Annotated in this window: 36 protein-coding genes, 1 tRNA gene and 1 pseudogene (1 of these 38 running past the window's edge); 27 read left to right on the top strand and 11 right to left on the bottom strand. The window is 66.0% G+C overall.

Annotated features, from left to right (window positions below; genetic code table 11):
* From KA383_18045 to KA383_18020, 6 genes are all read left to right on the top strand, one after another.
* Window positions 1–285 carry the 3' portion of a cyclic nucleotide-binding domain-containing protein gene (locus tag KA383_18045; protein ID MBP7748020.1) on the top strand. It extends 162 nt beyond the left edge of the window, so only the last 285 of its 447 coding nucleotides appear in the window; the start codon falls outside the window, past its left edge; it ends in the stop codon at window positions 283–285.
* Between the two features lie 23 nt (window positions 286–308).
* Window positions 309–743, top strand: coding sequence for a response regulator (locus tag KA383_18040; protein MBP7748019.1), 435 nt, complete (start codon window positions 309–311; stop codon window positions 741–743).
* A 78-nt stretch (window positions 744–821) separates the two neighbouring features.
* Entirely contained in the window at window positions 822–2,420 is a 1,599-nt protein-coding gene (locus tag KA383_18035; GenBank protein MBP7748018.1) for a hypothetical protein, read from the top strand.
* 201 nt (window positions 2,421–2,621) lie between these two features.
* Window positions 2,622–3,647, top strand: a complete 1,026-nt coding sequence (locus tag KA383_18030; GenBank protein MBP7748017.1) for an IS630 family transposase — start codon at window positions 2,622–2,624, stop codon at window positions 3,645–3,647.
* A gap of 160 nt (window positions 3,648–3,807) precedes the next feature.
* Complete coding sequence (gene istA, locus KA383_18025; protein MBP7748016.1) at window positions 3,808–4,842, top strand: IS21 family transposase; 1,035 nt, start codon at window positions 3,808–3,810, stop codon at window positions 4,840–4,842.
* Entirely contained in the window at window positions 4,836–5,576 is a 741-nt protein-coding gene (locus tag KA383_18020) for a hypothetical protein (GenBank protein MBP7748015.1), read from the top strand. Before istA ends, KA383_18020 begins: the two co-directional genes overlap by 7 nt.
* 293 nt (window positions 5,577–5,869) lie before the next feature.
* Here KA383_18020 and KA383_18015 read toward each other — a convergent pair whose 3' ends face one another.
* Both KA383_18015 and KA383_18010 read right to left on the bottom strand, forming a co-directional pair.
* Window positions 5,870–7,099 carry a hypothetical protein gene (locus tag KA383_18015; protein MBP7748014.1) on the bottom strand — a complete coding sequence of 410 codons (1,230 nt, stop codon included), beginning with the start codon at window positions 7,097–7,099 and terminating at the stop codon, window positions 5,870–5,872.
* Window positions 7,100–7,234: 135 nt separating this feature from the next.
* A complete protein-coding gene (locus KA383_18010; protein ID MBP7748013.1) occupies window positions 7,235–9,082 on the bottom strand; it encodes a heparinase II/III family protein in 1,848 nt (615 codons plus the stop codon).
* 415 nt (window positions 9,083–9,497) lie between these two features.
* Here KA383_18010 and KA383_18005 point away from each other — a divergent pair, with 415 nt between their 5' ends.
* The 5 genes from KA383_18005 to KA383_17985 all read left to right on the top strand — a co-directional run bounded on the left by KA383_18005 (window position 9,498) and on the right by KA383_17985 (window position 16,500).
* Entirely contained in the window at window positions 9,498–10,490 is a 993-nt protein-coding gene (locus KA383_18005) for a prepilin-type N-terminal cleavage/methylation domain-containing protein (GenBank protein MBP7748012.1), read from the top strand.
* Window positions 10,491–10,831: 341 nt separating this feature from the next.
* Complete coding sequence (locus KA383_18000) at window positions 10,832–11,986, top strand: PEP-CTERM sorting domain-containing protein (protein ID MBP7748011.1); 1,155 nt, start codon at window positions 10,832–10,834, stop codon at window positions 11,984–11,986.
* A gap of 140 nt (window positions 11,987–12,126) precedes the next feature.
* On the top strand, window positions 12,127–12,969 hold the full coding sequence (locus tag KA383_17995) for a prepilin-type N-terminal cleavage/methylation domain-containing protein (protein ID MBP7748010.1): 843 nt from the start codon (window positions 12,127–12,129) through the stop codon (window positions 12,967–12,969).
* A 33-nt stretch (window positions 12,970–13,002) separates the two neighbouring features.
* Window positions 13,003–14,394, top strand: coding sequence for a hypothetical protein (locus tag KA383_17990; protein ID MBP7748009.1), 1,392 nt, complete (start codon window positions 13,003–13,005; stop codon window positions 14,392–14,394).
* A 180-nt stretch (window positions 14,395–14,574) separates the two neighbouring features.
* The gene (locus KA383_17985) at window positions 14,575–16,500 is read left to right on the top strand and encodes a DUF362 domain-containing protein (GenBank protein ID MBP7748008.1); all 1,926 of its coding nucleotides are present in this window, start codon (window positions 14,575–14,577) and stop codon (window positions 16,498–16,500) included.
* Window positions 16,501–16,539: 39 nt separating this feature from the next.
* Here the strand turns inward: KA383_17985 and KA383_17980 are convergent, their stop codons facing one another.
* Together KA383_17980 and KA383_17975 are read right to left on the bottom strand one after the other, a co-directional pair.
* Complete coding sequence (locus KA383_17980; protein MBP7748007.1) at window positions 16,540–17,112, bottom strand: HD domain-containing protein; 573 nt, start codon at window positions 17,110–17,112, stop codon at window positions 16,540–16,542.
* A 219-nt stretch (window positions 17,113–17,331) separates the two neighbouring features.
* Complete coding sequence (locus KA383_17975) at window positions 17,332–17,862, bottom strand: hypothetical protein (GenBank protein ID MBP7748006.1); 531 nt, start codon at window positions 17,860–17,862, stop codon at window positions 17,332–17,334.
* Window positions 17,863–19,407: 1,545 nt separating this feature from the next.
* Here KA383_17975 and KA383_17970 point away from each other — a divergent pair.
* The 5 genes from KA383_17970 to KA383_17950 all read left to right on the top strand — a co-directional run bounded on the left by KA383_17970 (window position 19,408) and on the right by KA383_17950 (window position 31,076).
* Window positions 19,408–28,155 carry a hypothetical protein gene (locus tag KA383_17970; protein MBP7748005.1) on the top strand — a complete coding sequence of 2,916 codons (8,748 nt, stop codon included), beginning with the start codon at window positions 19,408–19,410 and terminating at the stop codon, window positions 28,153–28,155.
* Window positions 28,152–29,078, top strand: coding sequence for a hypothetical protein (locus KA383_17965; GenBank protein MBP7748004.1), 927 nt, complete (start codon window positions 28,152–28,154; stop codon window positions 29,076–29,078). Before KA383_17970 ends, KA383_17965 begins: the two co-directional genes overlap by 4 nt.
* Before the next feature lie 400 nt (window positions 29,079–29,478).
* Window positions 29,479–30,405, top strand: coding sequence for a hypothetical protein (locus tag KA383_17960; GenBank protein MBP7748003.1), 927 nt, complete (start codon window positions 29,479–29,481; stop codon window positions 30,403–30,405).
* 14 nt (window positions 30,406–30,419) lie between these two features.
* Window positions 30,420–30,842 carry an SMI1/KNR4 family protein gene (locus KA383_17955; protein MBP7748002.1) on the top strand — a complete coding sequence of 141 codons (423 nt, stop codon included), beginning with the start codon at window positions 30,420–30,422 and terminating at the stop codon, window positions 30,840–30,842.
* A gap of 21 nt (window positions 30,843–30,863) precedes the next feature.
* The gene (locus KA383_17950; GenBank protein ID MBP7748001.1) at window positions 30,864–31,076 is read left to right on the top strand and encodes a hypothetical protein; all 213 of its coding nucleotides are present in this window, start codon (window positions 30,864–30,866) and stop codon (window positions 31,074–31,076) included.
* A gap of 42 nt (window positions 31,077–31,118) precedes the next feature.
* Here KA383_17950 and KA383_17945 read toward each other — a convergent pair whose 3' ends face one another.
* From KA383_17945 to KA383_17930, 4 genes are all read right to left on the bottom strand, one after another.
* On the bottom strand, window positions 31,119–32,516 hold the full coding sequence (locus tag KA383_17945) for a YihY family inner membrane protein (protein ID MBP7748000.1): 1,398 nt from the start codon (window positions 32,514–32,516) through the stop codon (window positions 31,119–31,121).
* 39 nt (window positions 32,517–32,555) lie between these two features.
* Window positions 32,556–36,074, bottom strand: coding sequence for a hypothetical protein (locus KA383_17940; protein MBP7747999.1), 3,519 nt, complete (start codon window positions 36,072–36,074; stop codon window positions 32,556–32,558).
* A gap of 316 nt (window positions 36,075–36,390) precedes the next feature.
* Window positions 36,391–39,135 (bottom strand): carbohydrate-binding domain-containing protein, encoded by a 2,745-nt coding sequence (locus KA383_17935; protein ID MBP7747998.1) that lies wholly within the window; start codon window positions 39,133–39,135, stop codon window positions 36,391–36,393.
* Between the two features lie 292 nt (window positions 39,136–39,427).
* Window positions 39,428–42,577 (bottom strand): right-handed parallel beta-helix repeat-containing protein, encoded by a 3,150-nt coding sequence (locus tag KA383_17930; GenBank protein ID MBP7747997.1) that lies wholly within the window; start codon window positions 42,575–42,577, stop codon window positions 39,428–39,430.
* Between the two features lie 413 nt (window positions 42,578–42,990).
* Here KA383_17930 and KA383_17925 point away from each other — a divergent pair, with 413 nt between their 5' ends.
* From KA383_17925 to KA383_17910, 4 genes are all read left to right on the top strand, one after another.
* Window positions 42,991–46,983: a PKD domain-containing protein gene (locus tag KA383_17925; protein MBP7747996.1), complete on the top strand. Its 3,993-nt coding sequence runs from the start codon at window positions 42,991–42,993 to the stop codon at window positions 46,981–46,983.
* Between the two features lie 496 nt (window positions 46,984–47,479).
* Window positions 47,480–47,974 (top strand): hypothetical protein, encoded by a 495-nt coding sequence (locus KA383_17920; protein ID MBP7747995.1) that lies wholly within the window; start codon window positions 47,480–47,482, stop codon window positions 47,972–47,974.
* Window positions 47,971–48,471, top strand: coding sequence for a hypothetical protein (locus tag KA383_17915; protein ID MBP7747994.1), 501 nt, complete (start codon window positions 47,971–47,973; stop codon window positions 48,469–48,471). Before KA383_17920 ends, KA383_17915 begins: the two co-directional genes overlap by 4 nt.
* Complete coding sequence (locus KA383_17910) at window positions 48,468–49,679, top strand: radical SAM protein (protein MBP7747993.1); 1,212 nt, start codon at window positions 48,468–48,470, stop codon at window positions 49,677–49,679. The genes KA383_17915 and KA383_17910 overlap by 4 nt, the downstream gene beginning before the upstream one ends.
* Here the strand turns inward: KA383_17910 and KA383_17905 are convergent.
* Window positions 49,663–50,496 carry a UbiA family prenyltransferase gene (locus tag KA383_17905; protein ID MBP7747992.1) on the bottom strand — a complete coding sequence of 278 codons (834 nt, stop codon included), beginning with the start codon at window positions 50,494–50,496 and terminating at the stop codon, window positions 49,663–49,665. The genes KA383_17910 and KA383_17905 overlap by 17 nt on opposite strands.
* Window positions 50,493–51,323 carry a class I SAM-dependent methyltransferase gene (locus tag KA383_17900; GenBank protein MBP7747991.1) on the bottom strand — a complete coding sequence of 277 codons (831 nt, stop codon included), beginning with the start codon at window positions 51,321–51,323 and terminating at the stop codon, window positions 50,493–50,495. Before KA383_17900 ends, KA383_17905 begins: the two co-directional genes overlap by 4 nt.
* Before the next feature lie 198 nt (window positions 51,324–51,521).
* Between KA383_17900 and KA383_17895 the strand changes: the two genes are divergently transcribed.
* The 3 genes from KA383_17895 (at window position 51,522) to KA383_17885 (ending at window position 55,007) form a co-directional block, all read left to right on the top strand.
* Window positions 51,522–53,165, top strand: a complete 1,644-nt coding sequence (locus KA383_17895) for a radical SAM protein (GenBank protein ID MBP7747990.1) — start codon at window positions 51,522–51,524, stop codon at window positions 53,163–53,165.
* A gap of 273 nt (window positions 53,166–53,438) precedes the next feature.
* Window positions 53,439–53,762 (top strand): hypothetical protein, encoded by a 324-nt coding sequence (locus KA383_17890; GenBank protein ID MBP7747989.1) that lies wholly within the window; start codon window positions 53,439–53,441, stop codon window positions 53,760–53,762.
* A 144-nt stretch (window positions 53,763–53,906) separates the two neighbouring features.
* A complete protein-coding gene (locus KA383_17885) occupies window positions 53,907–55,007 on the top strand; it encodes a glycosyltransferase (protein MBP7747988.1) in 1,101 nt (366 codons plus the stop codon).
* 208 nt (window positions 55,008–55,215) lie between these two features.
* Here KA383_17885 and KA383_17880 read toward each other — a convergent pair whose 3' ends face one another.
* On the bottom strand, window positions 55,216–55,416 hold the full coding sequence (locus KA383_17880) for a transposase (protein ID MBP7747987.1): 201 nt from the start codon (window positions 55,414–55,416) through the stop codon (window positions 55,216–55,218).
* Window positions 55,417–55,440: 24 nt separating this feature from the next.
* On the opposite strand from KA383_17880, the gene KA383_17875 reads away from it, so the two are divergent.
* The 4 genes and pseudogenes from KA383_17875 to KA383_17860 form a co-directional block, all read left to right on the top strand.
* Window positions 55,441–55,977 carry a hypothetical protein gene (locus tag KA383_17875; GenBank protein ID MBP7747986.1) on the top strand — a complete coding sequence of 179 codons (537 nt, stop codon included), beginning with the start codon at window positions 55,441–55,443 and terminating at the stop codon, window positions 55,975–55,977.
* Between the two features lie 230 nt (window positions 55,978–56,207).
* A pseudogene (locus KA383_17870) lies at window positions 56,208–56,972 on the top strand (transposase).
* Window positions 56,973–57,138: 166 nt separating this feature from the next.
* A tRNA-Gly gene (locus tag KA383_17865) sits at window positions 57,139–57,210 on the top strand.
* A 114-nt stretch (window positions 57,211–57,324) separates the two neighbouring features.
* Window positions 57,325–57,671: recombinase XerD (locus KA383_17860; GenBank protein MBP7747985.1), on the top strand; the 347-nt coding region annotated here is incomplete at its 3' end.

Here is a 57,671-nt window from a genome sequence, read left to right as displayed (position 1 = left end):
GGCGAGATAGACATCGTGTACCAACACCACGTGGACGAGGGCCGCGTCGTGGACACGGTCGTCGCGGGCGACCTGATTGGCTGGTCCTCGCTGGTCGAGCCGCACCGGTGCACGGCGACCGCCGTGCCACGTGTTGCCGGGCGCGCCGTGCGGATTGACGCGGCTGGGATTCGCAAGTTGTGTGAACACGACCACACGCTGGGATATCATCTGCTGAAAGAACTGGCCGGCACGCTCAGTCGGCGTCTGCAAGGGGCACTCGTGCAGTTGGCGGCCGGCGCGTAGGGCGCACCAGAGGGCAGGCGGGCATGAACGCCCAGAAGCCAGCGCGGATTCTGCTCATCGACGACGACCCGGATATACACTTGGCCGTCCAGATGATTCTCGAACCGCTCGGCTGCACGGTGGCCTGTTATCAGACGGGACAGGCTGGGCTGGAGGCTATTCGGCGCGACCCCCCGGACATTGTGTTGTTGGATATCATGCTCACGCACCCCTCCGAGGGTCTGCAGGTGGCCTGTGAGCTGCGGCGGGACAGCAAACTGAAGAGCATTCCGCTCATTCTGATGTCTGCGATCGGCCAGTCGATCGGCATGGAGTATGGCCGCGAAGTATGTCCCGACGCGATGTCGGCTGACATGTTCCTGGAAAAACCCTTCGATGCGAAGACGCTACGCGAGGCCGTGAGTTGGATTGTCGAGCAACACAGCGGGCGGCCTGACTCGCAGGCTGCGTCCTGCTGACCGGCCTCCTGTGGTCCATGGCACGATCGCGGGCGCGGGGAGCGCATCGGATGGTGGTTGAGGCTGCCCGGCAAGGCAATGTCAGTCCAGCCCACAAATGCAACCGGCGCGCCCCACGCGTGTAGTGCGGACGACTTCGACCCCAGAGCCGCGCTGCTCGTGGTCATGTTCCGGCTGCGCTGGTTTATTCGCCTGCGCTGGGGCTTCGTGATCGCCACCACGGCGCTGCTCGCGCTCGAGCACGTGGTGTGGAGCGACGTCCGGCGGCCGGCGGCGCTGCTCGGAGTTCTGGTCGCCCTGGGAGCGGTGAACCTCATCTGGACCTTCATCTCCAGGTGGCTCTTTGGCCCGCCGCGGCGCGTGGCGCCGCCCGATGCCCGCGTGCCCTACCTGGTGGGCTTTGCCAATGCACAAGTTGTCGTCGACCTGCTCTTGCTGACGGGCATCCTGCGCTACACCGGCGGCGTGGAAAACCCGTTCGCTGTGTTCTACCTGTTCCACGTGGCGATTGTGTCGCTCGTACTCGTACGCTGGCAGGCTGTAGCCCAGGCCGTATGGGCGTTGGCGCTTTACTCGGTGCTTGCGATCGGCGAATGGCAGCACTGGCTTAGCCCGCACTTTGACTTTCTGCCGTGGTGTCCCCTCGGGATCTACGCGCGTCCGGGATACGTGCTGACGGCATTGGCCGCGGTGGCGTCTGGAATTGTCGGCGCGCTGTACTTCAATTCGTGGATCGGGAAGCACTTTCAGTCTCAGGAGGGTGACCTGCACCGAACAAACGCGGCCCTGCAAAAAGCCCAGTTGGCGATCCAAGATCTGCAACGACGGCGCTCGCGCTTCATGCAGACCGCAGCGCACCAGCTCAAGAGCCCGCTGGCAGTCATCCAGACCCTCACCGACCTGATCCGATCAAACGTCGTCCCACCCGAGGCCGTGCCGGGTACGTGTGACAAAGTCATTCGCCGCTGCCAGGATGGGATCGCACAGGTCACGGAGCTCCTCACGCTGGCGCGGGTGCAGGAAGCTGACCCGGCGCGCCATCGGCAGAGTCAGACCGACGTGCGCGCGGTCGTGGCCGAACTATGCCGGCGTTTTCGTCCGCTGGCGGACGGCAAGCAGATCGAACTGGTTGAGTGGATGCCTCCGCAAGGCGATCTCTACGTCAGCGTGGATGCGCACGACCTCCGCGACTGCCTCGGCAACCTGATCGAGAATGCCATCAAGTACACGCCAGGTCCCGGCCGCGTGCGCGTGATGGTGACGGCCAAGGAGGAGAACGGCCAGATCGAGTCGGTCGGGATTCATGTGAGCGACACGGGTGTCGGAATCGACCCCAGCCTGTTGGAGCCCCCGGACGGCGAGGCGGGGCACGAACCGATCTTTGACGCGTTCCGGCGGGGTGCCAATGTGATCACGGCTGGGATTCCCGGCACGGGACTGGGGCTGTCGATCGTGCGCGAGGTCGTCGAGCAGGCCGGTGGCCGGATCGGTGTGGTATCGCGCGTCGGCGCTGGATCGAGCTTCACCGTGACGCTGCCAGCCAGCGGTGATGTCACGGCCCATCCCGTTGTTCGCGACACGCGTGCCACGAAAGTGGTGCTCGAGACCCCCGCAGATTCTGGCAGCGACGATCATCCCAATTCCGCCGCCGATTCGGCGCCCGGCACGGACTGCTGACATCCTTCTACGAAGCCAGGTCTGTCGAGGAGTGAGTTGCCGGCTGGGTTCAACCCTCTATCGCAAGCGTCCGGACGAACCCCCGGGTCACCAGCCCCTTCTCCCCAGAAATCGCAACTTTGTGCCACTAGGCGTCTTGTGCTTACTAACTAGTCCATAATTTGGTTGACATCTGCTCTGCTTTCTGGTATAGTGGCGGCCATGAGAATCGACGGCCGTACCTTGACGCATGAGGCGAGTGAAGCGATTCGGAAGATGGCGGTGCGCCGGGTGCAGGAAGGCGAACGCCCCGGTGAAGTCATGAAGAGCTACGGGCTGTGCCGCACCGTGATCTACAAATGGCTGCGAGCCGCCCGACGCGGCGGCGAAGCCGCACTGGCTTCGCGCCGGGGTACCGGCCGGCCGGACAAGCTGACCGCCCGCCAAAAGCAACAGGTGCGGCGCTGGATCTGTGGCCAGAACCCGCGGCAGTACGGCTTTGACTTCGGCCTATGGACGCGCAAGATCGTCGCGGCGCTGATCGCGCAGCGGATGAAGGTGCAGTTGAGTGTCACGTCGGTGGGGCGCCTGCTGGCCGAGTTGGACATCACCCCGCAGAAACCGCTGCGGCAGGCCTACGAACGCGACCCGGTGGCGATCGAGAAATGGAAGCGCGCGGAATACCCGGCCCTCGAAAAACGCGCCCGCCGCTGCGGCGCCGATATCTTCTTTCTCGACGAGGGCGGCCTCCGCTCCGATGCGCCGCTGCAGCGCACGTGGGGCGCGCGGGGCCATACACCGGTGGTTGCGACCAGCGGCCAGCGCCAGGCGGTGAACGCTATCTCGGCCGTGAACCTGCTCGGCGCATTCTGGTACAATGTCTATACCGGTCGCCTGAACGCTCCGCAGTTCGTCCTGTTCCTTAAGGACTTTCTGCGTCATCGTCGGCGGCCGGTGTTTCTGGTGGTGGACCGGCATCCGGCGCACATTGCAAAAGTGGTGGCCCAGTTCGTGCAGTCGCTGGGTGGCCGCCTGGAACTGCATTTCCTCCCGGGCTACGCGCCGGATCTCAACCCGGACGAATTCGTTTGGAACCATCTGCGTCAAAAGGGCGTCTCCAAAACGCCGCTCCAGCAGAATGAGTCCCTGCATGCTCGCGTCGAGGTGGACCTCGCCGCGATCCACGCCGACCCGCCCATGGTTCGTTCCTTCTTTCGCGCTCCGAGTGTCGCCTCTATTATCGACTAAGTCACCGTGCGCGATTGCGCGGCGCGTTGTAACCTCTTGTAAATTGTCAGCGGGCGGGCAAAACCAGCCAGGCGGGGGCGGGTGAAAACCAGCCACTTGAGGAGAACGCGGTTCGCGGTGACAGCCTGTGCAGCCAGCGGTTGGCGGCAGGAGGCTGTGCATGGCGAATCGGCTCAAGATGGCCAAGATTCACTCCATTCAGACGTTACGGGCGCAGGGCTGGTCGCAGCGGCGGATCGCGCGGGCGCTCGACGTAGACCGGGAGACGGTCGCCCGCTACGTCCGCGCCGCGGCGGGCCCGCAAAACCAGCCAAACCCGCCCACCGGGTCGGAGGGGCCGCGTGACCCGCCTGGCGCCGGTCAAAACCCGCCAAACCTGCCCGCCGGGTCAGGCGGGTGGGAGGATACGCCGAGCGGCGTGACGGCCGGGTCGGAAGGCGGCGCCGGCGGTCAAAACCAGCCCAACCTGCCCCTCGGGTCCAGCGGTCCGGTCAGCCAGTGTGAGCCGTTCCGGGAGCTGATCCGCGGGGCGTTGGAGCGCGGGCTCTCGGCGCAGCGGATCTGGCAGGACCTGCAGAGCGAGCAGGGCTTCACCGGCCGCTACGACAGCGTCAAGCGCTTCTGCCGGCGGCTCCAGCGGGGTCAGCCGCTGCCGTTCCGCCGGATCGAGGTCGCGCCCGGCGACGAGGCGCAGGTGGACTTCGGCCGGGGCGCGCCGTTGGTGCGGCCGGATGGCAAGCGGAAGTACCCTCACGCCTTCCGGATCATCCTGAGCTACTCGCGCAAGGGCTACGCCGACACCGTCGCGCGGCAGACGACGGAGAATCTCATCCGGGCGCTGGAGAACGCCTTCTGGCACTTCGGCGGCGTGCCGAAGACGCTGGTCATCGACAACCTGAAGGCCGCGGTGACCCAGGCCGACTGGTTCGACCCCGAGCTCAACCCGAAGCTGCAGGCCTTTGCTGCGCACTACGGCACGGTGATCCTGCCGACCAAGCCGTACACGCCCCGGCACAATGCGTACAGCGAGTCGCTCAACAGCCGGCTGCGCGACGAGCTACTGAACCGCGAGCTGTTCACCAGTGTCTTGGAAGCGAAGGTGATTACGGAGGACTACCGGCAGGAGTACAATCAGCGGCGACCCCACAGCGCCTTGGGCTATCAGACGCCGGCGGTGTTCGCCGGCCGATGCTGATCCTTGGGGGCTCTGCCCCCAAACCCCCGGCTTCAATCCCCAACCGGAGCGCACCAGGGGAAGAGGGCGGTCGAGGATCGAAAACGTGGTCCGACTCTCATAGCAACTGGTACATAAACTGGGGGCAGGTCACCATCGCCGGCGAGGCCGCGCTGGATGGGATCTATGTCATCCGCACCAGCTTGCCGGCCGAAGCCGCGCCGGCGCGCGGCTCGTCAACCGATCCCTTTCCGGCTGAACAAATCGTGCGGGCGTACAAGGGCCTGGCGGTGGCGGAGCGGGCGTTTCGCAGTCTCAAGACGGTCGATTTGAAAGTGCGGCCCATCTACCACTGGTCGGCGGATCGCGTGCGGACGCACGTGCTGCTGTGCAGGCTGGCGTACTACGTCGAATGGCACATGCGCCAAGCTTGGGCGCCGCTGCTGTTGGACGACGATGACCGCCCGACGGCCCAAGCCCAGCGAACCTCGATCGTGGCCCCGGCGCAGCGTTCGCCGCGGGCTCAGCGCAAGGCCGCGAGCCACTGCACGTCGGCTGCAGCACAGAAGCCGACTGAAGCCCAGACGCCGGCAAGCCTGCCGGTGCACAGTTTTCAGACGTTGCTGGCAGACCTGGCTACGTTGGCCAAGAACCGCGTGCGCTTTGATGGTTCAGACACGGCTACGATGACGATCTATACCCAACCCACGCCGCTGCAACAGCAGGCCCTCAACCTACTGCAAGTCACTCTGTAGGCAGTACGCGCCCACCCATTCCGCGGCAACCCTCGCCCACACCAACGCTTATGACTTCAAAGTGCTGGAACTTCTGATTAGTCTGCGCACGATCGCTTTTGGGACACGGTCGTGACCGCGCAACCCCAACGGCCGCCCAAGTTCCCGCAGCAGGCGTACGTCGAGCTCTTTCCCCGCCTCCCGGTGCCACTCGGCCCGCATCAGTCGCTCGCCCCGCAGCTACACTCTGTGCCGCACGTCCGCTTCGCCGCCCGAGCCAACGTCAGCGTTGAGGAGCTCAACTCCTCCAACGTCTAATCCGGCGGCGGCTCGAGGCTCAGCAGCATGCCCTGACCGGGTGCCAGCCAATTGTTCTCGCCACCCCAGGGCGTGGTCTGGCCGGTATACGCGTTGGTCTGCATGACCCGGCCGGGCTGCTTGAACTTCACATCAAACGCGGTCGAGACGCGGAGGTCCTTGTTGACGATCAGCACGAAAGGCCGACCGCCCGGACCCTCGAACTCGCCGATCACGAAGTGCCCACCCGGAACGGCGGCCAGATGTCGGCTGGTGTCCAGCCCGGCACACTTGGGCGGCACGTCCGGATGATGGAACACATTCACGCTCTTGAGCGTCAGGTACGTCGGCCCCAGCCGGTGGATCTGCAGGTTTACGCTGCGCAGCATGTCCCAGGTCGGCGTCTTGTGGCCGAACGCGTCGATCGGCGCTAACCGGTAATTCCCGATCGCCGGCGCGAAGTACGTGAAGTAGCTGATCCCGCGCCCGCCGTACGCCAGCGTCGTGTAGGCCTGGAACCGCAATCCAGCCTCCGACGGTTCCGCGTAGCGAAAGTGCGCGTTCGACAGCACGATGTTCCAGAATGGCAGGTTGTGCCGCAGCGCGGCGCTGCGTACGACCTCGAGGTTCTGGAAATAGCCGTCACGCAAGGCCCCGTCGTCCATGAGGGCGTAGTGATCGTAACTGATGAACGCAGGCTTAACGGTGGTCACGAACGACTCGACATACTCCTCGTACGTCGCTGCCCCCATCTGACCCGGCGACGCGTAGTTGGGAAACAGGTTGATGTAGCTGGCGTGCTTCGGATCGGCCCGGCGGAACGCCGCAGCCCACCGCGCCAACCCCGGGTACAGCGCGGCGCTCGGCTCGTCGCGCAGGTAGTAGCCGAACACGGCCGGGTGTCCCGCCACGCGCTCCGTCAGCGCCGCCACACGTGGCTGAATCGCCGCGTCGTCGAGGCTGGCGGCGGCGTCGGACACGTGGGTTTCCCGAGTGGACACGATGCACTTCAGCCCGGCGGCGGCGACCGCGTCCAGGTGTTCGGGCGCGACAAAGCCGGCCAGGTTGAAGCCGCACGCCCGCAGCTCACGCAGCGTGTCCGCGTCGCCCGGCGTGTGGCCCCACGCCAGAATCGCGAATTCTTCGGGCGCCAGGTGCGCCACCTCGTCCTGTGCCCGCGCCGCGATGATTCCGCCGCCCGAAAACACCAGGAAGAAAGCCGTCGCTGCGAAGGCCCAACGTGACATGGCATACCTCCTCGTTCGCCTGCACCGTGCAGGACCGCGCGACACACACGGCACCGTGGAGTCTACCCAGTGCACAGCGGTGCGGCCAAGCAGTTTGGCACCCCCGACCACGGCGGGCTGTGCGTGATGGCCCGTTTAAGGCTTGTTCTGACGCGCGGCCGGGCTGATGCGCAGCGTCAGTCGCGCAGCCGGCACCGGCTGAGCGATCCGAACGGCGATCCGCCTCGGCTGCCGGTTGATTCGCACATCTTCGTTGATCTCCGCGCCGGTAATCTCCAGCGCGAGTCCGTCGGCCAGCAGTTCGACCTCGACGGCGCGCCCGTCGTCCTCGACGCGCAGCCGATCGGGTGCGACGTGACTCCACTCGCCAAAGGTCACGAGCGCAATCTCGAACTGCTCCGGCCCGGAGAAGGCCACGGTGTCGGTCACCACGAGGCGCTCCACGTCGCCGCGCTCGTACCGGAATTCGCGTTCGAGTCGCTGCAGGGTCGGCACCGCGTAGGCTGACCGCAGGTCAAGCACGAGCGTGTCCTGCCGCGCGGTGAAGTCCGTCTTGAGCACGTCGCCACGTGCCTCGCGGCCTGTGCGTTGCAGCGTGTTCGCGACGCGCGGGACCGGATGTCCGAAGGAGTTCAGCACCTTGCTGTCGTAGCGGCGGTCGCTGAAGGTCCGCGCCGTGTAAACCTCGGTGCCCGGGTCGACCAGCACCGGGCGATCGTCGACCACCACGATGAACGTGCCCACATCGTTATGGTTGTGGTGCTCGGCGTTGTGCCCGCCCTTGATCGCGGCACCCATGCGCCCCGCCCCGTCTGCGGCCGGCCGCGCGATCAGCACGCCTGCCTCCGCAAACCAGGTGCGTAGCGGGCGGGGCTCCGCGGGTCGCGACGTTGGCGCGGAACTCGGCGTGCTATGCCAGTCGGTGAACGCCAGCACTTCGGCCAGGCTGCCGCGCGCCGGGTCGGTCAAACGCTCCGCCCCGGCCGGACGTCCCGTGCCCAGTGTCCGGTCGATGTAGCCGACAAGCGTGCGATCCGGCTTCGTGTTCATGGGGCAGTCCGCGAACGTCGGATAAACATCGCCAAGGATCTCGACGCGGCTGCCGAACTGCGCTGGGAGGCGCGCCGCCTCGACGGCCAACAGGTTCAACTCGCCACGCGTAGCCTGCCGGATGGCCTCGGCCAGCGTGGCGTAGCGGCTGAACCCGTAGTTCCAGTAGCTCAGGCCCTCCGAGCAGTACCCGTCGGCGGTGAAGCCCTGCAGGAAGTAACGCGAATATTGCTCGACGGCCGCGACGAAGAACGCACGCTCAGCGCGGTCTTCGAGGAGGGCCAGCGCCGCGTGCGTAACCCCCGCCAGGCAAACCGAGTTCCAGTTGTTCGTGCCCGTGAGCCACCAGTTGGCGTCGCGCCGCTCGAGCACCATGTCCCGGAACGGCTCGAGCACGCGCGTGCGCACCGTGGCGTCAATCAACGTCCGCGTCGACTCGCCGAGCTTGTCACCAAGCAGATACCGGGTCAGCGCCAATTCGCCCGCGACGTACGACGATCCCAGATCGATGTCGACGCGCTCGCCGCGGAAGTTCACCAGACGCGGATCATGCGCCGGGTAGACCCAGGTCGGCTCGGCGCACAGCACCGCCACAAGTTGCTCAAGCGCCGGCACGAACCGGCCCCTGTCTTCCAGACACTCGGCCAGCACCAGCGTCTTGACACGACCGCGCCGCGCGGACGCCACGCGCTCCCACGGCCGGCGCTTACCCGTGCGCGAGAAGTCCAGGAACAATTCGTCTGGCTGCTCCGGCAGCGGCTCAGTGCGCAAACGCTCCGCGGCCTGGACCACGGCCTGGTACGCCGGGTGCTGCCACAGGGCATCCCACGTACGCCGGTCCGCGCACATTGGCCCCAGGCCGGCGGGTCGCGCATCCAACAGCGCCGCGATTTCGTCGACGCGCGCCTGCGGCGGCGGCTTGGCGACGGCCACGGCAGCGCTGATTCCCAGCGCCACGAGGGTGGCAACGCGCCGGGTCGCAGCACGCCACTCACAGGCTGCACGGCGCGAAACACACCGAGGTCCTTCCGCGCACCTCATGCTGGCTCCCATTCGAGCATCGCGACGGGCTGTCATGGCGGGTCCGCGATCGTCCTGGCGTTGCCCTCCGGTCGGCCACGCCAGGTGTGCATGCCGTGCAACTGTCGGGGGCTCACGAGGCCACGATCTTACTTCATCCGGACGCGGCCGACGAGCAACGCGGTGCGGCTGCGTCGCTGCGTCGGAATGTGCGTTGACCACCAGCGCTCGACCCACGGGGCATTGACCTTGCCCGTGGATGCCGGGACCCGGTACCATAACCAGACATCTTGCGCGGCGTTGTGGCCGCGCGGAGGTCGCACGGGAAATGCTGGCTCAGCTCAGCAGCGCTGCACGCTGGAACCCCCGGGCCAACCCGATTCATTCAGGCCGGCGGCCGGCGTTTACGCTGATCGAATTGCTCGTGGTGGTGGCGATCATCGCGCTTTTGATCGCCATTCTGCTGCCAGCGCTGTCCAAGGCGCGCGACCTGGCCCGCAGCGTGAGTTGCCAGTCGAATCTCAAGCAACTCATGAACGGCATGTTCCTCTACATCGGCGACGAACAGGTTCTCCCAGCCACGCACGCCCTGTTCTGGATGCAGATCCTCTTCGACGGGGAGTGGCCGCGGCCGGCGGGGGTGACCTGGGACGGAGCCCGCGACAAGCTTGAGGGTCTGACATACAAGCCCGCGTATCAGCAGCCGTACCACCTCGACCCGGAGTTCGTCGCGGATGTCCCGACCAAGGGCACGCTCTTTCGGTACCTGCGGCATGAGTCGGTCTACGTATGTCCGGCCGACCGACCGGGCGCCGCCGATGACTCGCCGCTCGGCGGCGGCGGCAACGGCCGACTGAGCTACTCGATGAACGCCTACATTGGTTACCGGGCGCCCGAGCAACTGGAGAGCTTCACGTACGTCGCGGATTCGCCGAACAATTCACTGCCCGGCCACCAGCAGACGGTCTCTTTCACAGCCGGGCAGCGGGTCCGGTTCTCGCCGTCGCGGTTCATCACCATGTTCGAGGATCACCCGTCCTACCACACGAACAGCAGCTACCCCGACGGCAGCTTCAACTGCATCGATCGGATCGCATCGCGCCACGCGCTCAAGGTCGGCGCGAACGGTACGTACACAGGGCGCGCGAGCCTGGCGTTTCTGGACGGGCACGCGGAAGGGCGCGTGTATCCGGCCAAGACGATGGGACGCGAGCTGTTCGCCGAGCTCGGTCAGCCATCTTTCTGGCGCGAGACGGGGCCGCCGGACCAGGCGAACCTGTCCGCTTTCATCAAGCGCCTGCCTGGCCCTTGCCCTTGGTGAGGAGCGGGTGGCTTCCGTGCCCGAGGATTTCCCGTCGTTCCGATCGAATGAGGAGACGGGCGAGTGGCGGCGCATCGTTATTATTTCTGTCCGGTTGGGACATTATGCTCAGGCGGCGCTCTGGGCCGGCGATGCGGGAACGGCTTACGGAAGTCCTTGCGGAACGACGGATAGTTATATAATATGCAGTTGGCCTATTGGCCGTGAAGACCGAGGGAATCCCCGGCCGCCCGGTCAATTGGCCGTGTGCGTGACCCGGCGCCGCCGAGGCCGGGAGTCTCGGCAGTGGGGGTCATGCGATCCACATCGGCGTGCAGAACATTTCTGAAGGAGGTGGCACCATGAGAGGCAACTGGCGCATCCTGATTCCCATCGTGTTGAGCTTTGGGCTGGCGGCCAGCGCGGCCCAGCTTCCGCTGATCCACACCGCGAGCATCGACCTCGGCAGCTACTTCAACAGCACCAGCGGCTACGGCGACAACCCGCTGTCCATCGCCTTCGACGGCACCAATGCGTACGTCGGCGGCCTCAAGAACTCGACCACCAGCCCCGCTACCGTCGGTGTCGTCAAGATCGAGAACGTGCTCGGCGGGGCGCCGCTGTTCACGCCGCTGCCCGGAACGCTGATCGCGAACGTTGCCAACACCCGCGGCATCGACGCCCTCGGCTTCGAGCGGGGCGCCGGGGCGCTCCTGCTGGCGCATGATTCCGGCACGGGCGCCACCGGTTTGATCAACCGCTACAACCCAGATGGTACGCTCGTCTGGTCCATCGTCGGTCCCCAGGGCAACAGCCGGCCCTTCGCGCTGGCCATCGACCCGGTGGGCGACAACGGCGGGCCCGGCGTCGCGTTCCTGGTCCAGGGCTCCGGCCGTCGCCGCCTGCTTTCGCTGGCCAACGGGGCCACGGTTTACGACGGCACGAATGGCGGGATCATCAACACCTCGCCCGATTCCGGATCGACCTGGCGCGCGCTGGCCTTCGACAGTGACGGCGACATCATCATCCAGAACCAGGGGGCCGTCGGCTACGGGGTCCGCGTCAACGTCAACCAGTGGCAGACTCTCGGCGGCACGCCCAACCTGACCACACGCGCGCTGCTGAAAGGCACGACGGCCAACGTCGTGGGGCAGGGCGTGGCGATCCTGGAGGACCTCGGCTCGGACCTGATCGCCGTGTCGGGCCGTACCATGACGACGTTCACTGACTCGCTCGGCAACGTGCAGAACGTGGACAGTCGGCATGTGCACCTGCGGAATCTCGACGGCACGCTGACCGGCCTGACGCAGCTTGCGCTGCTCGGCGACGAAAATGGAATCGGCGCGCCCTGGACGGGTGACATCAAGAACCTCGCCTTCGGTCTGGATGCCGCCGGTACGCCCACGCTGCTGGTCGCGAGCTTTGTTGAGCGGCGGCTCGATGTGTACCAGATCCCGGAGCCGTCGGCGTTGGCGCTGCTGGCCATCGGCGGTCTGGCGTTGCTGCGCCGACGCTAGGCGCGTCGGCGCTACAGGTTGGTCAAGGAGTGACCGACGCGGCCGGCTGGTAATGGTCTGAGACCTGAGCGCGTGCAATCACGCGGCAGCGAAAGGCAGACGATGGTCGGCAGGCGGGTGTGCCGCAGGAGACGCGAGGCATGAAACGCAACGGCGGCGCATTTACGCTGATCGAGCTGCTGGTCGTGGTGGCGATCATCGCGCTGTTGATCTCGATCCTGCTGCCCGCGCTGGGCAGGGCACGCGAGAACACGAAGACCACCATGTGCACCAGCAACATGCGGCAGGCCGGGATTGCCTTTCAGTTCTACGGACAGGACCACCGCGACCAGCCGCCGCCGAACCGGGCCACGACGGATACGCCGGGCAAACCGCTGGGTACCCCGCCGCTGTATCAGGACATGGACTGGTGGTACTACGCGCACATGCTTCCGCGGTACATTCCCGGCCGCAAGAACTCGCAAACCAATGCCGCCTTCACAGGTGTGTTCCAATGTCCGGCCGACGTGACGTCCGGCCGCTCCATCACGATGAATATCTTCGCCAGCAACTATCCCATCGGCCGCCCGCGCGCCACGGACTACCAGCGCGGCGCGCCGTTCAACCCGTTTCGCGTGCGCGACACGTCGTCGCTGCTCCTGTTCGGCGAGGGGCAGGCCGTCTTTGCCAACATTGACCCGCTGACCGGGGCCTCTGATGGGCTGTTCGGCACGCGCTACTACATGGGCGGCGCCGGCAATTCGTTGTATCGCAAGTGGGCCAAGGTCACCGAGCAGGCCGACCGCGGGCCATTCTACGGTTACGTCAATTTCGAGCGGCACAAGGGCAAGGTGAACCTCCTGCTCAGCGACCTGCACGTCGAGCTGTACCGCCGCGAGCAGCTTGTCGAGGTGGACCCGAACAACCCGAGCATGTGGGTGTCAACGCTGAAAGTCCGCTGGTCCCCCGAAGATCCGAGTTGGAATCTGCCGACGCCGCCTTGAGAAACCAAAGTGACGGGACAAAGGAGCAAAGTCATGGTGACACAACGTCTATTCGCAATCCTGTGCCTGGTGGCGCTGACCGCCGGCGCCGCGCACGCCGACATGTGGCTCGAGTCGGCGATCGACCTGGGCGTTCACTTCGGGCCGGCGGGCAACAACCCTATGAACGTCGTTTCTGACGACGCCTACGCGTACATCGGCGGGTACAACGGCTCTGGCGTCGACCGCGACATCAGCATCCTGAAGATCAGCCTGAGCGACCCGAACGACGCGGTGGTCCTGAGCTCGGCCACGCAAACCGTGAACTACGGTCGTTTCTACGATGGCCTGGTGATCCGCAACGGCGTCCTCTATGCGCTGTGTGATCGCCCGCTGGGCAGCGGGACCTGTAACCTGCGCGCCATCGACGCCGCGACCGATACACTGGTGCCGACGTTCGACGGCGACCTGGGCAACGGCAACGGCATCCTGTCCGGCTCCAACTTCCCCGTGCCGTGCGCCTCGCCGTTCCCCGGCGGGGGGCTGGCGTATGATCCGGGTTTCGGCGGCCAGGACAGCGGCTTGTCGATCCTGCCCTATGGCGCCGGCCGCCGCGCGCTGCTGGAGATCAACTCCGGCATCACCCTCTATGACACCAGCGATGGCATCGCCATCACCGACATCAGCGGCACGTGCACCGTTTCGGACCAGTCCGCCTGGCGCGACCACATCTATGATGCCAGCGGCAACGCCTGGGGCCGCCGCTCCAACCAGGTGCAGGGCGCCATCCGCAACAGCCCGAACTCGACCAACGCCTGGGTCCATCTGACGGACGAGCTGAACACCGATGGAACTCCGAAGCCCGGCTGTGGCGATGGCCGGCCGATCGCGCTGCGACTCGCCGCCACCGTCATTGGGCAGCACCTGGAACTGATCCCCGCCGCATCGGGTGGGACCGATCAGGACATCCTCATTTTCAATGACCGCGCGGTCGGCAGCCCCGGGCAGCTCTTCGAAAACGTCGTTAAGACCGTCACGCTGACCGGCGCGCTGCCGAATCCGGCGTTTGTGCTCCGCGACGCCGACGGCGCGCCCCTGACGCTTCCGCCCGGCGTGGCGCTCTATGACTTTTACTATCTGGCTGTGTCGGACCGGCTGCTCGTGCTCGATTTCAGCAACCGCCTGCTGCTGGTCTTCGGTTCGGCCCCGCCGGTCCAGGTCTGCACGGGTGACCTCGACTGCAACGGACAGGTGGACTTCGGCGACATCAACCCGTTCGTCCTGTTCCTGTCCAACTTCGCGCAGTGGGAAACGACCTACGCGGGCTGCAACCCGCTGAATGGTGACATCAACAGTGACGGGACGTACGGGCAGGGCTCGTTTGGCGACATCAATCCGTTCGTGAGCCTGCTGACCTCGAGCCCGCTGCCGATCAACTGCCCGTAGGCGGGTCCGGCGGCCGCGCGCCGCGGCGAGCCGCGGCGCGCCCGTGCCTGCACCAGGAATTGGACGCGTTCGCTGCGGCCTCGGACAGCGGGTTGGTATACTCAGGTCGTGAGGGCAGGCTGTGGTCTCGCCGCTGAGACGCGCCGAGGACAGTTCTGCTCGCGATCGCTGGGCCGCGTCATGTGGGAACGTCGCGAGTCGAACCTGCCAGTTGTCGTCGACCCGGCTTCGCCATGCAGGTGTGAAGCCGCGTGCCGCGCGCACCCCGCGAAACACAGCGCGGCAGAGCGAGCGCGCTGGCGGCACTACATCTTCCCGCTGGCCGGGCTGCTCGCCCTGATCTGGTTCCTGGTCCGGGTCGTCCCGAAACCGGCGCGGGCGGCCTACCCCTGCCAGCAAGTGGCCCGACCACTGGCCGGCGGGTTTCTCGTCTGGCTGGTGGCTGTTGCGGGCGCCTTTGCAGCGTATCGCAGGGCGCGGATGCTCTACCACAGAAACAGTCTGACCGTCGCGGCCGTGCTCATGGGCGCCGCCATCGCGGGCCTGATCGCGATCGGCCACGGACCCTTGGCGCCAGTGGCCGCCGCCGACCCGCCGGTGCCGAACGACCCGATCGGCGTGCCGCGCGGCATCTACCCGGGCCGCGTGGTGTGGGTGCATAATCCGAACGCGACTGACTGGGCCGGCACGAACTATGCGGGCGACGACATCGGCGACGGTTACTGGTGGGAAAGCAGCCATACGGACCAAGCCATCGTGGACGAGATGCTCTCGCGGGCGATTCGGGGAGTCGCGGGCGCGGCTACCGACGGCGCCGCCTGGGACGCAATCTTCCGCCACTTCAACCAGAACCACGGCCACGGCGACATCGGTTACCAGCCTGGTGAGCGGATCACGATCAAGGTCAATCTGGTGACGGCGAACCGGATCTTCGCCAGCTTCTTCGATGCCGACGGGAATCAGACCGGTCGGCTCGGCCGCGTGAACACGTCGCCCCAGATGATCCTCGCCCTGTTGCGTCAACTGGTCTACGTGGTCGGGGTGGCGCAGTCGGACATCACCGTGGGCGACACGACCACGTTCTTTCCCAACCACTACTGGAATCACTGCCACCCGGAGCTCCCGGACGTCCACTACCTGGCGTGGACCGGCGCGTGGGGCCGCGACGAAGCCCAGACTTCGCAGGGCACCGCGTGGGAGACGCCCGTGTACTGGAGCACCAGCGGGGCGCAGGGCACGCTGCAGGACTACCTGCCCCTGTGCTACGCGCAGGCCGCGTACCTGATCGACTTCGCCTGCCTGAAAGGGCATTCGTCGGGCGTGACGCTGTGCGCGAAGAACCACTACGGCTCACTCATCCGCCTGCCCGACGAGCCGGGCTATTACAACCTGCACCTGAGCCTGCCCAATCCGGCCTGGAGTCCCGGGACCGGCCACTATCGCGCCCTCGTGGACCTCGTGGGGCACGCCCAGCTCGGCGGCAAAACGTTGATATCCTTTATCGATGGTCTCTACGGCGGCTACTGGGCCGAGGGCTGGCCGCACAAGTGGCTGTTGCCGCCGTTCGGCAGCGGCACGACGGCGGATTGGCCCTCGAGTCTGTTCGCGTCGCTGGACGCCGTGGCGCTCGACTCCGTTGCATACGATTTCCTTTTGGCGGAGTGGCCGAACGTGGTCACCGGCGGGACCGGGGCGCCTGGCAGCCTGCAGGGCGGACAGGAAGACTATCTGCACGAGGCCGCCCTTGCGAACAACCCACCGTCGGGGACATTCTACAATCCGGATGGGGCCGGAGTCGGGTTGTCGAGCCTGGGTGTGCATGAGCACTGGAACGACGCGACCCACAAACAGTACAGCCGCAACCTCGGCACCGGCGACGGCATCGAGCTGATCCACATCGCGGCCCATCACATCGGCGATCTCAACTGCGATGGCGTAGTCGGCTTCGGTGACATCAACCCGTTTGTGCTGTACTTGAGCAACTTCGCCACATGGCAGGCGACGTACGTGGACTGCCTCGCCACGAACGGCGACATCAATGGCGACGGGGTCTTCCCATCGTTCGCGGACATCAACCCGTTCGTGATGCTGCTGAGTGGCGGATGAATAACCGAGGCGCGGCGCGCGACCGGCCGGTCAGCGTCATCACCGGTCTTGCAGGATCCCCATCCCCACGGCAGCCTGGATCACTTGCTGAAACCCCTGCGCGCCGGCATTGACCACGTCCGTCAGCGACCATAGTTCGCGGCTGGCCGTCAGCAGCCGGTGGGCGCTGCGCGTCCGCAGCAGGGTCGGATCGAGGTCGTAGATGCGCCAGCGGTCGAGTGCATCGGCATCCTTGAACACCCGCAGCTCGTCGGTCAGCTCGGGCGCGGCGTGATCCGGCGGAACGTGCCACCTGCAGAGGTACGCGACCCGCGCCAGTGGCACCGGAGGGGGAATGAGGTCGGGCCGCTGCTCGATCCACGCTGCGGCCCGCGAACCATGCTCCGGGTCCCGGTCGTCACTCAGCCGCTGGGTGTCGTGCAGGGCGGACGCCCAGCCAAGCACATCGGGATCGACGACGAGCCCCTCGTCGGCGACCATCGCGGCGAGCACCTGGCTCCAAATGAGCACCCGGGTTTCGTGCACGATGCCGTGAATGCCGCCGGGGCCGCGCGCAAACCACTCGGGCTGCGGCTGGAACCGACGGACGTTCGTTACTGACACGGCTTCCATGAGCGTCCGTTCTGCGACCGCGCAGGACGTAGCCCACGCCCGCACGACCGCCGACACGCAGCGGGTTATTGCAGCCAGAACCCTGCGGTCGGAAGCCGCGCCCTGGGCTGCACGCCTGGCCGGCAGGCCTTCACCGCGCGCTGGACCGGGCACATGCGGCGCCGGCGCCCGGGCTGATCGCGCATGTCCCCGTCGCGAGCCTACGCGGATAGCGATCGGCTACAGCGGAAACACGTCGACGAAGACGCTGTCGAAGTCAAACGTGAAGACGATCTCATCGCCGCAGAAGTAGTCAAAGCCCTCTTCGACGAAGATGTCGCCTAAGTCGAAACTGCCGAGGTAGAACCCGGTGAGCGGATCGTAGTCATGCTCGAAGTCGAGTTGCACCACCGCGAGGCAGGGGTACTCGATGTAGACCGTCTCGTCGGCGAGTACCGAAACCTCTTGAAACACATCCTCGACGAAGTAGCTGATGACCAGGTCCAGCCCGGTGAGATTGTCGAACGTCAGGAGCGTGATGTCCGGGAGCTCTTCGATGACGATCACCGACGGATCGCTGATGAAGCTGGCCTGGTCCTCGATGACGTAGTAGTCCTCGACGAAGACGTCATCGGCATCATCCACAATCAGCGCATCATCGCGGTCGAGATTGATGATGATGTCTTCCAGGTCCTCGAGGTTCACCGGGCAGCCGCCCATCAGCCCCAGGCACGTCAGCAGCACACAAACGGTCGGCAGGCGCAGATTCATGCGTGTCGCTCCTTCCTGTTCGAGTCCGGACCGGGTTGGCTCTGAACCGACTACTCCCGGATGACCTCGTCCGGCTAAGCCGCCGGAACATGTTGAACTATTGTATAGCGGGGACGGCGGCCGTCATGCGATCGGCACGCGATTGTACGCGGGCCGCGGCCCGGCGGGCGAAACCTGCGGTCGCTGTGCACGTGGGTCGCGCGGGCGTCCCCCGGCACACCGCCCGCCCGCCTTGTCCTGCTGTGCGTGCCTTAACACTTTGAGCCGCAGCGGTTTACCGAGTCGCAAGCGACGCGAGGCGTCGCGTCGGGGCAGCCGGCGCGGGCGGCGTCACTGCCCCCGCGTTCCGTTGAACGGCCCGGAGTTTCGCGGTCTGCGGTTGCCACTTGCTCAGCGGCGGACCGCTACGTGTCCGCTGACGACACCTGGGATGTTGGCACTCCTGCGCGCGGTGCCTGTGTCCCTGCGGGTGGGCGTGGTTCGTGGCGAGACCGCGCCGACCTGCTGGGGATGCGCTGATGCTCGACCCCGCTGTGTGAGTCGCGCCGTCGCCCCACGAACTGCGCTGCCGAGAACATCCAGTCGCATCACGCTGCCACCGCCCCGCACCGCGCAGCGCCGGTTGTTGAATCTCAACTAGCTCGACGTAACCGTCGGAGCGGCGTTGATTGGTGTCGCATCACGGCGTCGTCACAGGTTGTCCGTCCTGCAGCGCTCGTCGTCGTGAACCGCTTGGGGCAGAACACAGCCGGCGCGGCGGCATCGCTTTCCTGGCACGACGCGGTGTTTCATTTCAGACACCGTTGACCGCGCAGCGCGTCCTGCTTGAGACTGGTGGATGCCCGCTGATCGATGGTGCGCTCGAATCACGGTAATCGTTATGCAACCAATGCGCCTGCGATTCACGCGGTTTCACTCTGTGTGCGTGCAGGCATGAAGGTGACGCACGTTGCGATTGTGAACCGGTAATTGCCGTGCGCATGATGTCGCGACATTTTTCCGAGACGCGACTTGTCCAGAGCGAAAACATGCTGTAAACTACTTGTGTATTTAGAGGGTGCTTTTGTGACATAGGGTGTGTAGCGGCGGCCGGCTCTGGTGCGAGCACCGCCTGTCATGACCAGTCGCTATCTCGGCGACCGGTCGCTTGCGGCGCGTTGTTGCGCGACGGGCCGGTGCCGCGCGCCTTGGTACCGCCAGCGCCGGACACGTGTCGCCATGTGGCCGCCCGCGCACCCGCATTGAAGACGTAACGCGAACCAACTCCGATCCACGTCGCTTCGCGCGACTGTGTGCATTTCCATCGCCGCGGAGCACGCAACCTGCAAGTCGTCGCACGGCTGCGGATGGGCTACGCTGGTGAAACCAGGGCACAAAATCGTCCGGTGTATTCAGCCGGGTCACTCCCTTCGCGGCAGCCGTGCTGTCTGGAACGGTCCCACCCGCTGGCACCGGCTGCCAGTGGGGCGTTGGATTCCCTGATTGGTCACTTTGCGCGTATCGCCGCTCGGCCTAGTACACGGTCCACATGAAAGGGAGATAGTCATGCATGCCGCGTCCCGTCTTGCGACCCGGTCCACGACGTTGCTCTGCGCGCTGGGGTTGTTCATCGGGCTGACCGTCCAGCTCGCGCGGGTTGCCCGGGTGAAGGCCGACTCATCGGGCACGCCCGCGGACCTGAACTGCGACGGGGTGGTGGACCTGGCGGACATCGAGCCGTTCACGCTGGCGCTGCTCAGTCCGCACGCGTGGTGTACGCGCTACGGCCGGGACGTGGAGTACCTGCTGAGCGTTGCGGATTTCGACCACGACGGGGAGCTCACCGTGCACGACGTGGACAGCTTCTGCGCGTCGCTGGGTCTGAACCGCAGCGCCGAGTCCGGCCAGGACGCGCGCGAGGCGCCGTCCGGGCGGCAGGACGTGTACTGGGTCGACCTCGACATCGACTCTGACAACGATAATGGCACGGCGCTTCCCGAGCGCGATACGGCCGAAGACGAGCTGGAGCCGCTGCTGACCGATCCCAATGATCCGAACCGGCCAGCCAAGTACGTCCTTTTGAACGATGACGATGATGACGGAGACGGGATCGCGGACCGCAACGATCCCGATGGGGTTGTCGGCGAAGATGATCTGGTGCCACTGATCCTGGAGGTCGATCCGCGCAATTCTGTGCTTCCATGCGCCACCAAGCTGAAGTACTGCTTCTCGTACGATGCCGGGCGTTTCAGGGTGTGGGCTAAGCCAAGATGGACGGGCGAATCTGATCTGGTCGAATCGGACCCGAATTGTGCGCTCACCGCCGGCATGTGCTCCGGCAGTGCGCGCGAGTACAGCGTGTGGGTGCGGGGCGATATGGATGCAAGCGGTACTTGCACTTTTGGTGATATCAATCCCTTCGTGACCGCGCTTGCAGACTACAATGCGTGGTTGACGCAGTACATCCTCCTTGACCCCGAAGATCCAAACCACTGGTTTCCGGACATGGCCGAGCGCGCTGCTCTCATCGGCGACATGAACGGCGACGGGATCCTGAGCTTCGCCGACATCAATCCATTCCTTGCGGAGATCTATTCCGGCGAACGACGGTACGTGCCAGTTTGGTTCTGGGTCGAGGGTATCTCGGCGACGACGGGCTCAAGCGGCCAGGACGCCGAGCCACGCCTGATCGTGGCACACTCAGAAATCAGCCGCGGGGGCTCGTGCCTGGCGGACGCGGTGAAGGTGGAGTGCCATCAATGTGGTGACGCAAATGGTTATCCACTGGTACCGAAGGGATATGAAGATCGTTGCCCGCAGGCGCTGCCGGACTCCCGGTGCTGGTTCTTGGACGGGGAGTGCGACATCGGGGTTCCGGCAGGGTATCCGTTGCACCTGAACGTCATCGACGGCTTCGGGCCCGGCGATCTGCCGCCGCGCAAGCTCGACATGGGGCTCAGCTCGTCGCCGCTGGTCGCGCGGCAGACGGTGCACAGTCGGATGAACCCGCATGCGGAGCGCGCTTTGCACCACGATGCAATCGACCTCGTCACAGGCGTACCGCTCCTGCAGGCGATCGATTTCGAGTTGCCGTTCGGCAGTGCGGTGTTTCGACACGTGCGCACTTACGCCGAGGGTTTCGAGGAGTGGTGGCTGGCTGCGCAATGCGGGCATGCGTGCAAGCGGGAGTGTGGTCCCTCTCAGTTTCTGGGGCGGCAGGTGCTCGCTCCACTCTGGGACTGGAACGGCCGCAACTGGATGATGAGCGAGAACCCGATCCTGCTCGTCGACGCGGCGTACCAGGACACCACGGAGTGGGTGGACGATCCCGGATTCGGTCAACGCGTGTGCTATTTCATTCCTGACGCGCACCACGCGATCCCGTTCATCGATGAGGCAGGCACCGGCGAGTACACGGCCCCCAGCTGGTTTGATGCGACGCTGACGCACGACGGCGGCAAGGTGAACGGTGATTGGGGGGCGAATCGGCCGACGTGGTTCCAGGTGCGCACCCACCGGGGCGCGTTGATCTACACGTTTACGCCACACTACGAGGATCTGTGGACGCCTGCCGCAGGCAGCCTCTGGCCAGATCCGCACGCACATCCCCAGGACCCGCAGTACCCACCGCCCGATCCGCAGGCAAACCGATACGAGCAACCGTTTGGTCTGCCATATTACGCTGTTGTGAACGAGATCCGCGACAATTACGGCAACCGGGTCGAATACACGTATGGGCCATTTCGAACCTATGGGGCGCCGGAGCAGAATTTCAATCAGAATCCGAATCGCTGCACGCCCTGTTGCCAAAACTGCAACGCGAAGGGGCAGCTTCAGGCCATCAAGTTGCGGGCCGCTCCGGCCGCGGGTGAGAGCGTGGGCCCGGTCAAGTGGACGCTGCTCTACAGCTACCGGACTTTCGGCGCGACGACCTACAAACCGAATGACTCGAATTGTGTGCTCGTGCCCACGCTGGATGTGCTTCAGGAGACCATGCTCTACTCCATCCACGTGTACGAGGGGGACGTCGCGGTGCCGTCCGAGCCACGCGTACTCCGCTTCCACGAGCACTTTGCGGGCCTGTCGTCGTTCGATGATTACGACGCGGTCGAACAGGAACTCTACGCAGGCGAAGGCGCGCTCCCGTCAAACTGGGTCTTGCGCACGCAGTACACGCACGAGGAGAACAACGACTGCGAGAATCCGCCGCGCTTCGTGTCCATTTACGCGAACGCACCCGCCGGCTCGCAGTATCGCGCGCTGTATGACAACGCGCACTGCTGGGGCCCGGGCTTCTGGGGCGGGTACCTCCTCCTGAAGGCCAGCACCACGCGGCGCGGGACCGACGGTGGTCAGGCCGGAACCGCCGCGGAAACGACCGAGCACACGATCTATAGGTATGACCAACGCGGATGGAGCGGCGGCACGTTGGCGCGCGGTTTTCAGCACTTGGCGGCCATGTGGGGGGGCAAGGCGTGCGCAGCGATTCTGAAGCACCAGTCAGGGTGGTCGGTAAATGAGCTCATCGGGAAGGACCCGAACGAGTACGTCGCTGTCGATGACCCGAATTCAGCCACCGGTACGATGAGCGTGACTTTCAAAGCTCTGGCGGACATGAGATTCGCGCGCCAGGACCTGCCCGTCCCCAATGCCGAAGACCTCATTGCTGCCCTCGCCGATTTTGTGCCGGGTGCTCCCGAGCACCGGACGCACGTCGCGGTTGGTGTGCAAGCCATGCAGACACCCGGCGAAACCGCAGGCGAACAACGCGAGTGGCGGTTCTACCGCCTGCATCAGTATCCCGGCGAGGTTACGGGCGACCGTGACGAGTATGGTAGTACCGAACACACGCACACCCTGTATCGCTGGCCTTACCGCTACGACCAGGGCTGGACCGGCGGGCCGGCCGGCGAGTTTGCACCGCTGCCGTTCCACGCGCCTTTCCACATCATGGTCATCGACGAACTCGACCCCAACCAAGACTGCGCGTACAACGCGTGCACCAAGAAGAAAATCGCCCAGCGGCGTGTCGTCGAAATGAACCCCGCCGGTTTCGTGCTCAGCGACACTACCTGGGATCTCACGCCCGACAACTACGGCGATGTCGTCGCGCAGCTGGGCTTCCGCGAGCAACGCTTCTACGACGCCGACGGCCGGGTCGCCATGATCGGCAGCAAAGGCTGGGGGTCCGAGGACAACCTCGATCCGAGCTCGCAGGGTCTCGTGCGTGTCTTCATGTATTACCCGACCACGGGCCGCACGCTCGGCGAACTGCTGGCGGTGGGCGTCCGCGCTGGGACTGGCGAGGTCACGCTGGGTGAGCCGGTGGATCCGAACGTATACTGCGACGGCGCGCATTGGATCGAGGCATACGCACGCGATCCACTGCGCCCGAGCGTCATCACGCAGGAAGCCCGCTACGCCACGCCCCAAACTGAGATCACGTTCGCTGCCAACGTGACGATCACGTACGACTACACGTACGCGGACCCGAACAGCGCGCACAGCGCGGTCACCACGAAGTCGATTACGCGACCCGCCGTGCCGGGCCGCGACGGAGCCCCGGCGCATTCGTTCGAGAAGTACGTCTACGACACGCGGGGCAACCTGCAGTGGACCGGGGTGGGCAGCGAGACGGAGTTCTTTATCAGCTACACGGGGTACAACGACTACGGCCAGCCGGTCCTGGCCGTCGTGGACGTGGCGCCCGGATACACCGGCGTCGAGTATCCCGCAGGCTGGCAGCGGCTGTCATCCACGCCGCCGCTCAATGCGACCAGCACTTGGACGTACAACCCGCTCTACGGCCCGGTCAAGATGACCTACCCGAATGGACGCGAGACGCACCTCATCTACGAAAGCAACCCGAACGACCCGCTGGCCCTGACCGCCTGGGAGTACCGGGATGTTGTGCCCCCCGCGGCGGGCGGCGGAACCTGCCAATACCTGTCGCCCATCAAGTGCACCGAGATGGCCGCCGGCAAGGTCCTTTCGGTCAAGGAGATCAAATGGAACGACGCCTGGGGCACGCCGCCGTATCCGCCGACTACCGGCGTTGCGTATGCCGCGAGCGACGTAATCTCCGAGACCTACCCGGAATACGACCCATCCGGCCAGATGGTCGGGATGTCGCAAGGCGGCCACGGCGCCTGGTTGAACTCGACCGTGTCCTACTACGGCGGCAATCTCGTTGCCCGTGAGCAGTCGCCGGACGGCACAATCACGCGCTACACGTATGACAGCCTCGCGCGGCTCGAGCGCACGTTCCGCGGCACGAGCGACACGCACTGCGCATGGGGCAGCATCGATTGCGCGGATCCCTGCGCGCCGGCGTCCAACGCGGCCGACAACATGTTGCTCATCGAAAAGCGCTATTACGGCGAGGGCGTCACCGACGCGGACGAGCTTGTCACGATTCGGCACTACCGCGACGAGCCCGCGAACCAATATCTCCTGTGGGACCCCAATGCCTGCGCACCGGGTGAATCCCACCCCAGTTGCACCGGTTGGTGGAAAGATGGCGTTGTTCCCAACGAGGACGAGATCGGCTGGACGACGGACTACGTGTACGACTGGCGCATGCGGCCGTGCAGCCAGGTTGAATACGGGCCGCATGCCCCGAGTGCTCCCCCGCCGCTGCTTCGCCAGACGTTTACTTGGTACGACAACCTCGACCGCGCTGTGATCGTCGCCGAGTACGGCCCCGACGACGGACCCGGCGCGCTGGATCCCAGCAGCCTGGGCATCGCGTGGCCCGAAAGCACGGCCGTCATCACGAGCACCGCGGAAGCGCTGGCTGCGACTGGGCCGCTGTCATTGACGGAATACCGCTACAACGCGCGGGGTCGGACCGAGGAAACGCGCCAATGGCGGCTCGTCGACGGCAGCCCGGTCTATACAGCGACGTGGACGTTCTTTGACCACGGCGACCGGCCGGTCGAGGTGCACAGTCCCAACGCGCCGACACAGAAGTACACCTACGACGCCAAGGGCCGCCAGGTCCTGAGCGAAACCGTCGCTTCCGACCTGCCGGACGGCCAAGGCGGCTCCGCCGATGTGCCGGTCGCGGCGACGACGACGATCTACGACGCCAACGACCGGGCGGTCATGACGACCCACAGCGAGTACGACGGCGCGACGCCCATCGACTCGTTCGTCCGCAACTGGTACGACCTCGCTGGCCGCGTGATCGCAACCGCGAATTACGGCACGAACCAAGACACGTACTCAGCCGGCGGTCTGCCGCCGGACCCGAATGATCCGACCTGGCCGCCCATCGGCACCCCCGGCGTCCTCGTGACGGAGTTCGTATACGACGAAGCCGGCCGGCAGGTGGAGGTACATCACCCGGACGGAACGGTCACGCGTACACAGTACGACGCGCTCGGTCGCGTGCTGCTCACTGTCGAAAACGCGGACGACACGGGAACCCCGCCGCAGATGCAGATTACGGCGTACCACTACGGTGCGGGGGGCCAACTGAGCAAAATGGCCGGTGTCGCCGCAGAGTATTTCCAGGGCGCGACGCCGCAGTGGACCACGATCGATTGGGACGACCTCAATAACCCGTTGATTCAGATCACGCGTTTTGAGTACGCCGATGCAGTCGTGCGCGGCAGCGTGGTTGTAGATTGGGATACGGATCGCTGGAAATGGCGCACCCGCGTGAAGAACGGCGGCGACTGGGGCTCGTGGGATGTCGAGAGCGCCAACCGCGCGCAGGTTTCAACGGTCACTTATCCCGACGGCAAGACGCTGTCCTTCACGTACTACTCCGACGGTGCGGTCGCCTCGCGCGACGATTCGCGCGGCAATGCTGTATACTACAAGTACGACGCGCTCGGCCAGCTCACCGACGCGTGGATCGATGATGCGCCGTACTACTACACGTACCCCCAGCCGCCCGCACCGTGGCGGCCGTCAGACCGGGTGCAGCATATCCATTACACATACACGGCCGACAAGCAATTGGAATCCGCGACCGCCTACAACTGGGACGGGACGGGCTCAGCGACGGTCATCGCCCAGAGCATCTGCACCTACGACCCCTGGCAGAACCTGCAGAGCGAACAACAGCAGCACTTCGACCTCGTTACGCCACAATCGCCCCTCGTGTGGTACGACTGGGATTACGGCGGCGTTGCCGCCGGCAACTTCAACCGCCTGGCCAGTATCACGTATCCAAGTGACACGCCGGTCTACTTCAATTACGGCGCTGCGGGCAGCGTTGACAACGCGCTCAATCGCGTCTGCGGCCTGACGGACGGCAGCGCCGGCTACGCCGCCTTCGGCTGCATCGGCACCGGCCGGCGCGTGTTCAACTCCCGCGGCAACGGCGTGCTGCAGAGCTTCGGGTCCGGCGGCGACTACGACGGCCTGGATCAGTTCGGCCGCGTCATTGATCTCCATTTTGTGGCCGGTGGCCAGACGGTGCACCGCTACCAGTACGGCTACGACGCCAGCGGCAACCGCCTGTATGCCCGCGTCGCGCAGGCGACGATCAACGGTGTCGCCCACGAGAATGACCGCTCGCAGGCCCACGCCTACGACCCGCTGCAACGCCTGATCCAGTCCGGCGTCGGCCGGCTCGCCGCCGACAACTCGGCCATCGTCCCCGACCCGACGGTGCCGCTCAAACGGAACCTCGGCTGGGCGCTGGACGACTTCGGCAACTGGACCGGCGACGGCGATCCCGATGCGACGCTCGACGTCACCCACACGGTGAACGCGGCCAACGCGCTCACCACGGTGACCACTACTCCCGGCACCACGCAGCCGATCATCACCGACCTGGCCGGCAACCTGGTCTGGGACGGCGAGTTCTTCTACCACTACGACGGCCTCAACCGCCTGGTCCAGGTCAATCTCGCGGACCAACTGAATCCGAGTCACTTCGCCGCCGACGGCCGGCTCATCTACCTCAGCCCGACGAACCCGCCCATGGGCCGGATCGTGGCGAAGTACGCCTACGACGCCCTGGGCCGGTTGAGCCGCTCGCAGCGCTGCGACCATCTCGGCGGCCAGCAGGTCGCGGACTTCTATTACGACGGCGTCCGGCGGATCGAAGAAGTCGAGACGACGACGCCGGCGACGGGTGACCCCTCCACGGCCGTGCGCGATTACGTATACGGGCCGGAATACGTCGATGAGCTGATCTGCCAGGTGGATCATGCGGGTGGTACGGGCGCCCCAACCACGTGGTACTACCTGCAGGATGCGAACCACAACGTAGTCGCGTTGACCGGGGCGGGTGGCGCGGTCGTCACGCAATTCACGTATGAGCCGTACGGCACGCTCGTGGCCGTGGACCGGCCACAGGGCGGGACCTGGCCGCGCAGTGCGGCGGGTCATCAGGGCCTGTTCTTCGAACGGCTGTACAAGACCAATCCCGTGACGCGTCAGCCGCTGACGGTGGATACGAAGGGCCTGTACTACATGCGTAACCGCTGGTACAGCCCGCAGTTAGGTCGTCTGCTCCAGATGGACATGAACGAGTCGGCCTCGCTGGTGGTCGCCGCCTTGGCGATGAACGGCGAAACGTTCGCCAACTTTGTCTCGGCGTTCGCATCGACGGGCCATTACGGCGATGGGATGAACCTGTACCTCTACGCCAGCGGCAATCCGGTGAATCGACTGGATCCGTCCGGACTGGAGTGGGGGATGGAGGACGAGATTGATGAGCAAATCTCAGACCTCACCGGTCACGCGTTATACGCCCTCGGGACCCTAAACGAAGGCGCCAAGTGGGCTTCGCTCGGCCTGAACACGACACTCTCAATCGCATGGTCGCTCCTGCCGGGATCGGGGTTGTACGACGCCTTCAAGTCCGTGCAGGTGATTGCGAGCGGCAAAGGCGGGTTCTGGGATGCGATCAACATTGCCATGGTGGCAATGCCGATGGTCAAACGCGGCCTGGAAGGCATGCACGCCATGCAAGGCCTGTCGAAGGCGTTTGCCTGGGGCCGCAAAAGCTCACGGGGCATTCGGGCGCTGGAGGAGGGACTGGAGCATCTGTTCAAGATCCTGCCGTACAAGGAGGCGCAGAAGCTGACGGCGGGGAAGAACGGTTCGATCGTGGCACACCATTTGATAGAATGTCGCTTTCTCGAGCGTTTCGGCGCACGCGCGGGCGAAGCGCCGGCGGTAATACTTACGAAGGAGCTTCACCAGCAAGTCACGAACGAACTCCAGAGCATCATTTCGTACGGCACGGGCACAAAGAACGCGACAAGAGAGGAGATAATCAACATGTATCGCAACGTCTACAAGGATTATCCTGACTGGGTACGCGCAATTGAAGGCTACTTCAAGTGAGAGTTAGATACTATATTTCGTTCAATGAGGGCCGCGCCGGCTATCCGCGCGTGCTGCGGTTGGCGCAGAAGGTGGGCTGCGACGAGGGACTGAAGGGCCCCGACAAGTTCTTCTGTGGCTTCTTCGGCTACACGTTCGAATCGGACGATCCGCGTCTCGAATTGCTGCGGGACGCACTAAGAGACGCGGGAATTGCGTGGTCGGAGCGCATCGAACACGTTTACGCGGACGATGAGCTATGCGGGGCAGCGCTGCTTTGGCTGACGGTCAGCCGGGCCCCGATGTGCTGCCACGAAATTCGCACAGGAACGACTTACGACCTGTCCGTGGCCTGTCCCGCGTGCGGGACCGGGGCCGTGCAAACATCGCCGCTAGTGATTAGGCGCGGCAGGCTACCGAAGAAGGCGGACATTTGCGACGCGGGCTGGGGCTGCGGTCCTATCCTGGTTTCCACCCGGATCGCGGATTCGCTGCGAAAAGCCGGATTGTCCGGCGCGGAATTGCGCCAAGCTCGCGCTTGCCGGACAGGCGAGCCGCTCGAATGGTGGCAGATTATCGCTGCGCACGTAATGCCGCGAATAAGTCGGCAGTCGGAGAACCTCATACGCGACACGGGAGCATTGGTCGAGGGGGGACGCGAATGGGGGTGCGATGTCTGCAAGCGTGACATGCACGCCGCCAGGGGTAGCGAGCCTTTGGACATCGTGTACGAACGTAGCGAAGTCGATCCCGAGCAGTTACCTGACGCGGTGCAGACATGGGAGTGCTTCGGCCGCTCTGTTCCACGCGACGACCCTGAGCACCACGATGTCCAAGGCTATGCCCGTCCGTTGCTCCTGGTCAAGCCAAGGGTCATGGAACTGCTCCGCGCAGAGAAGGTGCGTGGTGCGCAGTTCACACCAGCGCGAATTGTCGGAGACTGAGTCGCCCCGCATCAGTCGGCGCTGATCCTGTCTTGCCACGGGTTTCAAGCGGAAATCCTCTCGGCGGTTTTGTGTGGGGGTAGAGCCTCGTGAGTTTGGTCCGTTGCCAGCCAGCCGACCCACCGGGACCATGACGGTGGGTTGACCGCAACGCCGGCGCTCCGCGTCGCACGCTGGCGACCAGCACTTGGCGTGTCAGCACTTCCCCGTAAGCGGCGTGTCCACCACGCCAGGTTCACGGCCTTGACTCCCCGTCGCCGACAGAACTCCGCCTGACTCAGGCCACTCTGTTCCCACTCGCCCAGCAACCGCTGCCAATACGCCGCACGCTCCGACATGCCGCACCTCCGGCGGCATCGTCGCAGATCTGCGGCGCTGAGTTCAAGATGCGATTGGCCGAGTGCTGACGGAGCAGCCGCTGACGGTGGATACGAAGGGCCTGTACTACATGCGTAACCGCTGGTACAGCCCGCAGTTAGGTCGTCTGCTCCAGATGGACATGAACGAGTCGGCCTCGCTGGTGGTCGCCGCCTTGGCGATGAACGGCGAAACGTTCGCCAACTTTGTCTCGGCGTTCGCATCGACGGGCCATTACGGCGATGGGATGAACCTGTACCAGTACGCCGGCGGGAACCCGGTAACGCTCCGCGATCCTGCGGGCCTGAATCCTTGGGACGAACCATACGACGACGTGGTCGAGACAATCACGGGCATATATGCGGCCCGGACCAGTGCTGCCATGGACTTTGACCGCTTCTTCAAGTGCATGGCTGTCACCGCCGGCACGATGGTCATCGAGTCGATGGTCTGCGCCCTCGTTCCCGGCGGTGCTTTCCTCGTCGGCATGCACCACATGGCGCTGGCGGCGGCGAACATCGACGAGAACGGTCTGACCTGGGGCAACGCCCTAGAGTTCGCGGCCGGTGCGGCACCTTTCGCCGGGAAGGCGATCGGCGGCTTCTTCGGCGTGCTCGGTGAGATGCGAGGGGCACGGGCCATGAAAGGCGCGCCCGGGCCATATGCGGTGGGCGCGTTTTCCATATTCGACTGGTCCGGGTATCCTGCTCGTGTGCGGCGCCCACAGGGTCCGTTTGTGCTGCTTGAGGGCGCGGCATACGATGCGGCAAGGACGGCTGCGAATAAGGCGGTTGCAGCTTATAGGCGAGCCAATCCACAGTGCGCTGACAAGTTCGTGCATCACATTCACCCGGTGAAATTCGGAGGTGATCCGACAAATCCAGCGAATTTTGCCATAGTGGACAAGGCTACCCATGACGCGCTCAATTCATTTTGGGCCCGCCATCAGAGGGATGCTACACCACACTAGAGGGAAATGAGTCGATGGATGCAAGGATAGCACAGGTCGTTGATGATTTCCATTTCAGAGGACCACCAGCGCAACCCGAGCAGATCGCGAGACTAAACGATGCCGTTGGTGCCAAGCTCCCGCACGAGTATTTAAATTTACTGCGCGTAATGGACGGATGTGAGGGCCCAATCGGGAAGGCGAACTACGTAATGATCATGTCGATTGGCAATGTCATTCTCGGTTTGGAGGGAGACTTAGTGCACGAGACTTTTCCTGGCGTGGTTGTGTTCGCTAGCGACGGCGGCGACATCGCCTACGGTTTTGACACGCGGGTGCCTGACATGCCGATAGTAGAAACGTCCTTTAGTGACCCAACCGCGTTTCCTCCTAGAGTGGTCGGAACATCGCTCCTTGAGTGGTTGGAGTACCTGATAGCTTACGAACCCGGCCAGTGACCGCCGCACCGCGTTCCGTCCGTGCCGCTCAAACGCGACCTCGGCTGGACGCTGGACGACTTCGGCAACTGGACCGGTGACGGCGCGACCCCCGGCTTTTACCGCGACGATGACCTCGACGGCGACGGCGATCCCGATGCGACGCTCGACGTCACCCACGCGGTGAACGCCGCCAACGCCCTCACCGCAGTCACGAGCGCTCACGCACATCCGACCATTGGGTTCCCGGTTTGAACGGGCCTGCACGGAGCGGTGTTCGGCGCGAGCGTGGTCGTGTCACGCCTGTTTCTCGCCGAGCGCATCGCGCAGTGTCAGGTTGGCAGCTGCGCTGCGCGCCTGAGACTGCACCTGGGTCACCGCCGCCGCCAGCTCCGGGGCGTGGCCGGGCTGCGCGCCAGGTACCGCGCGCGGATCGCCCAGATCGAGCAACGCGAGCAGCGGGATCTGCTCCGGCGGACGTGCCGGCACGTAACACGACCCGGTGACGTCCTCCGCCGCACAGATGAAACCGGCCGCGACTAGGCGATCGAGCAGCGCCTGCACGTTCGCCGGCGGCAGGCGCAGTCGGGCCGCGATCTCGTCGACCGCGACCGGCCCGCGCCCGGCTTCGTACGGCTGCGCGACGGCCACCGCCGCGGCCAGCACATCGGACGGTCCCAAGACGGTCCGTTCGGCCACCTCCATCTGTCGCAGCTCGTTCAGGTTGACCGCCGTGTGCGCCAGCTCCGCCCCGAACAGCAGGATCAGCCACGAGTAGTACAGCCACAACAGGAACAGCGGCAGCAGCCCCAGGACGCCGTAGACATTGCCCTTCATCACGAGCCGTTCGATGTAGATTGCAAACCCCCACTTCGCGAGCAGCCAGAGCACGGTGGCCACCGCGGCCCCGCCAATGGCCGAGCGCCAGCGCACGGTCGTGTTGGGAAGGAGCTTGTAGAGCGTGGCGAGCACGAGCACCCCGACGACGATCGGCCCAGCCCAGCCCCCCGCGAGCAGGAGCCAGGGCATCCCGGGGGCGCGGGCGAAGATGTCGATGGCCTTCTGACCCAGGTAGGAAGCGACCGCGAGCGTGACCGGCGCGAGCGTGAGGGCGGACCAGTAAAGGAGCAGCCGCCGTGCCACCGAGCGGCTGCGGGCCGAGCCGAAGATGCGGTTGAGTGATTGTTCGAGGGCCGAGAGCAGCCCGACCGCGGTCCAGATCAGCAGCGCGCCGCCCACCGGGCCGATGCGGCCGACGGTGAGCTGCGCCTCCACGCGCGTGACCATGTGCTCGATCTCGTCGGCCACGTTGATGACGGTCAGCGGTTGCGTGGTGGCGGCCTCGGCGGACGACGGCGTGGCGGTCGCGTCCGGCGGCGCAGTCGGTTCGCTGTCCTGAATCGCGATCTGGGCAAACCCGGACGCCGTGAGAAAGGCCCGCAGGCTCCGCTTGCTGTCGTCGAGCGTGCCGAGCGACTTGGCCACGAGCAGACCGAGGACGAGCACGGGGATCAGGGTGAAGATTGTGCGGTAGCACAGCGCCGCACTCATGCCCATCACATCGTGCTCGCGCAGGCGGCGGGCGCAGTGCCGCCACAGCGCGACCTGGAAGCCGACGAGGCGCGCCCAGCGGTCCAATGTCTCCCCCGGGTTCACGACGGAGTCTCGCAGACGCTCACGGAATCGATTGTTCATAGGCTGCGCTCACCCTTGGGCCGCGCCGCGCGGGTCCGCTCAGGGCCGCTTGCGCTGGTCGCCCGGCAGGCCCCTGAGCAGGTCCTCGATCTGCTTGCCGGGTTGCTTGAGCAGAACGTCCTTGAGCAGCGACTGTACGTCCACCTTGGCAAAATCCAGCCGCGGCTGCGCGCGCGTGCCAACCAGCGGGATGTCCACGCGGGCGCCGCCGAGCATCTGCGCATGCTCCAATGTCGGCCCCTTCACGCCCAGCCGATCGAGCAGCGCGGCCCGCACGGGCACGGAGACCACGAGATCGAGCGTGTCGTCGAGGCCGACCGAGCCGCGGAATATCAGGTCGAACTTCTCGGGGAATGTCAGCCTGAGATTGTCGTAGCGGATGCGCCCGTCCTGCATGACAAACGTCAGCGTGCCGATCTGCACCGGGTAGGCACCGCCCGCTTGCAGCCCGCCCAGCGCGATTAGCTCGCCCAGCAGCCCGCTCGGCCGCATCTGCACCTGCCTGAGGTCCAGCCGGCCCTGCGCCGCACCGCGCTGCTTGACCGACGGCCCCAGCGGGATCAGCACGTCCTCCACGCGCAGGTTCACGCGGCCTTCGATACTCGCGACGTGCATAAAGACAGGATTGATCCGGCCGAGGAGCTGGGCGCCCAGCTCCTTCGTGAGCGTTACGTTTTCCAGCAACTGAAGCTTGGCCAGCTTCAGGGTCGGCTCGGATGGCGCGAGATCGACGACCGCCGCGACGTTGGCCTGGCCATCCGCCACCGGGATCGCGGTCTTGCGCAGCGTGGCCTGACCGTTTTTCAGGACGGGTGCCAGGTTGGCGGCGCCCAGTTTCACGCCGTACAGCTCCGCCGCGGACCACGTCACGGCGACGCTCGCGCCTACGCCGCGGAAGCTTGGTTGCACGCCGGACTGCCGCAGCGGACCGGTGATCTTGAAGTCGCTCGCGCTGGTGCCGGCGACCCGCACGCTGTCGGCGGTGGACGGTGCCAGTTGATGCAACAGGGCGCTGAGCGCCTCCCACGACGCGGAGTAGCTGCCGCGCAGATTCAACTGGCATTGGTCCGTGTAATCGGCCGCCTTGCCGGCGACGTCCACCGTCAGGAGCTTCGATGCGAGCTGGCACTTGCGCAGCGACAGGAGCTGTCTGTCCTGCTCGAGCTTTACGTCACAGGCGAACTGGACCCGCGGCTCCCGGATCGCGCCGGCGCCCGTGCCGATCACACATTGTTCGACTGCGCCCTCGCCGACGAAGCTCAGCACGTCGCCCGCGACGGTGCCGGTCGCGTGCAGCGTGAGTTGGCCGGCCAGCTCCGGCGGCTGCTCCCATCTGGCCACTGGAGCGATGGCCTGCAGCGCATGCGCCACATTCGCCGCGGCGTTGATTTGGCCGGTTAGCGCGTGCCTGCGGCCGGATTGCCACCGCACGTCCGTGGCGGTGAGGCGCGCGAACGCGCTGTCCAGTTTCGCAGTGGCGAGCTGGAGGCTTCGGCCGTCGGCCGCGAGTTGCGCGCCGTCCCACGTGAGTCTGGTTTCGCCCTGTACGACGGGTTTTCCGTCCACGCCGAGGTTCTGCACGAGCAGCGCGCCGCGCGTGAGCAACGGCTGTGTGCCCATGGTGCGTTCCGCGCCGACCTGTGCCTGAAGCGCGCCGGAGTAGCGTGCCAGGTCACCGATCCCGAGCTGTTTCGCGCGACCGCCCAGGAGTGCCAGATCGCCGCGTGAAATTTCCAGTGCGGCCTGGAGGCCGCGCTGCTGGACGTCGTACCAACCGGAAGCCGAGGCAACGAACTCGCCGTTCAGGTCCACATTGGTCTGCTGGGCGACGATCCGGGTGAGCGCCTCACCCGCGAGCAAGAGCTGCCCGGCATGGCCGAGGACGGCCCGCGGCAATGCGAGTGTCCGGGCGCCATCGGCGTAGCGGAGCTGCTCCGCGTTTGCCTGCAGCGTCACGTCCACCCGCTCAGCATCCGCCCGCTTCAGGACCACCTGCCCGTGCAGTGTGCCGGCCAGTTCAAACGCGCCTAGATCGAAGACCTGATTCAATTCACGCTGCAGCTCGCCAAGGTTGGTTTGAAATGTTGCGCGCAGGTCACTGGCCAGCCCACTGGCGCTGACGCGCGCGAAGCCGGACTGCAGTTCGAGCTGTCGCAACTGGAGCCCCTGGCCCGGCTCCAGGGCTGAATCCAGGTTGAACGTCAGGGTGTCGAGCTGCACGGGCTGGTCGCCCCGGCGCGCTGCCAGGTCCTTCAGGACGAGCGCGGCGTTCACGACCGGTTGCGCGCCGCCTTGCACCGTCAACTGCGCGATCTCCAGGCGGCCGCCGGTCAGCTCCGCCCCAGAGCGAACCCCGAGCAGCTCCGGCGCGGCTTGGCCCAGCCGGGCGATATCAACCGTGGCGTGCGCTTGCACGCTGAAATCGGGCAGCGCCAGCGGCTCGCCCGTCAGCACCGCCGACATGATCCGGTCCGCCGTGAGGTTCAGCGGCTGCTCGGTGTGGCGGTAGTCGAGCGCCACGCGCGCCTGCCCAGCCGCTCCCGACAGATCGAAGTTGGATACAAGCTGGTTGTCGGCCCAGCGAACCTGTCCCTGCAGCTCGGCGTCGATCGGCGCGGCGCTGGCCGCCGCCCGCTGCGCGCTCTGCAGGCCCGTGACCGCCAGCGCGACCTGGCCTTGCAGCGCGCCCGCATCAATCGCGGCGTTGAGGTCGACGCTGACGCCGCCCGCCAGTCCGGCTTGCCCGGCGAGTACCGCGAGCGGCCCCACGTCGACAGGGCCGTCCGTCTTCAGCCGCAGGGTGCCGCTCGCCGTCGCCAGGTTCAGTTCTCCCTGCGACAACGGCCCTTGGAGCGTGGCTTCGCCGGCGAGTTTCGAGCCATCAGCCAAGATCAGGTCGAACCGCGCCGCGATATCGTTCAACGTCTTGATATCAGCCTCAGCGTCGAGCTTGGTGACCTCATACGATCCCGCGTTCGCGCGCACCATCTTCGCGGTACCGTCCCTGATGAGCAAACGTCCTTGCAGGGGCGGCAGCGTACCGGCCGGCGTTGACGCGGGGGGCGCCGGCATGCGCGACTGAAAGGCCCGGGCCAGTGAAACCTGGCCGTCGCGCTGCTGGTCAATGAGCACGACCGGCGCGTCCACTACTATCTCGCCCAGGGCGCGCGCGGATGTGATCAGCGGCCACACGCCGACGTCGGCGGTCACACGCCGGACCTGCACGACCGGCTGTTGCTCCGGGTCGCTGATGCGCAGCCCGCGAATCTCGAGCGGCCCGCGCCACGACAGCGACAGCCCTTCGACCGCGATCGTGCCCTGCAGTCTTCCGTTCACCACGGCAAGGATGGCGTTGTGGACCGGCGGCAGCGACACAATGGCCGGCGCGAACCCGATCAGCAGCGCCAGGATCAGCACACACACCAGCACGCCGACCGCCAGCCGCCGCACCCAGCGCCTGCGACGGCGCGCCGGCGGCGGGGTGGCCGGCAGGGAGTCGGGTGCGGCCGCGTTGACCGGGGCGCTGTCCTCAGGTTGGGGCAGGGCGGGTTCCGGCATGGACAGTCACTCCTAACCCAGGTCCGGAGACCCTGAAGCCGTCTCTGGACGACAGCCGGTGCGCGTCATCCGGAGAGTCGTCGTGCTGCCCACCAACCGCGCGGGCGGGACGGGGCTGCGCCCGCGCAACTGTGGGACCGGTGAGCTTTCACCGGCCCCAGAATGCTATCGCAGGTGGCGCGCAACTGCCAATGCTTTCCCCCCGGGCCAGTTCAAATGCGCCGCGCAACCGCGCGGCTCACGGCTCCGCGTGCAGCCTCCGGTGCCAGTTGTGAATGGACTGACGCTGGCCTGTGCGCCGCCGCCGGGGATGGTCTTACGGTGCGCTCACGTTCGTGACGATGTTGGTCGTCGTGAAGGTGTTGGTGAGCGTGCCGCCGCTGTAGGTGCCGCCGGAGTACAGGCCGTCCATCACGGTGCCCGAGCAGGTGCCGCCGCGGTACAGTTGATACGACGTGCCGGCCGTCAGCGTTGGGGCCGAAAGCACCACCGAGCGATAAATCTTCGCAGGCGCGAACGTCAGGATGTTCGCGCTGTCGCTCGTCTTCTGAATGTGGACCAGCGTGCCGGCCGACTTCCACTGGCTGTAGGTGATCTTCACCGAGCGCTGCGTGGATGAGTTGCTGGGGGCCTGCGCCATGCCGGCGCTGCCCGCCGCTACCAGGAACCCGCCGCTGATGACGAAGGTGCCATCGTAGTCGATGGCGGCGTTGTAATCCTGCGTCGGGCCGTGGACGATGACCGTGCCGCCGGTCATCGTGATCGATCCGTTCACGTCGATCCCGTCGCCGGCCGCGTTCACCGCGATGTAGCCCCCGTTGATGTGCAGCCAGTTGCCCGACGCGGTGCCGGCGGCGTTGATGCCGTCGTCGGTCGTCGTCACGTGGATGGTGCCGTTGTCGATCGTCAGGAACCGGCCTTCGATTCCCTCGTAGCCGGTCGTGACCGTGACGGTCCCGCCCGTGATGTTCACTGCGCCATCGGAATGCACGCCATCCCCGTAGCTGGCGCTCGTGCTGCTGTTGGTCGCAATGGTCAGAGTCCCGCCGCTGATCGTCACGGCGGCGTTGGAGTGCACGCCATCGTCGGCGGCGTCGATGCTGAACGTGCCGCCGCCGATCACCACGCTCACGAGCCCCTTGATGGCTTTGGCCGAAGCGGTGCTCGGAATCGTGACGGTGTGGCCGCCGCCGCAGATGAGGGTGAATTCTCCGCCGGAGATGTTGACGTTCGCGTCAGCCGTGATGCCGTCATCGCTCGAGAGAATGTGGAAGTCGCCGTCGGTGATGGTGATATCCGCGCTCTCGATCCCCTCGAAGCAGTGCGTGATGTCGATCGTCCCGCCGTTGATCGCCAGCGTGAGGTCCGAATGGAGCGCATCATCGCCGGTCGCGAGCGTCAGCGTCCCCGCGTTGACGGTGATCGCGGCGTTGGAGTGGATCGCGTCGTCGGCCGCGTCAATGTTGAAAGTGCCGCCGCTGATCGCGACGCTCGCGAGCCCCTTGATGCCTTTGGCCGACAGATCCTCGGGAATCGTGACCGTGTGCCCGCCGCCGCACAGGAGCGTGAAATCACCGCCGGTGATGAGCACGGCGGTTTCCGCCGCCAGCGCGTCGCCGCCGGACGTGACGTGGATGGTCCCGTCTTCGACGGCGATGTATCCCAGCAGGACATCGTCGGCGTTGTCGGATTTCAGGCCGTCGCCCGCGGCGGAGACCGTGATGTCTCCACCCTCGACCAGCAGGTAGTCCTTGCCGCGGATGCCATCATCAACCGCGATCACGTTGAGCGTGCCGCCGGCGATGACCAGCTCGTCCTTGCTGGCGATTGCGTCGTTGTAGTTGCCATGCACGGTGAGTGTGCCCGTGCCGGAGATGCGCAGCGAGTCCTTGCTAAACAGGGCCGCGTTGGGTTCATCCGCGGTCGGGTCCTCGTACACGTAGGTGCTGGCATCTGACAGGTAGTTCACGGTCTGGTCGACCAGCACGACCTCGACCAGGCCGGCGGCGAGGACGTAGATCGGCGCGTTCGTCGAGTTGCTGACGTTGACGCCGTTCAGCCGCAGTTCGACGGCGCCGTTGTCCGCGCTGCTCACGACGAGCCGCCCGTCGTTCAGCGTGCCGGTGATGATGTACGTGCCCTGCGCCGTGATCGTCGCGGTGGTGCCGTCCACCGTAACGTGGTCTCCTTCAACCGTGATATACGTCCCGTGCAGATTGATGTAGGTCTCGCCGGGCGGTTCCGAACTCTCGCCGCAGAAGACATCGGCCGGATTGCCTGGACCGCTCGCGCAGATCTGGAAGACACTGACGTCGGCCAGGTCCAGGTCGCCATCCTCGTCCAGGTCGGCCGCGAGGTAACCGTCCGTGTCAGGATTCAGCGTGCAGGCCGGCGGCGGCGGGTCATACGGCATGGCCGGCCCGGTCATGCAGCCGCTCAGGATCGCGAAGTCATCCACGTCCACATCGCCGTCCAGGTCGAAATCGTTCCGCGCGAACTTCACGACGGTCCCCGGGCTGCCCACTTCGGCGCGGGTCGAGGCGTACGAACCATAGGCATCGCCCACCGCTGCCAGCACCCACGCGGCCTGGGCGACCGTGTACCCATAGTCCGTGGGCGGGACGTTGCAGCTCTTGGTCTGGGTGCGGACGGTGCCCGGGTAGCTCTCGTCACCATAGGCCAGGCTGTCGACCAGGTTGCCGCCGGCATCATACAGATTGATCGTGTCGTTGCGCCCGAGGTTGGCGGTGTTGCCCCCGACGATCTGGACATCGGTCAGTCCCCACGCGGCCGCAAAACTCTCCGGCGTGTCGTCCGTCAGAATCACGGACTCGCCGGCCGCGACGATGCCGAAGGCGCTGAGACTGACGGTCCCGGCGATGCCGCTGTCATCATCGAAGCTCCAGCCGGTCATGTCGACCGGGCCGGGCCCGGTGTTGGTGAACTCGACGTACTCCCCCAGGCTGCCCGTGCCGGCGTGCATCCATTCGCTGATCACAACGTCGCCGACTGCCGCCCGCGCCAGTGAGAAGAACAATCCGAGTCCCAGCGCCCGAAGCATGTTGCGTCTCCTTCCGGTGTCGCCGCGGCCGACCCCACCCCCGGGAACAGCGGCGCCGGCGAGAGTCGTTGCACCGCTCATCGCCACGTGCCGCGGGAGTGTCCCCGACCGCAGGCCCTGCTACGGTCGATGTTAATGAAGCCAGAATGCGAAAAACAAGCGGCTTGACGCTTCTTTACATTCGCGCCGTGCCGCGCGCTGCGCCTGCCGCCGCCACGGGGGCGCACGTACCCGCGGGGACACCGCTACTGGTAAATGGAGGCCTGCTCTTCGGTCGCGCTGCGACGGCCGCTTACTCGAATGCCAGGCCGTCGATCCAGATGGTGAAGGGGTCGTTGCCCCACGAATCGAACTGGATACTCAGGTAGTCCACCCGGTCCAGGGTGATGCGTTCCTTGGCGAGCCGCTCCTGCGCGGCGCGGGCTTCTTCCTGTGAGACCGGCTCGACGATCCACAATTCGCTGTTCGAGGGCGCGTAATTCACCCCGCCGCGCTTGATGTAGAGCTTGCCGTTGTGCAGAGCGGCCGCCGTGCCGTTGCCGGTGATGCTGGGCAGGACGCCGGGCACGCAGCGCGCGCTCGCGATGTCGTACAGCGCGTACTTGTTTGACGGCATGCCCTCGCCTTCGTGGTTCGCGGGACTGTTGCCGGCCACGATGAACAGGCCGCCTTGCGCGCCGATGCCCGCGGCCCAGTTCGGCGGCAGCGCGACCAGCGCCGCGCCGTGACCAATCTCAAACGGCAGCGGGCCGAGATCCGTCAGCGGCGTGTTCGCCGCCTTCCAGTGCTGCTCGTCCCAGACCTTCCCGCCCTTGAATTCCGAGGGCTGGTACGCGGCCGGATCGAACACGAACAGCCGGTCGCCGATCTCGTCCGCCTTCTCCGGCTGCGGCGTCTGCCAATCGTTCTTGATTCCGTAGATCTTGCCGCCGAGCTCGGCGAACTGGGCCGCCCGGCTGAACCACCACGCGTCCTTGCCCGGCATGGGCGCGAGCACGCTGCGCTGCTCTCTGGCCGTCGGCTCGGCCAGATTCACGCGGCAGATCGGACCGCCGTAGTTGCCGCCCACCGCGTGGGCGATGCCGAACAGGTAGTCGCCGACCACGACCGTGCCGTGGCTCATGATCGTGACGGTCGGCGTCCACGACCACGTATTGCCGGCGACGTCATAGGCCACGAGGCGGAAGAAATCGTCGCCGAATTCGTCGCGCTTCGGGTCGTGGCGCCGCAGGTATAGGCTGCCGGCCTTTCCGGCCGCGGCGCGGTACGCCAGCATGCCGTTCATCCATTCGCCGCCCGGTCCGCCGAGCGCCGCGCCCGGGCTCTGCAGCTCGTCCCACTTGACGCCGTCCTTCGAGCGCATGAGCCGCTCTTCCTCGACCGTGGCCAGGTAGAGGTGTTCGCCGGTCGAGACCAGCGAGCATGATTCCTGGGTGGCCACGTTCGTCTCGACGGTGGTGAATTTCAACCCGTGGTCGACGTGCGGCGGCGCGCCACCCGCGAAGGTCTCCGAGCGCATCCATTCGTCGCTGCCGGCCAACGGCACCGTGATGCGCAGCCACCCGTACCGGGCTTCGTTGTAGGGCAGGTCGCCCAGCAGATTGCGCGGCATGCCGCCGTAAATGGGCACGTAGGTAAACGCGCCGCTCTGCGCGTGCAGCCGCACGATGGGGTTGGGCCCCTGGAACCCGCCGTTATTCTCGTTGCGGAACTTGAGCCAGAACGAAAGGCGTTGTTTGTCGTTGAGTTTCCAGCCGGCGTTGTGGCCCTTCGGGAATATGGCGGCTACTTCCGCGCCCGCGTAGGGGGCCGGTCGCATCCGGAGCGACTTCTGCCCGATGAGGGCGACGTCGTCGTTCGCGAGCTCGACGCGGCCCGGCCAGCCGCTCATCTGCGCGTCCCACTGCTGGGCCTGCCCCTCGGTGGCGATCTCTTCGACGCGTTCCACTGCGTAGCAGTCCCGGAACGCGAGGCCGGCAAGGTGGCCGTTGTGGGCCGTGACGCCCACGCGGTAATACCCGGGCGCCTTGAAGACATGCTCGACCCGCGGGCCGGTGGCGATGGTGCCCCCGATGTCCCAGCGGAACTCGAGCTGCCGTCCGGCAGCGTCGGTGCTGCCCGTGGCGTCAAAGACGACCTTCTCGCCAACGAGCGCCTTGGACGGTGCCTCCAGCTTCACGGTGGGCGCGGGCTTGCCCTGCGGGTCCGCGGGCCGCCGCGTGAGGTTCGTGACCTTTTCAAACATCTCGTCCTGTTGGTTGTCCTCGAACGTGTTGCCCGCCAGGTCTAGCCAGTCGGTGAAGCGCCCGAAAATGCCCCAGCGATTGCCGACCAGGCGGTTGTTCTGGACGATGAGATGGAACATCTTCCACTTGGCGCCTTCCGTGCCCAGATCGCCGCGGAAGACGATGCCTGCCCCGTTGTTGTGATGGCAGTAGTTGCCGTCGATGACGGAGTGGCTGCCCGTGCCGTGGACGATGACGATGCCGCCGTGGACGAAGTCCGACTCGGGTGCGTTGTGGAAGCCGTCCGGCTGGCCGTTGTAGCCGGCCTCGTTGCCGATCAGCACCGTTTGGTCCGAGCCGCCCAGCCAGAAGCCGTAGCTGCAATGGTTGGCCTTGTTGCGGAGATACGTGTTCCCCGGGCTCCAGGCCTCGAAGCCGTTATTGTTCGCGTACGAACAGTCGTTTTCGATGAAGATGTTGCCGGTCGAGACCCAGCCATTCAGCACGCGGATGAACACGCCGTCACCACCGTGCGTGATGTCGTTGCGCTCGTAGCGGTTGTCGTTGGAGCCGCTCTCGATCAGCACGCTCGTCGAGTCACGGGCGTGGACCTCGCCCGGGCTGATCCGCAGGCCGTATGAGAGATTGTTGTCGGTCACGACATTGCGGCACGCCGTCCACATCTTCAGGCACACGTTCGAGCAATGTGAGAAGTCGTTGTCCGCGACCGTGTTGTCGTCGCACTCCCAGAAATCGAGGCCGTTCCAGACCCGGTTGGCATGGTTGCCGCGGATGGTGCTCTTGTGAATGCGCGTCAGGATCAGGCCGCCCACGCGCTGGTAATCGCCCCAGCCGTAGTCCGGGTCGTGGTAATTCTCGGAGAAGTCGCACCCCTCGATCACCCAGCCTTCGCCGTCCGTGGCGACGAGCCCGGATTCGAACCCGCGGACCTTCAGGTTGCGGAGCGTCACCCGGGCGCAGCCCTCGGCGCGCACGCCCGCGCCGACGAACGTCTTCAAATCACCCGGCTGCCCCGGACCTTGGATCGTGGCGCCGTTGCCGTCAATGACGATGTCGCTGGCCTTGATGACCAGCGGCGTTCGCAGCACGGCGTCCTGCTCGAGCGTCAGGTTCGCCGTAACGATCTGGACATCGTCGGGTTGCTGGGCGAGAGCCGGGATGGTGACCAGGATACTCGCCAACAAGAAGCTCCTCATGTGGTTGCTCCTGGAATGGGTTGTCGCGTCTGTCGGCTGTGCGTGGGCACTGTACCGCCGTGGGTGGTGCCTGAGAAGCCGGCGGCGGCCGGACTGCACCCCATGGGGCCAGATTGGGGGGCTTGGGCAACCGACGCCGGGCCAGGCAGGCGCCAGGCCCCGGCCGCGCCGATTTTGCCCGCCGCCGCGACGCCGAATCCGGTTTCATTTATGTGTCGATATCGTACAATGGCAGAGTGGACGGGTGACGCGGCAGATCACCCGCGTCGTCATTCGGGACTGGTGCCCGGCGGAGGCCGCCGGCACGGCCGTTCGATCCGCGGTCACGCCGGGGATCCGGGCGGACCGGCGACGCAGCCCACAAGTTCGGTGTACGTGACAGATCGTCACGGGGTGGACAGGAGGCACGCAGCATGAGAACGGTACAGGCCAGCAGGCTGAGCATGATGGCGGGTGTGGCCCTGGTGCTCGTGGTGGTGGGTCAGGCGGGGGCGCAGATCCCCGGCATCGGCTTCGAGGCCGCCGAGGGCTACGCGACCGGGACCCTCGTCGGGCAGCAGGGGTGGTACTACGGCGAAACCGGCGTGATGGTCGGGACGGTCATCAACACCGACAACGCCGGCGGTGGCGCCGGGCAATGCGTGGAGTTCACCAGCATCACGGGCGGCCGCATCCATTACCCGTTCCCGCCTGTCACGTTCGGCACGGGCGTGCTGGTGACCTTCGAGTACGACATGAAGGTCGTGAACGCGACGAGCATGACGAGCATGGATTTCCGCCCGCGCCTGCTCGACATTGCCAATGGCGAGACGAGCTTCATCGGCTTCATGTGCGGGCACAACTTCGAGCCGGCGGGGATCAACAACAGTTGGTACGGGTCCAAGAGTTCCAGCGGCCAGCCGCCGGGCTGGAACAACGAGGCGCAGGTGAATCCGAAGATGCTCAGTCCGCTGCCCGACGCGACGAGCTGGAACCACTACAAGTGGGTTGCCTATTTCGGCACCGGGCTGGGCGACGGCGTGGGCCGGCTTCTGTACGGCGAGCTCAACGGCGTGCGGTATCCGTGGATGAACGCCTATGTCGGCAGCCCGGTCACCAAGCTCGACCGGCTGCAGTTCCGCGGCGCCGCCGCAGCGGGCGTCACGGCGATCGTGCGGATCGACAACGTTGCGGTGACGGCGACGCCGTTTGCGCCCACGCCCCCCACGGCGGACGCCGGCCCGGACGCATCGTTTGCGTGTGGCGACGTGCCGACGATCGCGGCGGGCGGCTCGCCCGACACGGAACGCTGGGTCGTTCTGCCCGCGGGCGGTACGGAAGGCAACACGAGCGTGGCCAATGACCAGTCGTCGCCGGTCGCGCTGCCCAAGTGGTGCCAGGAAACGCGGACGTTCCAAGTCTACGCGGTCGACGCGGACGGCGTGTGGAGCACCGCGCCCGACACGGTGGATGTCACGGTCGGCGACTTCGGCTCCACGCAGTTCGCGTTCAACACGGTGACCGGGCCGGCCACCGGCGACTGGTTCTCCAATTCGCTCGCCTCGTCGGGCACGCACCTGTACTGGGTCAAAGGCCCCGGCGACTTCTATCGCACGACCACCGGCGGCACGTGGGAGACGCTGGCCACGCCGCCCGGGTACTTCTGGGACTGGGGCAACATGAGCGGCTCGCTGGCCTACGCGCCGACGCTGGGAACGCAGGGCAGCCTGCTGGCATACATCCGTACGAACGATGTCGGGCAACTGCTGGTCTATGACATTGCTTCCACCAACTGGTCCACGCACGCGAATGACAAGTTCGGTAACACTGGCTTTGTCGTGGCCGGCAACGACCTCTTCAGCAATGTGCACGCGTCGGATACCAACCAGGGCGGCGCGCTGGCGCAGATCGACCTCCTGGACCTGGATGCGCCGTACTGCACGCGCAGTTCGATCAAGACCAGCATGTTGGGCCAGAATTCGAACTGGTTCAGCCGTGTTGTCCAAATGGCGAACGTCGGCGGCATGATCTACGGCATCAAGAATGATTGGCAGACGAATCCGCCCGGGACCGGCGACCGCTTCTATCGCTTCGATCCGGCGGAGTACAGCCCAAACTTCTACATCGGTCCGAATTGGGATGACTGGACGGATCCACCGAATCTCACTCCGGCCGAGGACCTCGGCCCGCTCCCGATCGAGCCCGGCTACGGGTCGGCTGTCGTCACGCTTCCCCCGAACTGGAAGAGCCCGGTCATCGGCCCGCTGGGCGGCGTCTTCGTGCTCTTTGGGCGCAGCAATGCCGACCACGAAGGCTGGGGCGGCGTGACCGATCGGTACGGCGTCTACGACATCGCGCAGGACAAGTGGACGCTCGGCATCCTGCCCGCCTTCAGCAGCAGCGGCAGTGCGGCGTGCTTCCACAACGGCGAGGTCTGGATCAAGCAGGGCTGCTCAAACTCGACCAACCCCGACAGCGATCCAACCGCCACGTTCTGGGTAACGGGCGCCGTCATCCCGCCGATCAACAAGCCCGTCGCGGACGCCGGCCCGGATCAGGGTCCGCTGGCGCCGGGCATCGTGCAGCTCGACGGCACCGGCAGCTACGCGACCGCACCGGGCGCGAGCATCGCGAGCTGGACGTGGACGCGCGGCAGCCAGGTCATCGGCACCGGCCCGACGCCGCAGGTCATCCTGCCGCCCGGTCAGACCAGCAGTATCTCACTGGTGGTGCGTGACACGAACGGCGTGAACAGCGATCCGGACACGGTGCAGATCACGCTCGACGCGTGCGGTGCCCCGGAGGCCGGCTGGTTTAACGACTTCGACTCCACGGCCGGCGTCAGCGGCCCGTACCCCGTCTACATTCAGACCATTTACGGCAAGACTGGCGTGGCGATGGATGTGCAGGGCGCCAACGGCTACTACGGCCTGAACGTGCAGCCCGTGTGCCCGTTCGACGCCACCGGCGGTAAGCTCACCTTTACGCTCCGCAACGGTGGCACGGACCTGCCCAGCACGGTTGGCTGGTGGCTGCGCCTGTACACAGCCAACAACGGCTATCGCGGGTATCCGTTCAACGTGCCCAACGACGGCCAATGGTACACGCTCTCCGCGTGCATCGACGACCCGCACCCGGGTGAGCAGAACCCGGAATTCGATGCGACCCAGATCACCGGCTTCCGCATCGAGAGCGTAGTGTGGGGCGGCACGGCCAACTACACGATGGGCGTGGCGGACGTGACGTTCATCCAGCTCCCGCCGCCGACGGCGAACGCCGGCCCCGACCAGAGCGTCCCGGGCACGTGCGGTCAGCTCAAGGCGGTCCAACTGAACGGCACTGGCAGCATCAACGCCACCACCTACGCGTGGTTTGAAGGCTCCACGCAGCTCGCAACCGGCGCGACGCCGACCGTGCAGTTGCTGTCCGGTGTCCATTACATCACACTTAAGGTGCAGGGCGACGACCCGTGCGCCCGCGACACGGATGACGTGGTCGTGACAGTCGGTGGCGGCCTGCCGCTGCCGGTCGAGCTTGCGCTCGATACGCAGATCGATTACCCCGGCGTCGGCCCGGTGATCTATGAGCCGCTCGTCGGGGTCGACCCGCTAGACCCGTGGTGGTCAGGCTACTCCGAGGTCGCCTCGATCTACGTGGGCGAGGACATCTACGGGACGCCGACGACCTGGACGACCGGCTACATGCTGATCGGCGGCGGCTGGTACCACGGTCCGTGGATTCGGCTGCTGAAGACCTGCTACGGCACGGTGGATCTCTCGGGCGCGAACATGAATCTGCGTTTCGCGGCCCGTTATTTCCAGGATGCGTCGAACTGGAGCTGCGATCCCGAGGACCCGAACTGCGAGCCGAAGCCCTATCAGGATGCGCCGATCATGGTGACGCTGCGCGATGCGTACGGGCTGCGCGGCTGTATGGGCATCTGCTACGGGCCGAACTTCTACGACCCGACCATCGACGGGCAGCCGAACCCGCTGTATGGCCACCAGTATCCGGAGTGGCTCACCGTCGACGTCAACATCCAGCAGCAGCTCGCCGCGCACCCCGGCGTCGGCGATGACCTCAGCGATGACGGCTTCGACCTCAGCCGCGTGGCGCAGATCGAGTTCTTCGGCACCGACTGGGGCGGCATCGGCTTCGACGAGATCAACATCCGCGACCTGTGGATCGGGCAGTCGGCGCCGCCGGCCTGCTACGGTGACCTGGACTGCAGCGGGCAGGTCAACTTCGGCGACATCAACCCGTTCGTGCTGTACTTGTCCAACCACGCGACGTGGCTGGCCACGTACCCGGACTGCCCGCCGGCGAACGGTGACATCAACGGCGATGGCGTGTACCCGTCGTTTGGCGACATCAATCCGTTCGTGTCGCTGCTGACGATGAACCCGCTGCCGATCGACTGCCCGTAGCGGGCAATCGCGGCGACGGCGCCGTGAAGCTGCGCGCCGTCTGATCGACAGAATCGCTGGCACCCAGCCCGGGCCAAGTCAGGCACAGGGCTGGGTGCCGCTGTTTGCACGCCAAACGCGGCGGGCGTCGCTGATCGTGTCGAACCAGGGGGGAAGCGGATCATTTTGCGCGGCCTACTTGGCATCCTTCGTTATTGAGACATTGAAGCTGTCAGCCGGAGGAACGGCGTAACGAGGTCCACAGGTAACAAGGTGACAATGTGAGCGGCAACGGTGCACGATGCGGGCACGTGGGACATGCAACCCTCCATGGACAGGATAGCCGCGGAGGGCGCGGCGAACGCAGAGAGGGCCAGCACTGCTGAAAAAACGGAGTCGACAGTCGTCAGGTGTTGGTTTTCAATGCTCAGGCGGGAAGAAGCGATGTAGTGACGTAGCGACGTAGTGACGAAGGGGTTGGCGGGTTGGCCCGCCGCAGCGAACGGTGGGAGCGAGCATGAAGACCAAGGTTGGGCCGCTCGTGGGGCTTACGATCGGTGTGTCAGTGGTTGCCGCGCTGGTAGGGGCGTTCTTTGGCGGTGTCGCGGGGCAGATGTACGTGTCGGAGAGTGTTCGCGCCGAAGCGAAGCTCGCGTCCGCCGGAATGTGGTGGGGTGCCGGGTCCGGGTTCGTGGTCGGACTACTCTGGTGCCAGGCGATGATCGCGCGTGCGGTGCGGTTCGGCCCGAGAAAGCTCGGGCGGATTGGCGCGGTGTGCGGGCTGGTCGCCGGTGCGCTATCGACGTTAGTCCTACATATCGCCTTGGCGCGGGTGGCGGGACTCGGTGGTCTGGGCATGCTCGATTTTGGGATGGTGGTCGGCCTGCCGGCGGGGCTCGTCGTGGGCGCGATCTGCGGCAGCGTCTGCCGGGCAGCGGTCAGGCAAGCAGTCCGCGGAACGGAAAACGCGCGGTGGACCGAAGTCCCGGGCGAGAAACGGGGTGAAGCATGAGCAGTGAGACCCACGTTGCGCGTCGGTCCGTTGTCCTCTTTACGTGCATTGTGCTCGTCTTGGGCACGGTGACGGCGGGCTTCTTCGGGCTGTTCGCCGGGGCGGCTTACGGATTCATGGTCAGTTGGGACGCGCCGGTGTTTGGTGTGATTGGCCTGTGCTGCGGTGCTTTCGCCGGACTGCTCGCGGGCGTGGCTTGGTGTTGGGTGATGATCCGGAGGGCGCGGCGCTCGAGTGAACGCGGACTGGCCGGGCTCGGAGCCCTGGTCGGGTTTGGCGTCGGCGTACTCTCGACAATTCTCCTGCACGCGCTACTCATGTTCATGTCGAGTCATGCGGACGACATGGTGTTACTCATCGGATTGGGCTGCGGGGCCGTCGCCGGCCTGGCCGTCGGCGCGATTTGCGGCGCGTTGTTGCGCTGGTTCGCGCCGGCGGCGACGCCCCCTCCAGAGACACCGCCGGCGGTGCCGACTGGCGAGGACGAGGCCGGATGAGCATCGCCCGCACGTTGTTGGTGCTGCGGATGTTTGCCCGCATGGTCGGGCGGGTGCCGGCGCAGCACTTGTGGTACCTGCTCCGCCGGATGCGCAGCGAGAAGCCGCACCGGTTCGCGGGCCAGGTGCACATCAACACGTTCTTTCCGCCGTACCCGTCGCCGGCGTTCGACCGCTTCTGTCGGGCGGTCATCGAGCGGCGGCGTGTGCCGTACTCGACTTACCTGGCCGTGACGGGGCGCTGCCCGTTTCACTGTGCACATTGCAGCTACGCGGGGCGGACGAATGCTGAGATGTCCGCGGCGCAGATGCGCGATGTGGTGGCGCAGATCAAAGCCCTGGGCACCTGCACGCTGGGGCTCACCGGCGGGGAGCCGCTGCTCCGGGACGACCTGGAGGACCTGATCGGCGCCGCCGGACCAGAAATGACGACGGTCCTGTTCACGACCGGGCACACGCTGGATGCGGGGCGGGCGGCGCGCCTGGCCCACGCCGGTGTTGGGTGTGTCACGATCGGGCTGGAGAGCGCGGCCGCCGCGACGCATGATCGCGTGCGCGGCTGCTCCGGGTCGTTTGCTGAAGCGGTGGCCGCGGCGGATGCCTGTCGCGACGCGGGCATTTACCTTGCCATCTCGACGGTTGGGACACGAGAGAAGCTGGCCGGCGGCGACCTCGCAGCGTTGTACGCACTGGCACAGCGCTGGGGGGCCGGCGAGTTTCGCATCCTGACGCCGGTCGCGACGGGTGCGTGGCGGGGCTGTGCGGCCGCGACGCTGAATGCGGACGAACGGGGCGCGCTGGCGGACTTTCAGCGTGCGTACAATCGCCGGGCGACGGGGCCGGCGATTGCGGCGTTCGCGTACCTGGAGTCGGATGAAGTGTTTGGCTGCGGGGCGGGGTTTCACCATCTCTTCATCGACGCGGCCGGCGAGGTGTGCCCGTGCGATCTGACGCCGCTGAGCTTTGGCAGCGTTGTGACCGAGCCGCTGCTCAGCATCTGGAACCGCATGGGCGCGTTCTTCCCGGTGCCACGCCGGGGCTGCTTGATGAACGCTGTTGGCCCGCTGCTGAATGAAGCAGGCGGACCGCTGCCACTGCCGCGCGCGGAGAGCGAGCGGATCTGCGGGGCGTGTCACCCACAGGGGCCGTTGCCTGAGGGATACCGGCGGTTGCTGAGAGCGGGGGAGCAGTTCAAGAACCCAGGATGAGCATATCCAGGGTGGCGGCGATGCCGACCAGCAAGAGCTGGCCGTAGATCGCCATGCGAGCGTGCAGTTGCGGCAGGCAGGCGGCCCAGACACCGAGGCCGATCGGCAGCGGGACGAGGATCGCGTAGACCCAGCCACAGCCGAGGAACGCCGGCCCGAGCAGTGCCAGCGCGCCGGCCACGATCGCGGCGCGCGCTACGCGCAACGCGAACTGCGGGCGGCGCTGGATCCACGACGGGACGCGTGTGATGAGCTTGTCACCCTGTGTGTCGCGGATGTCCTTGAGCGTCTCGTAGCCGAAGCAGGTGAGAAATAGCCAGACGGGGAAGACGAAGAGCGTGCCGACGCGGCTGTTTTCCTGCAGGCCGGCCTGTGCAAACGCGAGCGGATAGAAGCTGATCATGAGCACGGCGACGGTCAGTTGCTTGCCGAGGCCCCAGTGCTTGGCCCGCAGGTTGTAGAGGATGAGCAGGCCGATGACGCCGAGGAGGGTAAGCTGGAATTGCCAGCGACACGCGAGTCCGAATGCCAGGCCGCCGCAGAATAGACCGAGTGCCAAGAACAGCGCGGTGCGGCGCCGAACGTGGCCGGACGGGATCGGGCGCTGCGGCATGTTGATGGCGTCGATGCGCCAATCGCAGACGTCGTTGAGCACGTAGCCGCCCGCGATGACCAGCGCCAGGGCGAACGTGGCGCAGAGTACGCCGACCCACTGGGTGCCGATGCTGCTGCCGAGCAGGTACCAGAGCGTCAGCGTCAGGATGGTTGACATCGGCAGAGCGTAGTAGAGACGGCACAGGCGTAGCAGGGCGATCATCGTTTCTGCCCCACGGCGGCCAGGTAGCGGTGCGTGACGGGGATGCCGGCGTCTCCGTGGCAGCGTTCTTCGAGCAGGTGAGCGAACCGCGCGAAGATGGCCGCGCGGTGGTGCTCGTCGGCGGCGAACTCGAAGCCGGCGGCGGCGCCGGTGGCGGTCAGACGCGCGATCGCGGCGTCGCCGGTGGGTACGCGGTAGGTCTTGGCGCCATCCCAGGCGGACAGTACCGCGAGACCGGCGGCGCGCATCAGGAGTGTGAGGCACCAGCTACCCGGCAGGAAGCGCACCTGCATCGCATGCACGAGCGTGTGCGGCTGCTCGGCGAATGCCAGGACGGAGGTCCAGAGCACGCCGGCGAGCGAGAAAAGCGAATTGTCGATGATCCCGAGCTTTCCGCCAGGGCGCAGCACGCGGGCCGCCGCGCGGATGATGCGCCACGGGTGCGTGTAGCCGAGGCCCCAGGCGCAGGTGATGATGTCGAAGCTGTGGCGCGGGCAAGTGTGCAAGTAGTCGGTCGCGTCGGCCTGGATGAACGTGCAGCGGGTGCCGAACTGCGCGCGGGCCTGCGCGAGCATTCCCGCGGAGGCGTCCACGCCCTGTACGCGTGTGTCGGTCTGGCGCGCCAGTTCGTTGGTCACGTGGCCGGTGCCGCAGGTGAGATCGAGGCACTCCGCGCCGTGCCACGGAGCGAGCCGCGCGAGCAGCTCATCAGAGAAACCGCGCATGTGGTCGGTCCAGGCCTGGTCGTAGCCGCACGCGACGCGGTCGTAGCTCTGCCGGACCAACTCCGCGGTGCGACGCGGCGGTCGCAGCAGCAAACGCGCCACGCGAGCACCCAGTGCAACCCATCTGCGCCTTGGCATGATGGTGCATTCTGGCGGCGCGCGGGTGACTGTGCCAGCGAAGGCCGCACACCGGGGAAGAGGAGGTGCTGGCGCCCCCGTTGAATTCGACCACCGGGGGGCTATGCTGCGGGGTGCGTGGCGTGACGGTAATGAGCGCCCACTTCGCGTGAAGCAGACCGTATGAATATTGTCGCCGCTGTATTTGCTGATTTTGTCACGGGGCCAGCGGGGAATGCTTCGGCCCTGTTGGCCACGGTGGGCGGACGCGGGATTCTGGCGCGGACCTTGTTGCGGGTAGCACGCATTGAGGGCGTCAGCGCGCGGTGTTTGTTTGTGCGGGCGCGGGATGGCGACGCCGCGGCGGCCGTGGTGCGCGACGCCGGCGTGGAGGACCGGATCGAGGTTCTGCCGCTGGATTCGTCGCCGCGGCCACGCCGGGCCTTGTTGACCGCGGCGCGGAAGTGGAACCTGGAATCGTGGCGTGGGGGGTTGGTGGGGTCGAGCTGGTTTGACGAGTTCATCGATCCGCAGGCGGCGGCGCTCGTGTTGGACCATTACCGCTGCGACGCGGTCCTGTGTATCGAGGGACATTCGCCGGTGCTGGATGTGCGAATCGCCACGGCGATGGTGGCGCACACACAGGCGACCGAGCACGAGGCGAAGATGGTCTTCACGCAAGCGCCGCCGGGGCTGGCGGGGGCGGTGATGCGGCGGGAGGCACTGCAGGACCTGCTGGAGTTCAACATCCCGGTGGGGCTGCTGCTGGCGTATCGGCCGGAGCTGGCCCAGGGCGATCCGATCACGCAGCCGGCGTGCTACGGCGTGCCGCGGCAGGTCGTGCAGACGGCGGCGCGGTTCACGGGCGATACGCGCCGCAGCCGGGAATTGCTCGACATGGCGCTGGCGGAGCTGGGTGAGGATGCAGACGCGGCGGCGCTGTGTGAATGGACCCAGGGTGTGGGGCATGACCGGGCGGGGGCGTTGCCGGTGGAGGTGGAGCTGGAGCTGACGACGGCCGATCCGTTGCCTGAAACGACGTTGCGGCCGCGGGGGGCGCGAGTGCCGCGGCGAGAGATCGCGGACTTGGCGGCAGTGCAGCGGCTGGCGGCGGAGTTGGCGCGGTACGATGATCGGCTGGTGTTTCTGGGCGGGCATGGTGATCCACTGCTGCATCCGCAGTTTGCGGAGGTGTGCCGAATCCTGCGGTCGGCGGGGGTGTATGGGATCGGGGTGGGGACGGCGCTCGCGGAGTTGACCGAGGAGCATGTGGCGGCACTGTTCGATAACACCGTGGACGTGGTCGAGGTGCGGATCGACGCTCACAGCCCGGAGACGTACCGGCGGGTGCATGGGGCGGATCTCTACGCGCAGGTCGTTGCGAATGTGGAACGCCTGGAAGCGTTGCGGCGAGAGCGGAAAGCCCCCGAGCCGCTGGTGGTTTGCAGTCTGACGCGGTGTGCCGCGACGATGGACGAGCTAGAGCGGTTTTACGACCACTGGATTCAGAAGGTGGGAAGCGCGGTGATCACGGGGTACAACGACTACGGCGGGCTGCTGCCGGCGGACACGTTGTTGCGGGCGACGCCGGACCTGAGGGAGCCTTGTCGGCGGCTGGCGACGCGGATGATGTTGCTGGCGGACGGGACAGTGGCTCTGTGTGGTCAGGATTGTGGGGGTGAGGTGCGGATGGGGAACTGGGTGACGGAGGGGGTGGGCGCGGCGTGGGGTGGGGCGCGGTTGGTGGCGGTGCGAGAGGCGCATCGGGGGCTGAATCTGGAATCGCTCCCGATTTGTGAGCGGTGTGCCGAGTGGAGTCGGACGTGAACATCCGATGTGTTTCAGCCGTATAACAAATGGCGAACTGGATGGATGAAGGGCGCAAAGCTCTTGCAAAGCCACGTGCAGGCCGATACGATAATAGTGGAGCATGTGGGCTGAGCGTGCTCTGTGAAACGCCATCGTTTTTCTCATCTCGTTCATACGCTTCATACTCAGCCGACAATTGGGTTGTGCGACTGAGGCCGCGTGCGGTTTATTTGGTACGCGCACGGCGTCCGCTGTACGTGCATCGTGCGCGCGGAATGAACGAGGTGAGTCATGGCTGAGACGATCAAGTGTGCCTGTTCGCACTGCGGAGCGAAGTATCGGCTCCCGGTCGAGGCACAGGGTCGGTCAGCGCGGTGCAAGCGGTGTGGCGAGCGCTTCGACATCCCGCAGAGCCAGAGCCTTGAGGATAGCATCCTCACTTGGCTGAGCTCGCCGGCGGATGAAGAAGAAGAGGACATGGCGCCCGCCAAGCCGAAGGTCATCAGCATGCCGGCTTCCGACCCGAACACGGAGTCGGTCGCCGGGCGCCGGCTGCGCGGCACGATCCGCATGAAGTCGCCGGACGCGAAGGAAGCGAAAGAAGGGACGGCCTGATCGGCGTAGCCCGGCGTGGGTTGCGCGGTGGGGTGTCGCGGGCGGGGGTTGTCGCTGTTCAATAGGTTGCGCGTACAATGCGGCCGCGAGTTTGACAGGCTGCCAGCGGACGGTTTGCGCGTGCGATCGGCGAATGTGACTATCATGCACTTGGTCACGTCCGATATGTCGGAGGTGCGGTGTCGCGCGCTGGAGGCGGTGTGGCGGGGCGTAGGGGAGGGGCATGCACGGACGATCATGCAGTTGGGGGCAGGGCCAGGTCCATCCGTGGATGCGCCGGTGGCGGCGCGCGTGCATGTGCCCGTGGCGCTGAGCGGCGTGCGACGGGCGGCGTTGCGACGTGTGCTGGCGCGGTGCGGGGCGGGCGGGGAGCCGGGTGTGATCATCCTGCACGCGTGGACGGCAGCGGCGGCAGAGTGGGGGTTGACGCTGGCGGCGACGCACCGGCCGGTGGTGCTGGAGGTCGACGCGGGGGACAAGCTGGAGCCGATCGCGCGGTGGGCGGCCAGGAGCACCTTGTCGCTGGTGTGCCGGTCGGCGACGACGCGCGCGCGGCTGCTGGGACTCGGGTTGCCGGCGGCGCGGTGCGCGCTCGTGCGCAGCGCGGTTGAACTGGCGCCGGAGGATGGCGGGCGGCGGGCGGCGGCGCGTGAACGGCTGGGATTGGCAGCGGGAGACGTGGCGGTCGCGGTGTTGCCGCCAGCGACGCGGGGGAGCGGGGCGTACGTGGGCGCGTGGGCGGCGTTGTTGCTCGAGAAAGTGCGGCCCGAGGTGCGGGTGATGTTGCCGGAAGGCGGACGTGAAGCGGCGCGTGTGCGGCGGCTGGTGCAGGCGTGCCGGCACGAGTGGATGGCGTGCCACGTGTCGCGTGTGATGGCGGTGGCGGACCTGGTGTGCGCAGCAGATCTCGGCGTGTATCTGCCGGCCGGGGACGCGCCGCAGGAGAGCGTGCTGGCGGCGATGGCGGCGGAGTGTCCGTTGGTGGTGTCGGATGTCCCGGCGATGCGGGAGCTACTCACGGCGGGGCGATCCGCGTGGTTCTGTGGGGCGAATGATCCGGAGGCGGCGGCACGCTGCATGCTGCGGGCGCTGGAATGTGATGAGCAGTCGCGGCGGCAGGCAGCGGAGGCGCGCGGAGTTGCCGCGGTGATCGGTGGGCGTGACCGCATGGTGCGGCAATACGCCGAGCTGTATGCAAACTTGGCTTCTCGGCGGCCGGCGGTGCGCGTGGCGGGGGCATATTAAGTCCAGCACAGTATAGTTGACACTCCTTGTGGTTTGGGGCATACAGAAGTTCCAGCACTTTGAAGTCATACCCCGGATTATTCATACGGCTCCGTGATTTGGTGTGGAGGGTGGCGCAACGGCGTCGGCGGGTGTCGTGCGCGGGTGGCGGACGTGGCGGGCGCAAAACACCCCCTACCCCCAACTGGCGAACCGGGTTGTACGGTGGTCAGAACGGCGCGGGCCACGGGGGGCGCCAGGCCCGAATCCGTTCACAGACATGCCGGAAGTAGTGCAGATACGGCCAGTGGGCCGGCACGCGCACCAGGATCCGGCGGGCCGACTGGAGCACCTGGCCGGCGACCTTGATCAGCAGCATCTGCCAGGTCGGCAGGTGGCCCTGATCGAATTGCGCGACGTGCTGTGACACCTTACGATGGCGCGGAACGACTGCATGTGCGCGTCACAGGCCATCCTGAGCAACCAATCTTCCCCGGAGGCGAAGGTCGCGCTGTTCCGCTCGCTCTTTCGGGGTCGCGATGATGTCTATCCGCGGCGTTTCGAGAGTCGCAAGACCGGTAAAACCGGTTATCAACCGGCGTGTGGCAACGAATGGGCACGGGGCCTGTGCGAGAAGCCCAGAATCAAATGCGCCGAATACCCGAACCGGCACTTCCTGCCCGTTACGGACGAGGCGATCCGCTGGCATCTTTCCGGCCGCGATAACAACGGTCGCGATTTCGTCATGGGCGTCTATCCGATGCTTCTGGATGAAAGTTGCTTCTTCCTGGCGGCCGATTTCGACAAGGCCCACTGGCGCGAGGATGTGACCGCGTTCCTGGAGACATGCCGCAGGATGAGCGTCCCAGCCGCTCTGGAAAGGTCGCGCTCTGGCGAGGGTGGGCATATCTGGCTGTTTTTCGACGAGGCTGTCCCGGCGGCCGTCGCCCGAAAGGTGGCTCTTCGGCAGAATTCGTGGGTTGCTAGTTGATGCTGGGGGAACCAGCTCCGCAGTTTCCCCCAGGCCCCGTCCTTGGGCTTCTTCCCCTCCGCGGTGAGGACGGCGGCGGGACAGCGCGGCCGGGCCGTCGCCGGGGAACGCGGCGAAGCGCGCGCTGGGCGTGGCCGGCCGGCGCGGGGGTTGCCGTAAACAACGCATCGTCCGGAGTTCCGGTAGGTTGGTGCTGGTGAAGGTACCAACCCGAGCGGAGCTGCCGAACGATGCGCGTCAAGACCGTCCTCAATCGCGTCCACCCCGTCAAGGGCTTCGTCTACGAAAAAGCCCGCCTCGTCGACGACGAGATCGAGATCACCGTGCGGCCGCATCGCCGCTCCCGCCCCGTCTGTGCCGGCTGCGGCCGCCGCGGACCGGGCTACGACACGCTGCCGGTGCGGCGGTTCGCGTTCGTCCCGCTGTGGGGCCTGGCCGTGTTCCTGCTCTACGCCCGCCGGCGGGTAGACTGCCCGCGCTGCGGCGTGACGGCCGAGCTTCTGCCCTGGGCGGACGGCAAGCACCACCTGACCACCGCCTACGCGGTCTTCTTGGCGCGCTGGGCCCGGCGGCTGAGCTGGCGCGAGGTGGCCGGCATCTTCCGCACCAGTTGGGAGAGCGTGTTCCGCGCCGTGGCCTGGGTGGTTGAATACGGCCTGGCGCACCGGGATTTGAGCGGGATTACGGCCATCGGCGTGGACGAGGTGCAGTTCCAGAAGGGCCACCGCTACCTGACCGTGGTCTACCAGATCGACAGCGCTTGCCGCCGATTGCTGTGGCTCGGGCCGGAACGTACGGCCAAGACGCTGCTGCGGTTCTTCCGCATGCTGGGTCGCGAACGGACGGCGGCGCTGCAATTCGTCTGCAGCGACATGTGGCAGCCGTACCTGAAGGTGATCGCCAAGAAGGCCGGGCAAGCCCTGCACATCTTGGACCGCTACCACATCGTCGCCCGGCTCAACAAGGCGATCGACGACGTGCGGGCGGCCGAGGCCAGCCTACCACTGAACCATCCGTGGCCCGCCTACTGGCGGTTTTCTGGCGGGTCGCATGTAACTAACCGCCTGAAACCGCATCCAACGGGAGCTAACTGCCTGAACGTGATCTTGACGGGTGGAGCGCAACCCTCGATAATGCCCGGCGTTGAGGTTTTTATCGCCTGCGGGCGTAATTCAGTGGTAGAATGCCAGCTTCCCAAGCTGGACGTCGTGGGTTCGAATCCCATCGCCCGCTTTTGACGTAAAGGACGCTGACGTCGCTAGTTGCGACGACCCGCCCGCAAGGCGGAGCGGCCGTAACCCGAGGCGCGATTCGTGTAGTGTACACGATCGCTTTTGGGAGACGGTCGTGACCGCGAAATCCCAACGGCTGCCCAAGTTCCGCATCCACAAGTTCACGCAGCAGGCGTACGTCGAGCTTTCCGGCCGGCGCTTTTACCTGGGCCTGCACCACACGCCCGAGGCCCGCCAGCGCTACAACGCGCTGGTCGCCGACTGGCTGGCCAACGGCCGCAAGCTCCGTGTCTCGCCGCAGGAGATCACCGTCAAGGAGCTGATCGCCCGCTACTGGCTGTTCGCCGAGAAGTACTACCGCGACCCCGACGGCAACGTGTCGCGCGAGCTCGACAACATCCGCGACGCGATGCGCCCGGTGAAGGAGCTGTACGGCGAAACGCTCGCGAAGGACTTCGGCCC

The sequence above is a fragment of the Phycisphaerae bacterium genome, from assembly GCA_017999985.1.
In the GTDB taxonomy this organism is placed as follows: Bacteria; Planctomycetota; Phycisphaerae; order UBA1845; family Fen-1342; genus JAGNKU01.
Note: the sequence above shows the minus strand (reverse complement) of the source record. Positions and strands in the feature narration are given on the sequence as shown.

Excerpts from the sequence above, each read along its gene's own strand:
- KA383_18040 (MBP7748019.1), top strand. The coding sequence starts at position 309 with ATGAACGCCCAGAAGCCAGCGCGGATTCTGCTCATCGACGACGACCCG.
- KA383_18035 (MBP7748018.1), top strand. The coding sequence starts at position 822 with ATGTCAGTCCAGCCCACAAATGCAACCGGCGCGCCCCACGCGTGTAGT.
- KA383_18030 (MBP7748017.1), top strand. The coding sequence starts at position 2,622 with ATGAGAATCGACGGCCGTACCTTGACGCATGAGGCGAGTGAAGCGATT.
- istA (MBP7748016.1), top strand. The coding sequence starts at position 3,808 with ATGGCGAATCGGCTCAAGATGGCCAAGATTCACTCCATTCAGACGTTA.
- KA383_18020 (MBP7748015.1), top strand. The coding sequence starts at position 4,836 with ATGCTGATCCTTGGGGGCTCTGCCCCCAAACCCCCGGCTTCAATCCCC.
- KA383_18015 (MBP7748014.1), bottom strand. The coding sequence starts at position 7,099 with ATGTCACGTTGGGCCTTCGCAGCGACGGCTTTCTTCCTGGTGTTTTCG.
- KA383_18005 (MBP7748012.1), top strand. The coding sequence starts at position 9,498 with ATGCTGGCTCAGCTCAGCAGCGCTGCACGCTGGAACCCCCGGGCCAAC.
- KA383_18000 (MBP7748011.1), top strand. The coding sequence starts at position 10,832 with ATGAGAGGCAACTGGCGCATCCTGATTCCCATCGTGTTGAGCTTTGGG.
- KA383_17995 (MBP7748010.1), top strand. The coding sequence starts at position 12,127 with ATGAAACGCAACGGCGGCGCATTTACGCTGATCGAGCTGCTGGTCGTG.
- KA383_17990 (MBP7748009.1), top strand. The coding sequence starts at position 13,003 with ATGGTGACACAACGTCTATTCGCAATCCTGTGCCTGGTGGCGCTGACC.
- KA383_17985 (MBP7748008.1), top strand. The coding sequence starts at position 14,575 with ATGTGGGAACGTCGCGAGTCGAACCTGCCAGTTGTCGTCGACCCGGCT.
- KA383_17980 (MBP7748007.1), bottom strand. The coding sequence starts at position 17,112 with ATGGAAGCCGTGTCAGTAACGAACGTCCGTCGGTTCCAGCCGCAGCCC.
- KA383_17975 (MBP7748006.1), bottom strand. The coding sequence starts at position 17,862 with ATGAATCTGCGCCTGCCGACCGTTTGTGTGCTGCTGACGTGCCTGGGG.
- KA383_17970 (MBP7748005.1), top strand. The coding sequence starts at position 19,408 with ATGCATGCCGCGTCCCGTCTTGCGACCCGGTCCACGACGTTGCTCTGC.
- KA383_17955 (MBP7748002.1), top strand. The coding sequence starts at position 30,420 with ATGGATGCAAGGATAGCACAGGTCGTTGATGATTTCCATTTCAGAGGA.
- KA383_17945 (MBP7748000.1), bottom strand. The coding sequence starts at position 32,516 with ATGAACAATCGATTCCGTGAGCGTCTGCGAGACTCCGTCGTGAACCCG.
- KA383_17940 (MBP7747999.1), bottom strand. The coding sequence starts at position 36,074 with ATGCCGGAACCCGCCCTGCCCCAACCTGAGGACAGCGCCCCGGTCAAC.
- KA383_17935 (MBP7747998.1), bottom strand. The coding sequence starts at position 39,135 with ATGCTTCGGGCGCTGGGACTCGGATTGTTCTTCTCACTGGCGCGGGCG.
- KA383_17930 (MBP7747997.1), bottom strand. The coding sequence starts at position 42,577 with ATGAGGAGCTTCTTGTTGGCGAGTATCCTGGTCACCATCCCGGCTCTC.
- KA383_17925 (MBP7747996.1), top strand. The coding sequence starts at position 42,991 with ATGAGAACGGTACAGGCCAGCAGGCTGAGCATGATGGCGGGTGTGGCC.
- KA383_17920 (MBP7747995.1), top strand. The coding sequence starts at position 47,480 with ATGAAGACCAAGGTTGGGCCGCTCGTGGGGCTTACGATCGGTGTGTCA.
- KA383_17915 (MBP7747994.1), top strand. The coding sequence starts at position 47,971 with ATGAGCAGTGAGACCCACGTTGCGCGTCGGTCCGTTGTCCTCTTTACG.
- KA383_17910 (MBP7747993.1), top strand. The coding sequence starts at position 48,468 with ATGAGCATCGCCCGCACGTTGTTGGTGCTGCGGATGTTTGCCCGCATG.
- KA383_17905 (MBP7747992.1), bottom strand. The coding sequence starts at position 50,496 with ATGATCGCCCTGCTACGCCTGTGCCGTCTCTACTACGCTCTGCCGATG.
- KA383_17895 (MBP7747990.1), top strand. The coding sequence starts at position 51,522 with ATGAATATTGTCGCCGCTGTATTTGCTGATTTTGTCACGGGGCCAGCG.
- KA383_17890 (MBP7747989.1), top strand. The coding sequence starts at position 53,439 with ATGGCTGAGACGATCAAGTGTGCCTGTTCGCACTGCGGAGCGAAGTAT.
- KA383_17885 (MBP7747988.1), top strand. The coding sequence starts at position 53,907 with ATGCACTTGGTCACGTCCGATATGTCGGAGGTGCGGTGTCGCGCGCTG.
- KA383_17875 (MBP7747986.1), top strand. The coding sequence starts at position 55,441 with ATGTGCGCGTCACAGGCCATCCTGAGCAACCAATCTTCCCCGGAGGCG.